A 56880-nucleotide genomic window follows, 5' to 3' on the forward strand; every position below is an offset into this window, starting at 1 on the left:
CGATGGCGGTCGTACCAGCGCAGCAGGGCGGCGGAAGAAGGAGGCACGGGGCGCTTATGGCGAAGGATCGGACCGACGGCAAGCGCGCGGGCATGGCCGCACCCCCGCCCGAACCGCGGCGCGCGCTGACGATGCGCAGCCTGGGGGCGTTGATTCCGGCTGTGGCCCGCCCGGCCTTTCGCCGGCATCCGGCCGCGCTGGCGCAGGTGATGACCGATTGGGCGGAGATTGTCGGCCCGGATCTGGCCCGTTGCACCGTGCCGCGCCGCCTGTCGGCCGGGGTGTTGACGCTGGGCTGCGCCGGACCGGTGGCGATGGAATTGCAGCATCTGGCGCCGGAACTGATCGCCCGCGTCAACCGTTCCTGCGGGCATGGCACCGTGCGGTCGCTGAAGCTGGTGCAGGACCTGGTCGCGGGGGCGGCCCCACCCCCGCGACCCGCGCCGCGCGATCCGCCCCCGCCGGTGCCGATTCCCGACATGGAGGACGGTCCGTTGAAGGATGCGCTGGCCGCCTTGGGCGCGCGTATCCGCGAGCGTGCCGGACGGCGCTGAGGGCTGGCGTGATTGCCACAAAAAGGCCGGGATCGGGGCGCCGGATGGCCCGTGTACCGACAGGAAGGCGGACCGCGATCCCGTGATCGTGCATGCCGGACGGGTTTACCATGCCGCCTGTCCTGCCGACATGATGACGTGACCTACTTTCCTGCTGGAAGGGAGAATTTCGATGCGCAAGATGGCTTTCCTGCTGGCGGCGGCATTAGCCGTGGCGGGACCATTATCTTCGACCTCGGCCATGGCGTGGGGGCATGGCGGCTGGGGCTGGCACGGTGGCGGAGGCTGGGGACGCGGGCCGGGCTGGGGTGGCGGCCGGGGCTGGCGTGGGGGCGGCTGGGGGCCGCGCTGGGGCTGGGGACTCGGCGGGTTCGGGGTCGGGGTGCTGGCCGGTTCGGCGCTTGCTTCGCCCTATTATGGTTACGGGTACCGGTACCGCTATTATCCGCCGGCATACGCCTATCCCGCCTACCCGGCTTATCCGGTCTACCCCGCCTACCCCGCCTATCCGTACCCCGCGTACGGCTATCCGTACGGTTACGGACGCTGGTGAGCGCCCTGCCGGGCCGCCTGGATGAAGCGCGCGATCAGACGCGCGTCCTTGCGGCCCGGCGCGCTTTCCACGCCGGATGAGACATCGACCGCCGATGCGCCGCTCAGGGCGATCGCCCGGGCGACGGTTTCGGGCGTAAGCCCGCCTGCCAGCATCCAGGGAACGGGGGCTTGCCAGTTTTTCGTGATGGTCCAGTCGATCGGCTGCGCATTGCCGCCGGGCCGGTCCGCCCCGGCCGGAGGGCGTGATTCGATCACCAGCCCGTCCAGAGGCGTCGTGGCCGGCAGGTCCTCCGCTGTCGTGACGCCATTTGCGTGCCAGACGGGCAGGCGGAATTTTTCGTGGATTTCCAGCGCGCGCGCTATCGGGGCGTAGATCTGCAACCCCTCCAGCGCGACCGCATCCAGCGTTGCCGCGATCGCATCGTCATCCGGTGCCACGAACAGGCCGATGCGGCGCGGGCCGCCGGATGGCACGCGGGCTGCCAAAGCTGCTGCCTGCGCCGGCGTGACGGCGCGGGGCGACCGCGCGAAGAAGACGAACCCCACCCAGTCGGCACCATGGGCGATCGCGGCCTCCAGCCCCTCGGGCTCGGTCAGGCCGCAGATCTTGATGCCGATGGGATGGGCCATCGGGTCAGCCGGCCAGCTCCGCTGCCACGGCGGCGGCGGCGGCGGCGGGGTCGGCGGCGGTGGTGATCGGGCGGCCGACCACGATCCAGTCGGCGCCGGCATGGCGGGCCTGGGCCGGGGTCATGACCCGTTTCTGGTCGCCGGTTGCGGACCCGGCGGGGCGGATGCCGGGCACCACCAGCACCGGCGCGTCGCCCAGCCGGTCACGCAGGGGGGCGATCTCGTGCGGCGAGCAGATCAGCCCGTCGGCGCCGGCCGCAATCGCCAGCGCGCCCAGGCGCAGCACCTGCTGGCACGGGTCGTCATGGACGCCGATTTCGCGCAGTGCGTCGGCATCCATGCTGGTCAGTACCGTCACCGCCAGCAGCAGTGGGCGGGAATCGGCCGGGAAGGCGCGGTCCACGGCGGCGCGGGCCGCCGTGATCATGGCGCTGCCGCCCTGGGCGTGGATCGTCAGCATTGCCGGGCGGGTCTCGGCCAGGCTGCCGATGGCCGAACCGACCGTGTTGGGGATGTCGTGCAGCTTCAGGTCCAGGAACAGGCTGTGCCCGTCCGCAACCCGGCGTACCGCGTCCAGCCCCTGCGCATAGGTGAATTCCAGCCCCAGCTTGATGGCGTCGGCACTTGCGGCGGTCTGGTCGCGCCAGCGCGCGGCCTGGGCCTCGTCCTTGGTGTCCAGCGCCACGATCAGGCGCGTGCGGCGGGTGGTCATGGCAGGGGGGCCTCGTGCGATGCCGGCAGGATGGTGGTGGCCACTGGCGTGGGGGGCGGGTTATAGGTTTCGGCCTGCTGGCGGCGTAGTTCGGCCACCTGTTCCTCCAGCGTGCGGACCTGCTGTTCCGCCCGGCGGGCGCGTCCGCGCTGGCGCAGCTCGGCGAACCACACCGCGATCGCGCCCAGGATGAAGAATGCGGCGGCGACGATCAGCGTCAGCACGCCAACCGAGGATTTCCACCCCCAATCCAGGAACCACATCTGGATCGGGTCCTGGTTGCAGGCGCTGAAGACGATCAGCCCCAGCAGGAAAGGCACGGTGACAAGTAAACGCAGCATGGGCAGCCTCCTACCGTTTCGCGCGATGTCCGGCAAGGAAATCGGGACATTGCCGTGCGGCGAGCTGACGCCCGCAGATCGGCCTTGATTCCCACCGCGCCGGCATGGTGTCGTTTGCCGGATCGGGGCGGAGCAGGCTCTTGAGTGAAATCATCGCGTTTCAGCGCACCGGGCGCAAGGACGACGTGGTCTGGGCCGTTGTCGCGACCGTCGGCCGGGCCCTGCGTATTGCGGAGATCTATCCCGCCCGCCCGGCCGCGATGGCCGACCGCGACTGGCGGGAACAGCAGGTCCGGGCCTATGCGTCCTTCCTGCGCCAGACCCGCCAGCCGGTGCCCCGATACAGCGTGGCGCCCATCCGCCGCGCCGATCTGCCGCGTGCGTGGCGCCCCCTGCCCGCGCTGGGCTTCCTGCGCGGACAATTCATCTGAGACATCCGAGAAAAACAGCGCCGGATAAACGCCTCGTTCATCTTGCCTGCAGCACAGTCGCGGCTTCACGATCCGGAGTACGTGACCAAGATGCAGGATGGAGACGCCACCGCCACGATTGCCGGGGCGGCGGGTGGAACGGCCGCGCCGCGCGCGGAAATCGTCAGCCAGTATGTCAAATCGGTGCGTCTGGCGGTGCCCGGCGCGCCGGCGGTCCATGCCGCGCCGAAGGAACTGCCGAGGCTGCATCTGGACCTGGATGTCGATGCGCGGCAGGTCGCCGACGGCTCGCCGCTGTTCGAGGTCGCGCTGGTGTTGCGCTGCCAGGGGCGGACGCCGGGCGAGCAGGTGCTGTACGAGGCCGACCTGGCCTATGCCGGGCTGGTCAGCCTGCGCATGGCCGGGGGGATCGCCGCGCCGGAGGTGCTGGAGCCGCTGCTGCTGATCGATATCCCGGCCCTGCTGTTTCCGGCCGCGCGCAATCTGCTGGCGGACCTGACGCGGGATGCCGGATTTCCGCCGGTGCTGATGCAGGCGGTGGATTTTGCCGCGTTGCAGCGTGCGCGGCGGGCGGCTGCCTGACGCGCCCTTCCACCCGGCGCGCATTGCATTTCCCGCGTCCTGTTCGCACATTCCCGACTGAGTCGCGGCGCGTGCCGCATTCCGGATCGAGGATGGATGACGATGACGAACGGACGTGACCTGGCACCGGTGCTGGACAGGGTGGACCGCACGCTGGAGGCCAGTCTGGAGCGGCTGTTCGATTTTCTGCGCATTCCCAGCATTTCCGCCCAGCCCGCCCATTCCGGCGACTGCCGCCGGGCGGCGGAATGGCTGCGCGACGAGCTGACTTCGATCGGGCTGGAGGCCTCGGTGCGCGAGACGCCGGGCCACCCGATGGTGGTGGCGCATGACCGGTCGGCGGATGAATCCTCCGGGCGGCTGCCGCATGTGCTGTTCTATGGCCATTACGACGTGCAGCCGGTCGATCCGCTGGAATTGTGGGAGACGTCGCCGTTCGATCCGCGCGTGGTCCGCGACGAAGCCGGGGGGCGGATCGTCGCGCGCGGTGCGTCCGACGACAAGGGTCAGGTCATGACCTTTGTCGAGGCGCTGCGTGCGCTGAAGGCCGAGCGCGGCACGCTGCCGCTGCGCGTGTCGCTGGTGATCGAGGGCGAGGAGGAAAGCGGCGGTGCCAACCTGCTGCCGTTCCTGCAGGCCAATCGTGAGGAACTGCGCGCCGATGTCGCGCTGATCTGCGACACCGGTATGCTGGATGGCGGTGTGCCGGCCATCACCACCGCGCTGCGCGGCATGGTTGGCGAGGAAATCACGATCCATTGCGCCAATCGCGACCTGCATTCCGGCATTTACGGCAACGCGGCGCGCAACCCGCTGGAATTGCTGAGCTGGATTCTGGCCTCGGTGCGCGATCATGACAGCGGGCGGGTGGTGCTGCCCGGTTTCTATGACGGGGTGCAGGACCCGCCGGCCGAGGTGCGAGACCAGTGGCGTGCCATCGCGCCTTCCGACGCCGAATTCCTGGGGCCGGTCGGCCTGTCGGTGCCGGCGGGCGAGCGCGGCTATACCGCCGTCGAGCAGACCTGGTGCCGCCCCACTTTCGAGATCAACGGCATCAGCGGCGGTTATGCCGGCGACGGGTTCAAAACCGTGCTGCCGGCCCAGGCCTCGGCCAAGGTGTCGTTCCGGCTGGTGTCGGGCCAGGACCCGGTCCGCATTCGCGAGGCGTTCCGTGCCCATGTGCAGGCCATGCTGCCGGCCGACTGCACCGTTGCCTTCGCCGCCCATGGCGGGTCTTCGGCCAGCGTCGTGCCGGCGGACGGGCCGGGGCTGGGCGCCGCGCTGGCGGCGCTGGGCGAGGAATGGGGCCGTCCGGCGGTGACGATCGGCAGCGGCGGCTCGATCCCGGTCGTGTCGGAAGTCCGGCAGGCGCTGGACATGGATTCGCTGCTGGTCGGTTTTGCGCGGGATGATGACCGTATCCACTCGCCCAACGAGAAATACGACCTGGTCTCGTTCCACAAGGGTATCCGCTCCTGGGTGCGGGTGCTGGAGGCGCTGGCGCGCGACCGCCGGTTCGCCGCCTGAGATGGAGGGCGGCGTGCCGCAGGTGCTGGCCCTGACAATGGGCGATCCGGCCGGGATCGGGCCGGAACTGACGGCGGCCGCCTGGCAGGCCCTGCGCGCGGGCGGGCCGGCCTTTATGGTGCTGGGCGACCCGGCATTGTATCCGGGCGTGCCGGTGCGTGTGGTGGCGGATGCGGCGCAGGCGGCCGCGGTATTTGCCGAGGCGCTGCCTGTGCTGCCGGTCGGGCTGGCCGGCGCCGCGCGGCCGGGTGCGCCGGATGTGGCCAATGCGCCGGCGGTGATCGGCAGCATTGCCCGTGCGGTGGAACTGGCACTGGGCGGGCAGGTCGGGGCGGTGGTGACCAACCCGATCAGCAAGCTGGTGCTGAAGCAGGCCGGATTCGCCCATCCGGGCCATACCGAATATCTGGCCGAACTCTGCGGCGTGCCGGGGCGGGAAGTGATGATGCTGGCCTGCCCCGAATTGCGGGTCGTGCCGGTGACGATTCATGTGTCGCTGCGTCGGGCGCTGGATGGTTTGACCACGGACGAGATCGTGCGGTGCGGGCGCACGACCGCCGAGGCGTTGCGGCGCGATTTTGGCATTTTCGCCCCCCGTCTGGCCGTGGCCGGGCTGAACCCGCATGCGGGCGAGGGGGGCGTGATGGGCAATGAAGAAGGTACGATTATCGTCCCTGCCATCGCGACGCTGCGGGGTGAGGGGATCGACGTGACGGGGCCGTGGCCGCCGGATACGATGTTCACGCCTACCGCCCGTGCCCGGTATGACGCGGCGCTGTGCATGTATCATGACCAGGCGCTGATTCCGCTGAAGACGATCGACATGGCGGGCGGGGTCAATGTGACGCTGGGCCTGCCGATCGTGCGGACCTCGCCGGACCATGGCACCGCCTTCGATATCGCTGGACAGGGCGTGGCCGACCCGTCCAGCCTGATCGCCGCCCTGAAGCTGGCCCGCGACATGACCCGGAACCGGAGCGCCGCATGACCCTTTCCTCCGCCTCTCCCGCGCGGGCCCTGCGCCTGGGGGTGAATATCGACCATGTCGCCACCGTGCGGAACGCGCGTGGCGGCACCCATCCGGACCCGGTGGCCGCCGCCATCGCCGCCGTGGCGGCCGGGGCGGACGGGATTACCGCCCATCTGCGCGAAGACCGGCGCCATATCCGCGATGCCGATCTGGCGCGGCTGCGGGCCGAGATCGCGGCGCCGCTGAACATGGAAATGGCCGCGACGGACGAAATGGTGGCCATTGCGCTGGATCTGCGCCCGCATGCGTGCTGCATCGTGCCCGAGCGCCGGGCCGAGATCACGACCGAAGGCGGGCTGGATGTAGCGGGCCAGACGGCGGCGCTGGCCCCGCAGGTGCGGGCGCTGCGCGAGGCCGGTATCCGGGTTTCGCTGTTCGTCGATCCGGACCCGGCCCAGATCGCGGCCTCGGCCGCTATCGGCGCGGCGGTGGTGGAGCTGCATACCGGCGCCTATGCCGAGGGCCGTGCCGGCGAGTATGAGCGCCTGCGCCGGGCCGCCGCCCAGGCCGATGAGGCCGGGCTGGAAGTGCATGCCGGCCACGGCCTGACCTATGGCAATGTGGGACCGATTGCCGCCCTGCCGCAGGTGGTGGAGCTGAATATCGGACATTTCCTGATCGGGCAGGCAATTTTCGACGGGCTGGCCGCGACCGTCGCGCGGATGCGGCAGTGCATGGACGCGGCCAGGAACATTCCGGAACTTTGAAGGAAGAACCAGGGCTCTGCCCTGGACCCCGATCCCTAGCCAGGGGGCGGCGCGGTTATTCCATGGCCGACAGTGCCGCGCCTTCATCGGGCCGGATGCGGCTCTTCTTGCGTGGCAGGAAGAGTGCGGGGCCGACGGCCAGGAGGATGATCCCGAACGACCACAGGAAGGTGTGGCCGAATGCCACATTGAGCGAGGCGGCCAGGCTGGCCTGCGTGGCCGGGCTCAGGGTGCTCACCGCCGCCAGGCCGCCCTGGGCCACCGGGGAGATGCTGGAGATCTGATGGCTCAGCACCACCGCGAGCAGCGCGGTGCCGATCGAGCCGCCGACACGCTGCACCACATTCAGCCCGCTGGTCGTCCGGGCGATCTGGTGCCGTTGCACCGTGCTCATCGCCGCACTCATCGACGGCATCATGGTCGACCCCAGCCCGAGGCCGATCGTGAACAGGATCGGTTCGATGACCCAGAATGGCGTGGTGCTTTCGATGCGGCTCAGGGCCAGCATGCCGGCCGCCACGCATACCAGGCCCGTCAGGACGACTTTTCCGGGTCCGAGCCGGTCGGTCATGCGGGCGGCGAGGGGCATGGAGATCATCGCGCCGATGCCCTGCGCGGCCAGGAGAAGGCCGGTATCGAAGGCCGGCTCTTGCCTGACGATCTGGAAATAGAGCGGCAGGACAAGGGACATGCCGAAAAAAGCGGTTCCGAACAGGAAGGTCGTCAAGGCGGAGGCGCCGACGGTCCGCTGGCCGAACATCCGGACGTCGATCAGCGGGTCGCGATGGCGCATGGCGTGGAGGACGAAGGCGGTCACGAGCGCCAGGCCCGTCGCGGCGGCGATATCGCCGGTGAGCGCGCTGAAATTGCCGGCCGCCGCGATCCTGGCGAGGCCGAAGACGAAGATCGCCAGCCCAGGGGACAGCAGCAGCAGGCCCTGCCAGTCCAGGGCGTGATGCGGCTTGGCTTCGTCCGGTTCCAGGACCCGTAAGGCGGCGTAGAGCGCGATGGCGCCCACCGGCAGGTTCACGAAGAAGATCCAGCGCCACGACACGTCATCGACCAGCCAGCCGCCCAGGATCGGGCCGCAGATCGGCCCCAGCAGCATCGGCACGCCGATGATGCCCATCAGCCGGCCGATGCGCCGGGGGCCGGCGGCATGGCTCAGGATCGTCATCCCGGTCGGCATGATCATGCCGCCGCCCAGCCCCTGCAGCACGCGGAACAGGATCAGCGTGGGCATCGACCATGCCGCCCCTGACAGTGCGGAGCCGCCGAGGAACAGGAGGATCGAGGCCATGTACAGCCGCTTGGTGCCGTAGCGGTCGGCCGCCCACCCCGTCAGGGGAATGACGGTCGCCAGTGCCAGCATGTAGCCGGTTGATATCCATTGCGTCGTGGCCAGCGAAGTCCCGAAATCTCGTGACAGGTCCCGGACCGCCACGTTGATGATCGTCGTATCGAGGATCGACATGAAGGTGCCGAGGACGACCACCGCCGCGATCCGCAGCAGCTGTGGGTCCAGCCTGTCGTCATCCGGTCGTGATGCGCTGGTGGCATTCATGAGGCAGCCTTCCGTGAAAGGGCGGGTTTCCGCCGCGCGCGGACGGGAGCGTGCATGGGCGGGGATGAAAGCGGGGTACCGATGTCTTTTTGCGTCTTTTTCCTCGGAAAAAGAAGCGGTTCGACCTCGGATGAGCGAATCTTTAAAGAGATTGTTCCGTGCTGCTCGGATCGTCCTTTTCGTACCAGGCCAGTTTCGCGAAGATGTCCTCGCAGGCCAGCAATCTGGCGCGCTCTTCCTGTGTCAGGGCGTGGGTCATGGCGTCGGCCAGCCATTCGCGTCGTTTTTCCATGTCGGCCGACAGGGCGCGCAAGCCGTGTGGGGTCAGCGACAGGATGATTTCCCGCCGGTCCGCCGGGTTGGGCTGGCGTGCGATGTAGCGGCGCTGTTCCAGCGCGGCGATGGTCCGGGTGAGGGACTGGGGCTGCAGCAATTCATGTGCCGCGAGCCGGGCGGCCGGCATGGGGCCGAGCCGGTAGAGCGTGCCCATGATGCCGATCATGGTGAGCGGCACGGACTCCTCCGGCCTCTCGCGGCGGAGGCGGCGCCCCAGCCAGAGAATGCCGCTCATCAAGCGGGCGATGTCGCGTGTGTGTATGTCTGTCATTTAGTAAGTACTGCGTATCTTCTGGATGGTCATATGCTACGCATAGCGTATGGGTTCGCGTATGCCCATGACAGGAGGCAGGCCCCGTGGGTTTCAAGAGCCATATGGCTGACATGCTGCGCCTGGATCGGCAGGCGGAACTGCGATGGCTGGAGGTCGTGGTTTCCAGTGCGCTGATCGTGCTGCCGATCGTGCTCGGCCTTCTGGCGGGGCAGGAGCGGGCGGGGCTCGCGGTTGCCATGGGGGCGATGCTCGGCAGCAATGTGACGCGCCATGGGTCCGCGCGGGCACAGGGAGAAGAGATCGTCCTGATTGCGCTTGCGCTTTTTCTGGCCTGCCTGGTCGGCGTCGGTATCGCCGGCTGGGGCGGTTGGGCTGATCTGGCGTTGTGGGGTGTCATGACGCTTGCCGCATTGTGCGGCAATTTCGACCGGATTGCCGCGCTCGTCTGTGGCCGGTTCATCGTCTTTGTCGTGATCCTGACCGAGATGGCCCGGCAGGCGCGTCATCCGCATGCCATGGTCGTGCTGGTGATGGCGGGAGGTGTTGCGGCGGCGTGCCTGGTCTCCGTTCTGGGGAGAGGGTCGCCTCCTTCCATATTGCCGCCCCGCGATATCGGGCTGGGGGCGAAGGCCGGACGATGGGTCTGGTCGTTTCGCAGCCTGTCATCCTGCCAGTTTCCGCTCCGGCTCTCCGTCCTGATGGCGCTGACGCTGTCGATGGATGCGCTCTGGCCGGAGCGGCATCTCCTATGGGCGGCCTTGACCGTGGCGCTGCTGTGCAGGCGACCGTTGGACCCGGTTCCGGCCCGGGCCTCGCAGCGTGCGCTTGGCGCATCGCTGGGCGTGCTGCTGTCGTGCGTCTTCCTGTTTCATGATCCCTCGCGGGAGGAATTCATGCTGTTCCTGACCGGACTTGGCGTTGCGGGCATGGTGGCCAGGAAACAGAACTACATGCTCTACAGCATGGTTACGACGCCGCTGATCATGATTCTGGTCGGGGGGAAGAGCATCGGCGAATCGATCCTGGTCGACCGCCTGATCGCCACGATCGTTGGTGCGGGGTTGGTTGTCGTGGTGAATATCGTCGTTGCAAGAATGATAAGATCTTGTGAAAACAGGATATCCGGCCCTCGGGGCCTTGACGGCCGGGTTCCGGCCATAAAGCGGCCCCACGCTGTAGAGTAGAGAGACGTGGAAGCGGGAGAGTGTCATGCAGCTTTCCGGTGTCATCAACCGGTTCGGCTGGGGCGAGCGCGGCTTGGATCTGCCGCAGGAGGCCTCGCGCGACTGGCTGGCCGCCCAGCTCCAGGGGCCGGATGAGGCCCGTTTCACGGGGGTTGGCGATACCGCCGACGGCCTGATTGCCCTGCGTACGCAGCGGCAGGAGAAGCTTCAGGGCGATCCGCTGCTCAAGCCGATTCTTCGGGCCGAGATTGCGACCCAGCTGGACGGCCTGCTGATGACCGGGCAGCCGTTTCGCGAGCGGCTGGCGTGGTTCTGGTTCAACCATTTCACCGTCAGCCTGCGCCAGGGCAGCACGCGCGGCGTGGTGGGCGCCTATATGCGCGAGGCGATCCGCCCGCATGTGACCGGGCGTTTCGAGGACATGCTGCTGGCCGTCATGCGGCATCCGGCCATGCTGATGTATCTGGACAATGCGTCTTCCATCGGGCCGGACAGTCCGGCCGGGCGGAAGAGCCACAAGGGCCTGAACGAGAACCTGGCCCGTGAATGCCTGGAGTTGCATACGGTCTCGCCCGCCGCCGGTTATACCCAGGCCGATGTGACGGCGTTCGCCGCCATCCTGACCGGCTGGGGCATCGACATGCATGCCGACAGGCCGGGCTTCGTCTTTCGCGGCAAGGCGCATGAACCCGGTGCGAAAACCCTGATGGGGCAGGTGTTTCCCGAAGGCGAGGAAGGCGGCGTGCAGGCGCTGCATGTCCTGGGCACGCATCCGGCGACCTATCGCCACATCGCGACCCAACTGGTCGGCCATTTCATCTCCGACACGCCGGCACCGCGCGATGTCGCCCGCATCGTGTCGGTCCTGCGGGCCAGCGGGGGCGATCTGGGCGCGGCATCGCTGGCGCTGGCCGACCTGCCCGATGCCGGCCGGCCCGGCGGCAAGTTCCGCGCGCCGATGGATTATGCCACCGCGGTCATGCGCGCCCTGTCGCTGGGCGGTGCGCCAAGCGGCCCGGACGACCCGCATGCCCCGGCGCATAGTCTGCTCGATGCCTTCGCGAAGCTGGGCCAGCCGCTGTGGACGGCGCCGCTGCCGAACGGATGGAGCGACCGGGCGGCGGACTGGTCCGCCCCGGCCGACATGCTGGCGCGCACCGACTGGGCCTGGCGCATGGCGGCGCATGTCCGTTCGGGCGATCCGCTGGATATCGCCCATGCCGCGCTGGGGCCGGCCCTGCGCCGGCCGACCGTGCTGGCGATGCGTCAGGCGGGATCGCGGCAGGATGCGCTGACCCTGCTGTTCTCCTCCCCCGAATTCCAGAGGCGCTGACCATGATGCTCCGTCGCCGTTCCGCCCTGCTGGGGCTTGCCGCAAGCTGGACCTGCGGGCGGGCCTCCCTGGCCCTCGCCGGTTCGGGCGGCGGCCCGGACGATCCGCGTCTCGTCGTGATCATCCTGCGCGGGGCGCTCGACGGGCTTGCCGCCGTCACGCCCTATGGCGACCCCGATATCGCGACGCATCGGCGGGATCTTCTGCTGCCCCAGCCGGGGCGGGAGGGGGGATTGCTGGACCTGGGCGGCTTCTACGGGCTGCACCCCGCGCTGGCGGGAATGCACGATCTGTATGGCGCGGGGCAGATGCTGCCGATCCACGCGGTGGCCGGGCATTATCGCAGCCGGTCGCATTTCGAGGCCCAGGATTACCTTGAAAGCGGCGCGGACCGGCGGCTGGACAGCGGGTGGCTGAACCGCGCCGTTGCCGCCCTGCCGGGGCGCGGCCGCCGCCCGGACGGCTACGGGCTGGCCATGGGCCTGTCCGTGCCGCTGATGCTGCGCGGGCCCGCGCCTGTCGGCACCTTCGCCCCGGCCGGCAGCCAGCATCCGGACCCGGCACTCTACAGCCAGATCGCGGCGCTCAACGCGGCCGATCCTGTTACGGGGCCGGCCTTTCGTGACGGGCTGAGGGCGCGTGGCTTCTCCGATTCCGTCATGGAAGCGGCCGCGCCGGCTTCGGGCGACGGGCGCAAGCCGGATGCGTTTTCCGTCCTGTCCGCCACGGCGGGCCGCATGTTGACGGCCCCGAACGGCCCCCGTGTCGCGGCGCTGGAGATCGGCGGCTGGGATACCCATGCCGGTCAGGCCGGTCGCCTCAAGGGGCCTCTGAGCCAGCTCGATCGCGGCGTGCAGGCGTTGCGCGGGGCGCTGGGGGCGGACTGGAGCCGGACGGTCGTGCTGGCCATGACCGAATTCGGGCGGACCGTGCGCATGAACGGTACCGGCGGCACGGATCATGGCACGGCAACCGTCGCTCTGCTCATGGGCGGGGCCGTCGCCGGGGGGCGGGTCGGCGGCACGTGGCCCGGCCTGCGGCAGGATCAGCTTTTCGAAAACCGGGACCTGGCGCCCACGACCGACCTGCGTGCCGTCGCGGCCGGGGTGCTGTGCGACCATCTGGGCGTGCCCGGCGGCGCGCTGGCGCGGATCTTTCCGGGGACGAGGGGCGAGAGGATGCATGGGCTGGTGCGGGTCGCCTAGGAATTGTTTTTTCATCGTGACGGAATGATAAGGACGGTATGATCGGTCTCGCCGACATGTATTGCTTCCAACTCTTCCTTCCGATGCACAGGTCTTCCACCCATGTCCCTGATGGTGCCGCCTCCGCCGCCGAGCAAACGCAAGGCGTGGACATACCAGCCGGCTGCGGCGCCGTCGTTGGTCGATCTGCTGGCCGGCGGCGAGGCCCGTCGGCGTTTCCTGCGCTACTGGGTGCGGGATAATCGTGGAAATATCTTTGACCTGACGTTCTTTTTTACATTCAGGCTGGTCCCGGCCACGTTATGTTCGCATTTTGGCGGGTGGCTGGGGCGTGTGCTGGTCCCGCGGGCCTATGCCGTCCCCCTGCAGCGTGCGCGTGCCAATCTTGAAACGCTCTTTCCCGACCATGCGCCGGATGCCATCGCGGACATGGTGGATGCCTATGTGGACTCGCAGGGGCGGCAGATGGTCGAATATTCCGCGGTGCCGCGCCTGGCCCGCAGGTCGGGCGGCGTGCGTCGCGTCGGTGTGGATCATTTAAAAACATGCCTGGATGTGCCGGTCATTTTCATGGGGCTGCATCTCAGCAACTGGGAAGTGCTGATGCAGTGCCTGACCGATCTGGGATTGAAGGTCTCGCTCAATTACGATCCGCCGCGCAGTCGGGCCCGGCACTGGATCGTGCGGCATGTACGCACGCGTGCGGGAATCGCGCTCCTGCCGCCCGGGCGCCAGGCCGTGCGGCCCGCCCTGCGGGTGCTGGAAGAAAGCGGGCAGCTTCTGGTGTTCTGCGACGAAGGGTTCAACGGCCAGATTCGGGCGCCGTTCCTGGGCCGGCCCGCCAATCTGCAAACCAATTATGCCCTGGTGGCGCGCCTGGCCCGCCGCACGGGCGCGCGGATCTGCCCGGTTTATCTGACGCGGGAAGCGGGGGTGCGGTTCACCCTGACGATTCTGGAACCTTTCGCGCTGGATGACGCGGCGTCATCCCTGCTGGACGATGTCGAGCACCTGAACGGGATTGTGGAACCGCTTGTACGCATGCATGCACCGCAATGGTATTTTGTCGATAATCGCCTCGTATCCTGACGATCCGGTTGCCTGCTCCCGCCGCCAGTGCATGTCCGGACAGGTTCTAAAACGATCAAATTCTCATGGATTTGACCGGGTGGAGCCTGTCGTTCCAAAGAATTCGCGTAATACGATCCTTGTATGACTTCCTCAAGGGGAGGACGAGGCGCGGATGGATGTTATGAGGAATTTTGATAAAAATACACTATTACTTTTTCGAAATGTGACGGAAATCGGGAAATTCGCCTCATTTATTGACATCTCTGGCAGGTTGTGAATAAATGCTCGGTCTCCGATAGAGGTGTCAGGGGCTTTTTGATGCGCGCACGGTTCCTGCAGCCGGTCGAGATTGTGGAACATGTTTCCGACAACGTCCTGGAACCGGTACATGCCGCGTATTATGCCGGTCCTCCGGGGAAATATCTGAATCTGCTGCTGCAGGCCCGGCAGGATTTTCTCTCGATATGGCGCGTCGGCGATTATCGGGAAAAGGTGTCGCAGATCCGTATCCTCGGACGACAGATCGTCCTGGTGAATGCGCCCGAGGTGATTCGCGACATCCTGGTGAAACGGCGCGACAATTACGAGCGCAAGAGCCCCCAGATGCGCCGCGCGCTGGAGTATCTGCTGGGCGACGGGTTGTTCATTTCCGACGGCCCGACCTGGCGGCAGCGGCGCGCCCTGGTCTCGGACATCGTGCACAAGGACCGTGTTCCCGCCTTCAGCCCCATCATCGAGCGGACCGCCCTGGAAATGGCGCGGCGCTGGCAGCAGATCCCCGATCGGACCACCATCGACATCCTGCCCGAAATGGCGGCGCTGACGGCGGAGATCATCTCGCGCAGTGTGTTCGGCCAGGAACTGGGTCATGCGGACACGGCCGAAGTGTCTGAAAGCTTCACGCAATATCAGGCGCTGGTGGACTCGACCAATCCCGGATATTTCCTGGGGCTGGACGAGGGGCTGCCGATGATGCGCACGCCGGCCCTGCGGCGCGCGGTGCGGCGCCTGCATCATGTGATCGACCGGATCGTCGAGGATCATCTGGCCGGCCGGGGCAGCCATAATTCGATGATGGAACTGCTGATCCGGCGCCAGAAGCGCAACCCCGAGCTGGGGCTGAACGCGGTGGCCCTGCGGAACGAGGCCGCCACCATCTTCATGGCCGGGCACGAGACCACGGCGGCGACGCTGACCTGGGTATGGTATCTGCTGGCGCGCGCGCCGTGGGTGGAACGGGCGGTGCATGAGGAAATCGCCGCCGTGTGCGGCGACCGTGCCCCGACGGTGGAAGACCTGCCGCGCCTGCGCTGGTGCCAGGCGGTGATTGAGGAAACGCTGCGGCTTTATCCCCCGGTGCCGATCCTGGCCCGCCAGAATCGCGATGCGGACCAGATCGGCGATATCGCCGTCCGCCCCAGTTCGCTGATCCTGATCGTGCCATGGCTGCTGCATCGGACCGAAAGCCTGTTCGAGGCCCCGCACGAATTCCGGCCGGAACGCTTCATGGACGGGGGCCGGCCCGAACCCTACAGCTACATCCCCTTCGCCAGCGGCCCGCGCGTCTGCCCGGGCCAGCATTTCGGCATGACCGAGGCCATTCTCTGCCTGGCCATCCTGGCGCAGCGGTTCCGCATCGTCCTGCCGCCGGACCAGAAGATCGTGCCGCAATGCCGGCTGACGCTGCGGCCGCGCGATGGCCTGCCCGGGATGCTGGTCCACCGGCAGCGCGGTCCCGCAAGCGACACCGTGACTTCCCCGCCCGCGCGGGAAAGAGAGATGGCGGCTGTCGGCTGTCCTTACTCCGCCTGACCGGCGGCCGGACGGCGTTATCGGTTCCATGGGAGCCGTATTCATTGATGTTCTGACCTGGGACAGGTCAGCGACGCCGCGCCTGCCGCCATCCGTGCAATCATCATCGACGGCGCATGTCCCTGCCGCGCGCGGTGGGGGGCTTTCAAGGTAGCCTCTTAACCTCAGGTTATGAGAGATGGTTGTTTTTGATTGTTGACGGTCAATATTATTGAATCGTAACATTGCAGTAATCTAACAAAGTCTATTCAGACAAATAGTTGACGCGGCATGGCTCATCCGGCGCCGGGCGGTCGGATCGGGCCGGAGGAGTGCCGTGTCGGCATGTTGCGCATCTGGCAGGAGAAGACGAAATGACTGTTCGGCGGTGGTCGACGCAGGGCCCGCGTATCAGGGCCGGGTTGCTTCGCACAACGGCGATCGCGGGCCTTGCGGTGGTTTCGGTCGTTTCCTCGGCGGGCGCCGAGGTCGTGAGGCCTGCGCATAAGCTGCATGCGAAGAAGGCGCATCCCGGCACGGCGGCACAGCCTGCCACGTCCATTGCCATGCGGCCTGCTGCCGTGCAGCATCCCCGCCGTGCCGCGCCGGTTCATGACGACCCGGAAGCGATCCAGGTCGAGGCATCGCGCGTCCGCAGCCACGGCGCCGAGGTTGCCGTCACGCGTGCGGTGATGGATCGCTTCGTTGCCGGCACGAACCCGATGCAGATTCTCTCCCTGACGACACCGGGGGCCAATTTCGCTTCGACCGATGCCTTCGGCCTGGATACGTACGGCAATACGTTCTACGTGCGCGGCTTTACCCAGATGCAGATCGGCGCGACGCTGGACGGCATTCCGCTCGGCACCCAGGGCTTCGCCAATAACAACGGCGTGTCGATTACCCAGGCAATGATCCAGGACGATCTGGCGGGCATGACGATGTCGCAGGGGGCCGGCGCGCTGGATTCGTTCTCGGCGCAGAATCTCGGCGGCGCGATGACCTACACGACCTCCGACCCCAAGGACAAGGCCGGCGGCAAGATCAGCCAGACATTCGGCAGCTACAATGCCTATCGCACCTATGGGCGCGTGGACAGCGGCATATTGAACCCGACCGGCACCAAATTCTATGCCTCCTTCGCCCGCACCAATACGAATCTGTGGAAAGGGCAGGGCTATCAAAGCGAATTGCAGGCCGATGCCAAGGTCGTGCAGCCGGTCGGCGACCGGGGCAGGATAACCGCCTTCTTCGGCTACGGTAATTTCACGCAGGGAAATTACCTGACCATGACGAAGAACATGTGGCAGAAGATGGGCCGCTATTCGACCTATCTGAAGCCGGATTACGAAAAGGCCAAGCTCTGGGCCTATTATGCGCAATATACCAGTGATGTCCCGCCGGGCTACGAGGGTATCCTGTCCAATGACGAGATCGGCGATTATGCCTGGGATGCTTCCCAGGTGCAGCGTACCTATCTCTCGGCGGTCACGGGACATTTCGACCTGTTCAAGAATGTCGCCTCCGACACGGTCGCCTATGGCGATATCAGCAGCGCCATCCATGGCGGCACCAATAATTTCGTGACCTCGCCCAGCTACGGGGTGCCCGCCCTGCTGGCCGACGGCACGGTCTCGGGCGTGCCGATGGCCTTGCAGATGGCCCATGCCGCCATGCGCCGCCTGGGCTTCACGCAGAAATTCTCGATCGAGGCGCCGCACAACAACCATATCGATACCGGCCTGTGGTACGAGAACAACCAGTGGATCTATAACCAGCGCCTGTATGAGGATTATCTGCACGACGCGCATAACTGGAACTCGGACTTCAAGCCCAGCCAGGCCCATACGTGGTATGACGATACGTACAACACCAATACGTTCCAGTTCTTCCTGCAGGATCGCTGGACGATCATCCCCGGCATGACCCTGCTGGCCGGGTTCAAATCCCTGACCCAGACGACCCATGGCGGCACGAAGAAGGATTTCACCAGCCAGCTCGATGCCGAAGGCTGGAACACCTATTATCGTCATGCCGCAACCGGAACGCTGACCGCGTCGTCGGCCTTCCTGCCCCATTTCAACTTCGATTACCATTTTCTCGATCATCACGAATTCTACTGGGATATCGCCGAGAATATGCGCGCCTACGATTATTACTCGCAGTCGGGGAGCGGAACGGCGTGGGGCGGCCTGGGAAATGCCAGGCTGACCGCCCAGCAGGTCTTCGATGCGAATACGAAGGTGCTGCGGCCGGAACGGACATGGAACTATATCGTCGGATACCGGTATGATTCGCGCATCTTCTCGGGAACGGTCGATTTCTATCATACCGATTACTACAACCGCCTGGCCTCCATCACCGAAGGCAGTTCCGCGACGGCGCACAGCGCGTATCTGAATGTCGGGCGGGAGACCATGAACGGGGCGGATGTCATGGCGACGGTCCGCCCTGTGCGGGGGCTGGAAATCACCAACAGCTTCAGTTGGAACGACGCGCAATATCAAAGCCGTTCCATCAATTATGGCGGCACGACATACAGCCTGAAGGGCAAGCACCAGGTCTATTATCCGAAGTTCATGTACAAGGCGAACCTGAACTATACCTGGCGCCAGGTGATGTTCAATTTCAACGCGAATTATATCAGCTCGCGCCCAATGACCTATCTCAATGACCAGTCCATCCCGGCCTACTGGGTGACGAACCTCAACCTGGCCTATAATTTCGGCCGGATCGGCTTCGCGCAGAATCTCAAGGCCACCCTGGGGGTCACCAACCTGTTCGACAAGAATTACATCGGCGGTGTCTATGGCGCGGCGTCGGTTTCGGGCGATGACAATGCCAATCTGTTCGTCGCGGCGCCGCGCGAATATTATGGCACCATCTCGGCTGAATTCTGATGCCGGTCGCAGGCCGGGCCCGCATGGCCCGGCCTTCTGTCCCAGCCTGCGCCCGAGGATGAGCGTCGCGTGAGAAAGATCCTGCTGCTTTCGGCCTGTCTTGCCATCCTGCCATGGGCGGCCATGGCGGGGGAGCCTTCCGCCCCCGGCGGCGGTATCGCCCCCGACATGCCGGACCATTTCCAGGTGGAGGATGCCAGCTTCGATCATGTCCGTCGGGATGTGATGATTCCCATGCGGGACGGTGCGAAGCTGCATACGGTCATCATCATTCCCAAGGGGGCCCATGGTGCGCCGATCCTGCTGACGCGCACCCCCTATAATGCCGACCACATGGTCGCCTTCGCTTCCAGCGGCAATATGGGGCCGATGCTGGAAGGCTATGACAACATGCCGGATGTGATCGCCGATGGCGGGTATATCCGCGTCATCCAGGATGTGCGGGGCAAATACGGGTCGGAGGGGCGGTATGTGATGAACCGCCCGCTGCGCGGCCCGCTGAACGGTACCTCGGTCGACCATGCCACCGACACCTGGGACACCATCGAATGGCTGGTGCATAACCTGCCTGAAAGCAACGGCAAGGTCGGCATCATCGGCGTATCCTATGACGGCTATACCGCCATCACGGCGCTGTTCCATCCGCATCCGGCGCTGAAGGTCTCGGTGCCGATGAATCCGATGGTCGATGGCTGGATGGGCGACGACTGGTTCCATAACGGCGCGTTCCGCGAGGAAATGCTGCCCTATATCTACGAACAGGACGGCACGCCGAAGAATACGGCCCCATGGTGGGCGAGCCAGTACGATTCCTATGACGTCTTCCTGCGGGCGGGGTCGGCCGGGGCGGCGGGCCGCGTGCGCGGCATGGACCAGATCGGCTTCTTCCGCCAGATCCTGGCCCATCCGGCCTATGACGATTGGTGGCAGCAACAGGCGCTGGACCGGCTGCTGCCGCGCGAGGGGCTGACGGTGCCGACGCTGCTGGTCCATAGCCTGTGGGACCAGGAGGATAATTACGGCGCCATTGCCCTCTATTATGCGTTGGAAAAAGATCCGGCGGCGGCGTCGCGCCTCTGGCTGGCCGTCGGCCCGTGGAACCATGGCGGCGAGATCCGCGAGGCCAGCACGCTGGGGCCGGTCAAGCTGCGGTCCGACACCGGCCTGTATTTTCGCAGGAATATTCTGGAACCGTTCCTGGCCCATTACCTCAAGGATGGCAGCGTCCCGCTGCCCGCGCGCGTCACGGCGTTCCGTACCGGTGACAATATATGGGAGAACGCGGACGCGTTGCCGCCACGGGGCTGCGCTTCGGGCTGTACCACGCTGCATCTCGAACCCGGCCAGGGGCTCGGCGCGCAGGCGCCGGGCGTCGATGCGGGGGTTGCGCGCTATGTGTCCGACCCCGATCATCCGGTGCCCTATGTGGCGCGCCCCATCGTCTCGAAGGGGCGTCCGGGCTCGAACTGGCGGGACTGGCTGGCGACCGACCAGCGCAACATGGCCGCGCGCCCCGACGTACTGAGCTTTACCTCGCCGGTGCTGACGGCGCCGTTCGTCGTCCGTGGCCAGCCGCATATGCATCTGACGGCCACCACCACGGGCACCGACGGCGATTTCGTCGTGAAGCTGATCGACGTCTATCCGGATGAAGTGGCCGATCAGCCCGAAATGGGCGGGTATCAGCTCATGATCAGCGCGGACATCCTGCGCGGCCGCTATCGCGAGAGTTTCGCGCAGCCGCATCCCATTCCGGCCAATGTCGCGCAGGCCTATGACATGGTGCTGCCGCTGGCGAACCATACGTTCCTGCCGGGGCATCGGATCATGATCCAGATCCAGTCAAGCTGGTTCCCGCTCTATGACCGCAATCCGCAGACCTATGTGGAGAATATCTTCCTCGCCCCGAAGGAGGCCTATCGTCCGGCCACGGTCAGCGTCGATCTCGCCCGGAGCTGGCTGGAGGTTCACGGGGCCCCGGTGAAGGGGCCCTGATCGTTCGCTGTCTGGGGGGCGCTTTTTCTCTCTTGTGCATCCGGTACCGCTTCGCGCAGATTTCGTGCCTGCGGGTTCGCGGCGAAGGATTATGGCATGAACAGGCGGTTCCTCGCCCCCGGTGATCCGGCTCCGTGGTTCACCCAGCGCTGCACCACGCCGTCGGGCCGGTACAGTTTCGACATGGCGGCCGGTCGTTACAACCTGCTCTATTTCTTTCCATCCGCCGCCGGTGCCGATATCGGCGAACGCCTGGTACATCTGGCCGGCGATCCTGTCTTCGACGGGGTACGCTGCCAGCTCTTCGGCGTCAGCGCCGATTCGGACGACGAGCTGTCGGGGCGGCGGCGCGCGCCGCCGCCGGGGGTACGGCATTTCCTGGATGCGGACCGGCTGGTCGCCGGCTATTATGGCGTGCCGGCCGGGGGCAGGAGTCTGGTGCTGGTGGACCCCATGCTGCGAATCGCCGCGATCGCGGACGATGAACCCTCCTCGATCAGGCAGGTCTTGTCCTTCCTGCGGCACCTCCCGGACGCCCTGGCCGTGCAACGGCAGGTACCGACGCCCGCCCTGATGCTGCCCGACGTGCTGGAGCCCGCGCTCTGCGAGATGCTCATCCGCTATTTCCATGCGCAGGCCAGCGTGCAGTCGGCCATCTTTACCGAGCAGGAACCGGGGCGCTCCCTGCCTGTGACGGATATCGGCTTCAAGAGCCGGCGGGACTGCGTGCTGCGCGATCCGGCGCTGGTCGCCCAGCTTCAGCATCGTGTCATACATCGTATCGTTCCAGAAATATCAAAATATTTCCAGTTCCAGGTCACGCGCATGGAACGCATGATCGTGGCCTGTTATGACGCCGCCGATCATGGGTGCTTCGGCCCGCACCGTGACAATACGGTTACGGCCACGGCCCATCGCCGCTTCGCCGTCTCGATCAATCTCAATGACGATTTCGAGGGGGGCGGGCTGAGCTTTCCGGAAATCGGTCCGGCGCGATATACAGCCCCCCTGGGCGGGGCGATCGTGTTTTCCTGCTCGGTCCTTCATGCGGTCGCCCCTGTGACGCGGGGCCGCCGCTATGCCTGCCTTCCCTTTCTCCACGACGCGCCGGGGGCTGCGAGGGCCTGACGCACCCGGCCTTCACTCACCCATAATGATGCAAATTTGCAACAGGATTCGGTCAAGGCGATCGACCATGAGAATGGCAGTTGCTTGCGAAAGCTGGCTGCTGATACGAGCTTGACGGAGTGGTCAGGTTTTCCGGAATTATTGTGGATTTTCGATGATTTCGGGGATTTTGTTTGCTTCTTCCCTTCATGATAAGAAAAAGGCCGTCCTGTACATGGTCACACGTCTTCGCCTGAGTGTTCTTCTTGCCAGTACTGCCGTCGCCGGTCTGACCGGTGTGGCGGCGCGCGCCCAGACGACCAGCGTTGCCCCCAGCACCACGGCAACGGCGTCGACGCCTGCCGCTTCGGCGGCCACGCCGGTCCAGGGCGAAGCGAAGACGGAGGTCGTCAACGTGACCGGCCGCACCGCGCTGACCCGTTCGCCCGGCGCAGGCCTGATGCGGGTGGAAAAGGACCCCAAGGCGATCCAGACCATCACGCGCGACTTCATCTCGAAACAGTCGCCGACCACGAACATCCAGCAGATCCTGAAGATGCTGCCCAGCGCCAACGTGATGGATCAGGATTCCTTCGGCCTGTATTCCGGATCGACGATGGTGCGCGGCCTCGACCAGACCAATATCGGCTGGACGCTGGACGGCATGCCGCTGAACGATATCGGCGGCGGGCAGTTCTATTCGAACGAGGTGCTGGAGGCCGAGGATCTGGAGACGGTTTCGCTGCTGCCCGGTTCGGTCAATCTCGACAGCCCGATCGTCAGCGGTGCCGGCGGCCTGGTCGAGGCGACGATGAGCAATCCTTCGCACAAGATGGGTGGCCTGCTCGATATCTCGTTCGGTTCGTTCGACATGACGCGCCAGTTCCTGAAGCTGAATTCAGGCGATATCGGCAATAGCGGCGTGCGGTTCATGTTCGCCTTCAGCCATACCAAGGCCAACAATTATCGCGGCCCCGGCCTGTCGGAGAAATTCCATTACGACTTCAAGCTCGTGAAGGATTTCGAGAATGGAAGCCATACCGGGCTGACCGTTTCCTACAACGACCAGGTCAACGATTCGTTCCTGAACCCCAGCCTGTCGCAATATCGCACGACCGGCTACAGCACGAACTACGATGCCAATTACGGCGGCGTGAAGGATGCCAACTATTACAGGCTGCACGTCAATCCGTTCCGCAACGTCGTTGCCATCCTGCCGAGCCATATCGTCGTCAATTCGCGCCTGTCGATCGACGACAGCGCCTATTTCTGGCACGGGATCGGTAACGGCACCGGCGCCTCGACGCTGACCGAGGGCAAGACCTATTATGGCGGCGCCTATGTGCCGATCGACCTGACCGGTGACGGGCGGGTGACGAACGGCGCCACCTATCTGGCGCTGACGCCGTCGAACCAGGAGCAGTTCCGCCCCGGTAATACGATCAAGGTCAATTACCAGCTCGGCAGCCATCATCACCTGACCGCCGGCTGGTGGTATGAATATGCCAACCTGCTGCAATATTCGCCCGTCGGCAGGGTCAATCAGGCAACCGGCGAGCCGTACAATATCTGGGGTACCAATGCCCTGGTCAAAATGCCGAACGGCCAGCCCTACAATTATCGCGACTTCCTGAGCCTGTCGCAGGTCAACATGCTGTTCATCGGCGACAGCATGGATTATTTCGATCGCAAGCTGCATATCGACCTGGGCTTCAAGGAAGCCATGGTGACGCGGCGGGTCTATAACTACGTCACCGGTCCCGGCGGCATCTATAACCGCAACCTGCATGTGGCCGAGCCGCTGCCGCAGATCGGCATTGCGTGGAACTTCAACCGCCACCATCAGATTTTCGTGGATGGCGCGACCAACTTCAAGGTGCCGTCGAACACCTCGCTCGTTGACTATTACTCCAACACGTCGGCGGCGCAGACCCAGCGCGGCGGGGCTTCGGTGCCGCAATATTCGATCTCCGAGGAAATCGGCTATCGCTACAACGGCGATACGGTTATCGGCAGCGTTTCGTTCTTCAACTACAACATGACCAACCGCCTGCTGACCCTGACCCAGTATAATTCAGCGGGTGGGGCCAGCTACAGCCAGACCGTCAATGCCGGTGGCCAGACGTCGCGCGGCGTCGATGTGCAGGTGTCGACGCGTCCGATCCTGTATCATCTGCGTCCCTATGCCTCGTTCGAGTATCTGAGCGCACGGATCGACAACAATATCGGGACGACGGGCGTTCGCAATGGCGTCACGATCGCCGATTACCTGCCTACGAAGGGCAAGAATCAGATCAACAGCCCGAAAGTGATGGCGGCCCTCGGCCTGGATTATGACGACGGGCGCCTGTTCGTGGGGGCACAGATCAAATATGTCGGCAAGCAGTACGCCACGCTGATGAACGACAGTTCGATCCCGAACTACATCACCGATGCCGTCAATATCGGCTATCGTTTCGGCAGCCTCGGGTTCCTGAAGTCGCCGCAGATCCAGCTCAACATGACCAACCTGACCAATGCGAAGTTCCGCAGCGGTGTCTACACGTTCCAGAACACGCTCAATGGGGTGACGGGCGTGAGGGGCAGCACCATTACCGGTGCGCAGCCTGTCTATTACCTCCAGACGCCTTTCACGGCGGTCGTGACGGTCTCGACCGGCTTCTGATCCATGCGGCGCCCTTCGGGGCGCCGTTCAGGGAAACCGGAATTCTGAAAAAGCCTTTCAGCGAACGGGTTCGTTGAAAGGCTTTTTCATGTCCGAGAGGCGTGGAAACGCGTCGTCCGGCCGGTGATCGTGCCAGGACAGGACGATGACTGGCGTCATCAATGCCAGACATTCCGTGAAGAACAGGCCCATCATGATCCGCCGGGCGAGGTCGAGCCCGTCGACAGGGGCGAAGGACGAGGGATAGGGCATCGCGTCATCCTGCTCGTCCTGCGCCATGATGATATCTCCCTTTATTTTCCCGTGCCGCCGACCGTCAGGCCGGTCATCTTCAGGGTCGGCTGGCCGACGCCGACCGGCACGCCCTGTCCGCTTTTACCGCAGGTGCCGATGCCGGGGTCCAGGGCCATGTCGCCGCCGATCATCGATATCTTGGCCATCGCGTCGGCGCCGTTGCCGATGAGGGTGGCGCCGCGCACCGGGGTGGTCACGCGGCCGTCCTCGATCAGATAGGCTTCCGAGGCCGCGAAGACGAACTTGCCGGAGGTAATGTCCACCTGGCCGCCGCCGAAATTGACGGCGTACAATCCGCGTCTGGTGGAGCGGATCATCTCCTCGGTGGTGGCGTTGCCGCCCAGCATGATGGTGTTGGTCATGCGCGGCATCGGCGCATGGGCGTAGGACTGGCGCCGCCCGTTGCCGGTGGGGCGCACGCCCATCAGCCGCGCGTTCATCCGGTCCTGCAGATAGCCGGTCAGGATGCCGTCCTCGATCAGCACCGTGCGGCCGGAGGGCGTGCCCTCGTCATCGACCGTCAGGCTGCCGCGCCGCTCGGGCAGGGTGCCGTCATCGACCACCGTCACGCCGGGGGCGGCCACGCGCTGGCCCATCAGCCCGGCGAAGGCGGAGGTGCCCTTGCGGTTGAAATCGCCTTCCAGCCCATGGCCCACGGCCTCGTGCAGCAGGATGCCCGGCCAGCCGGCGCCCAGCACCACTTCCATCTCGCCGGCCGGGGCGGGCACGGCATCGAGATTGACCAGGGCCATGCGCAGGGCTTCGTCTACCGCGCCCTTCCACACCGCTTCGTCGAGCAGGCGGGTATAGGCATAGCGCCCGCCCATGCCGTGGCCGCCGCTTTCGCGCCGTCCGTCGCGCTCCACCACCACCGACACGTTCAGCCGCACCAGCGGGCGCAGGTCGGCGACGCGGGTGCCGTCGCCCCGGACGATCTGCACCGCCTGCCATTCTGCCGCCAGGGAGGCCGAAACCTGCACCACGCGCGGATCGCGACCGCGGGCGTAGGTGTCCAGCGCCGACAGGAGGGCGGCGCGCGACGCGAAATCGGTGTCGCCCAGAGGGTTGGCGTCGCCATACAGGCGCTGGTTGGTGGCCTGCGGGGCCGCCGCCATGGTGCCGGAGCGGCCGGCGCGCACCTGCGTCACCGTGTCGGCGGCACGTTTCAGGGCGGATTCGCTCAGCTCGTCGGAATGGGCGAAGCCGGTTTCCTCGCCCAGGATCGCGCGCAGGCCGAAGCCCGACGAGGTGTCGAAGGTGGCGGTGCGGATCACCCCGTCATCCAGCGAGATGAATTCGCTCTCGCGATATTCCAGGAACAGTTCGCCGTCATCCATGCCGTCCAGCGTGCGGCGCACCAGCGCCTCGGTCGCCGACCGGTCGAGCGTGGCGCCCGCGCGGTCGAAGAACAGCCGGTCGGTCGCCGTCAGCGGATTCAGGATCTGGTCGGTCAAGGTCATCGGGGGCGGACTCCGGACGGTGCGCGGGAACGGGAGGGCAGGGTGGGTGGTGCCCTGCCGGAATTCATAATCGTATTCCGATGTGGGGCGAAAGCGTGCGCTTGACCAGTGCCGCCATCGTCCGTCCGTGGGATGAACTTCACGCCATCCGGGTCGTTTTTCTTATGCGCCCTCGGCACCGCAGGGCATTCTGTCCTGCCAACATGCTGACCGAACGAGGATTTCCCGACTGGTGACGCTTCATCTTCCGGTGCGACGCGCCGTCCGGCCCGGTCGCGGTTCCGCCATGCCCCGCCGCCGCCGCGCGATGTCGCGCGGGGGGATGCTGCTGGCCGCCTGGCTGGCGCTGCCGGTCATGCAGCCTGCGTCGGCGGAGCCCGTCGCGGAACCCGTCATGGCGCCCGCGCCCGCATCGGCGCCCGCGACGCTGCCTGTTATCGCGCCGGCCGCCGGCCTTCTGCCGCCCTCGATCGCGTTGGACGGGCTGTTCGCCGCTATTTCCGCCGCCCATATCTTCGCCGATGCCAAGACGGCGGCCGATGCCGTGCCCGACCGCGCGCCGGGCGACCTGCTGGCGGCGTATGAGCAGGCGAAGGCGCAATCGGGGTTCGACCTCAACAGTTTCGTGGCTCAGCATTTCTTGGTGCCGCAGCAGCGCCTGGTCTCCTATCGCCGGCATCAGGACGAAAGCGTGCGCGAGTATATCGACGGGATGTGGGATGTGCTGAGCCGGCCGCCGGACCGGCCGCCTGCCTATTCGTCGCTGCTGCCGCTGCCGGAGTCCTATGTCGTGCCCGGCGGGCGGTTCCGCGAGCTTTATTACTGGGATTCCTATTTCACGCTGATCGGGCTGTCGGAAAGTGGGCGGTTCGACCTGCTGCGCGGGACGGTGCGTGACATCGCCTCGCTGATCGACGGCTACGGGCACATGCCCAATGGCAGCCGCACCTATTATCTCAGCCGGTCCGAGCCGCCATTCTTCGCGCTGATGGTCGACCTGCTGGCGCGACATGACGGGCCGGGCGCCTACACGAACTTCCTGCCGCAGCTACAGCGCGAATATGATTATTGGATGGAGGGGGCCGACGGGCTGGCGCCCGGTACCGCCCATCGCCGCGTGGTGCGCCTGGCGGACGGAACGGTGATGAACCGTTACTGGGACGACCGGGATACGCCGCGCGACGAGAGCTATCCGCAGGATATCGCCACGGCCGCGGCGTCCGACCGGCCCGCCGCCGAGATCTATCGCAACCTGCGTGCCGGGGCGGAAAGCGGGTGGGATTATTCCTCGCGCTGGCTGGCCGACGGCCATACGCTGACCACGATCCATACCACCGACCTGCTGCCGGTGGATCTGAACAGCCTGATCGCGCATCTGCAGCAGACGCTGGCCCATGCCTATGGCCTGCGGGGGGACCAGGCGCAGGCGCAGCGCTACGCCCAACTGGCGACCGAGCGGATCGCCGCCATCCGGCGCGTATTGTGGGACCCGGCCCAGGGCGCGTTCTTCGATTACGATTGGAAAAAGCAGGCGCTGTCGCCGGTTCTGTCGGTGGCGACGATGGTGCCGCTGTTCCTGGAGGCCGCGACGCCCGAGCAGGCGCGCATGGTGGCGGCGACGGCGCGGGCCCGGCTGTTGCGCGCGGGCGGGCTGGTGACGACCGAGCAGGCCACCGGCCAGCAATGGGATGCGCCGAACGGCTGGGCGCCGGAGGAATGGATGGCCATCATGGGGCTGGCCCGCTACGGGCAGGACGATCTGGCGCGGGAGATCGCCGCCCGGTGGACGGCGCGGGTGGTCACGACCTACCAGAAATCGGGCGTGCTGCTGGAGAAATACGACGTGGTGGACCCGTCGGTCAGCCCGATGGGTGGTGCGGGAGGCGGCGAATATCCGATGCAGATCGGCTTTGGCTGGACCAACGGCACGCTGCTGGGTCTGATGAACCGCTATCCTGCCATCGTTCCTCCCTCGGTGCCGGTGCCCAATGCGCCGCCGCCCAGCGTTGCGTCATCCAACGCCCCGCCTTCAGCGCATGACTGAAAATGCGGGCTGGAACGTGGGCGGGGCTTGGGGAGCCTGGGCGGAAATGTGGGCTGGCGAGCGAGAGCGGCCCAAAGGGCCGCGCCCGTCGTGTGTTTTTGAGCATCGGAGCGGAGTGGCCTTGATGGCCATGAGCACCGGAGCGCAGGCAACGCGCGTCGGATCGCCGCCAGCGCGCATTTACGCCCAGGCTCTCAGACGCGGCCGACGCCGCGTAGGCGGTGCAGCGCCACGATGGCGACGGTCAGCAGGACGGCGCCCCAGGTCTGGTGCATGGTGCCGGCCCAGGCGGGCACGACCAGCAGCAGGGTGGTGACGCCCAGCGCGTACTGGATCAGCACCGCCCAGCCCAGGAGCATCAGGATATCCTGCGCCTTCTTGCCCAGTTGCGGCGTGCGCAGGCCGCTCAGCACGGTGCCGCCGATGACCAGCGCGGTCACCGTCGCCAGCAGCCGGTGGTCGAACTGGACGGCGGGAATGTTGGCGAACCAGTTCATCCAGAACGGCGACAGCTTGGCATAGCCCTGCGGGATCAGGTGCCCTTCCATCAGCGGGAAGGTGTTGTAGGCGAAGCCCGCATGCGTGCCGGCGGTGAAGCCGCCGGCGATGATGGTGAGGCCGATCAGGAACGTGGCGCACCAGACCAGGCGCTTGGTCCGCACCACCGCGACGGTGGCGGGAATGAAGGGGGCGACCGGCGTGCGGACCGACAGCGCCGTCCACAGGATCGCGATATAGAGGGCGAAGGCGCAGCTCAGATGCAGCACCAGCCGCACCGGCTCCACCGCCGTGCTGTTCTGGTCGAAGCCCGAGGCGACCATGAACCAGCCCACCGCCCCTTGCAGCCCGCCCAGCACGAAGAACAGCAGCAGCCGCGCGATCAGGCCGCGTGTCAGCGCGCCCGTCACCGCGAACCAGATCAGCGGCACCAGCAGCACCAGCCCGATCAGCCGGCCCCAGAACCGGTGGGTCCATTCCGCCCAGAAGATCTGCTGGAACCCGGCCAGCCCGAACCCGTCATGCAGGATCTTGTATTGCGGGATGGTCTGGTACAGCGCGAACTGGCGCTCCCATTCCGCATGGGACAGCGGGGGGATCATGCCCGTCACCGGCCGCCAGTCCATGATCGACAGGCCCGAGCCCGTCAGGCGGGTATAGCCGCCCAGCGCGATCATGCCGATCAGCATGAAGCAGATGACGAACAGCCAGGTGGAGATGCGCTGCCGGTTGCGGGGCGAGAGGGACGAGGCCCTGTCGCGGCGGGCGGCGGATTGCGGGATGGTGTGTGCGGACATGAGGTGGATTTAGACCCGCCTTGCCGCCGGTCGCAAGCCGATGCTAGTGCATGGCCCATGCGTTGCCCGCCTGGGCGCGGCGCCTCCCGTCACGCCATGAATGATTCCAGCATCGGACCTGACGCCGTGGCCTCTTTCCTTCCCTGTCCTGACCGGCGCCCTGCGTGACCGATCGCCTCGTTGCCCCGTCTTCCCGTGCCGACGGGCTGGCCGTGCTGGTGCGGCCGGCGCTGATGGTGGCCGCCTGCGTGGCGGTGGGGCTGGCCCTGCGCTACGCGCCCGGTCTGCGGGGTGTGCTGGGCGATACCGCGCTGCTGCGCGACGGCATGGGCGGGCGGCTGGTCTTTCTGCTGGCGGGTTCGGCGATCTGTGCCGTGGGGCTGCCGCGCCAACTGGTCTGTTTTGCCGCCGGCGTGTCCTATGGCACGGCCGAGGGCATCGTGCTGGCCAGCCTTGCCACGCTGGCGGGGGCGGTCAGCGGGTTCGGCTGGGCGCGCGGGGTGGGGCGGGCCAGCGTGCGGCGGCGACTGGCCGGGCGCCTGGCCCGGCTGGACGGGTTTGTCACGGCGCATCCCTTCACCGCCATCTTGACCATCCGCCTGCTGCCCGTGGGCTCGGCCCTGATGCTCAACCTGCTGGCCGGGGTTTCGGGGGCTGGATTCGTGCCGTTCGTGCTGGCGACGCTGCTGGGCAGCCTGCCGCAGACGGTGGTGTTCGTGCTGCTGGGCGGTGGGGCGCGGATCGGCCATGGCTGGCAGGTGGCGCTGGCGGCGGTGCTCTTCGCCGGGGCCGGCGCGCTGGGCCTGTGGCTGGCGCGGCGCATGGCGTCGCGGGACAATGCCCCGGAGGTGCCGTGAAGGTGCCATTTTGTAGCCCTGTTCCGCCCGTCTGATCCGGGGACACGGGCCGCCTTGCCGGGGGCTGTTGCGCGTATGCACAGCGTCCGGCGAAATGCAGCCTTACAGTATTTATATGATGAAAAACGGTGACACGCTGAGATAGTAGGTCCCGACGATCTCTATATGGAGTGCCGCTGATGGCGCCATCCGCGATAGCCGCGAGATCCGACGATGCCCCTGCCACCGCCTCCGCTTCCCGGCCCATGAACTGGATCGCCATCCTGCTTGGGTTTCTGACGGCTGTGGGGCCGGTATCGACGGATATCTACCTTCCCGCCTTCCCGGCGCTGGAAGCGTCGCTGCACGCCCCGGCGGGCTCGGCGGAAATGACCCTGGCGATCTGGTTCGTCGGCCTGGCGATCGGGCAGATCACGATGGGGCCGCTGTCCGACCGGTTCGGGCGGCGCATGCCCATGCTGCTCGGCACGCTGATCTATACGCTGGCCTCGGTCGGCTGCGCCATGGCGGGCGATATCTGGACCTTTTCCAGCTTTCGCCTGCTGGCGTCGCTGGGGGCGTCGGCCAGCCTGGTGATTCCCAGCGCCTGCGTGCGCGACATCTCCTACGGCAACGAGGCCGCGCGCCTGATGTCGCGGCTGGTGCTGGTCATGGGGGTGGTGCCGGTGCTGGCGCCGACGCTCGGCGGCTTCGTGCTGTCCTTCACCTCCTGGCGGTCGATCTTCTGGGCCTCGGCGGCCTATGGGCTGATCTGTACCGTGCTGGTGGCGCGGGTGCTGCCCGAAACCCTGCCGGAGCGCGAGCGCAGCATCCTCTCCCCGCTTGCGCTGGCCACCCGTTATGTGACGCTGGCGCGCGACCGGGGGTTCATCACCAATGCCATGATTGCCGGATTCGGTGCTTTCATGTCGTTCACCTACCTGTCGGCGGCGCCTTCGGTCTTCATCCATCTTTTCGGCTTCACGCCGGCCGGGTTCGGCATGCTGTTCGGGGTGTTCGCCGCCTGCATGATCGGGGCCTCGCAGCTCAATGGCGTGCTGGTGGGGCGGATCGATGCCGGGCGGATTCTCGGCATGTCGGTGGGTACCGCCGTGCTGGGCACGGTGGGGATGCTGGTGGTGTCGGTCGTCATGGCGTTTGCGATCCGGGGTGGGGCGGTGCCGCACGGGATCGCCCTGGTGCCGCTGATCCTGGCGATGATGGTCGCGCTGGGCACGACCGGCATCATCGGGCCGAATGCGGCCGTGGGGGCGATGGCCGACCATCCGCGCCAGGCGGGCAGCGCCTCGGCCTTCATCGGCACGCTGCAATATGTGCTGGGTGCCCTCGCCGGCGCCTTTGTCGGCATGCTGCCGCGCACCACGCCGGTGCCGATGGCGGGCGTGATGCTGATGGGGGCCGTCATCATGCTGCTGATGGTCCTGCTGCGGCCCGCGCGCCCGGCGGCCGAGACAGCCGAGGCAGTCCATATGGATGGAGAGGCACCGGGCGCCCCGCCCCTGATCCATTGATGCCGGCTGCCGCCGGGCTTGCGGGCGATGGCGGCGGCGGGCTAGCTACAGCATGGCGGTTTTTCCGGCCCGGACGACAGGTCCTGGCCGGCTTTCGCCATGGAATTCGGTTTATTACGGGATGGATTTGGATACGGACATGACGACCGCCACGATGGACCTGAAGCAGCACATTCGCGGCATTCCGGATTTTCCGAAGCCGGGTATCCTGTTTTACGATATCTCCACCCTGATGCGGAACGCGGATGCGTGGCAGGTGGCGATGGGGCGGGTGACGCATGCGGTCGCCCCCTGGGCGCCGGACATGCTGGCCGCCATCGAATCCCGCGGGTTCCTGACCGCCGCCCCGCTGGCCAGCCGGCTGGGCTGCGGCCTGGTGATGCTGCGCAAGCCGGGCAAGCTGCCGGGCGAGACGGTCTCGCATTCCTACGAGCTGGAATATGGCAGCGACACGCTGCACATCCAGGCCGACGCCATCGTGCCCGGCCAGCGGGTGGTGGTGATGGACGACCTGCTGGCGACCGGCGGCACGCTCGCGGCCTCGGTCGCGCTGCTGCGCAAGGTCGGCGCGAATGTCGTGGGGGCCTCGGTGCTGGTGGAACTGACCGCGCTGGGCGGGCGGGCGCGGCTGGATGTGCCGGTCAAGGCCCTGGTCTCGTACGACGAATGACGCTGTCCCCGGCCGCTTCGGCGGCCGGGGGAATGCGGTTTCGTGACCTCTGTTATTCGGTTCCCTGTACTGTCGGCGGATGGCGTGGTGATCTAATGGTGATTTAAGAGAGGACGTGAAACCGTCGTCCGGCGGCGGGCGCAGTGCGGAGCATGGATGCCGGGATGAATAGTCGCGAGCCGTCGCTGACCCCTGATCTGGCCCGGCTGCGCGATCTCTGGTCCCAGCTCTGGTCGGGGGTTCCCCGCCGGCAGGACCGTCTGCGCTGGCTCTTCGCCCCCGACCTGCTGACATTCGGCTATGCGGTGCGGACCACGATCACCTCGCTGATCGCCCTGGGCATCGCGCTGTGGTGGGAACTGGGCAGCCCCCAATGGGCGGCCCTGACGGTGTGGATGGTCGCGCAGGGCACGCGCGGCAAGAGCGTGGCCAAGGCGCGCTGGCATCTGTTCGGCATGGTCGTCGGCACGATCTTCGCCGTGGCGCTGGTGGCGGCCTGCCCGCAGCAGCCGCTGCTGTTCATCCTGCTGCTGGCGGTCGGGATCGGGTTGTTCTGCTTCGTGGGCACGCTGCTGCCGGGGCCGGCGACCATGACCAACTATCGCATCCACGGGATGCGGGCCAGCGGCTTCACCTATGCCATCATCGCCCTGGACGGCATTGCCGACCCGGAACATATCTTCCAGATCGCCATGGCGCGCGCGACCTATATTGTGCTGGGCATCGTGCTGGAAAGCTCGGTCTCCTCGCTGTTCCAGTTCCGGCTGGGCGAGCGGGCGCGCGACCGGCTGTCGCACAATTTCCTGACCGCCATCGACGGCGCCGCCCGCGCGCTGTCGGACCTGCTGGGGGGCGACGGGCAGGCCCTGACACGCGCGCGGGGCGTGTTTTCGACCATCACCACGTTGAGCGACCAGATCGAGTTCGCCGAGGTGGAACTGGGCCGCCATCACGGGCATGAGGGCGACCATGCCCGCGCCGCGCTGGCGCGCGTGGCGGTGCTGCTGTCACGCGGGCTGGACCTGTCGGCGCTGCTGCACATGCCCGGCCATGTGGAGGGCGATGTCTTCGGCACGACGGCCGCATCCGTGCGGACGTTCCTGCTGGCCCTGCCCGCGCGGCTGCAGGCCGGCGATATCCAGCCCAGCCTGCTGCAACTGGCGGGATTGCGCGCCACCTGCCGCCAGGCGATCGCGGATTCGCTGGGTGAGGAGATGGGCAGCGACAGCCGGGCCCCGGCGAGCGAGGACGAGGCGCGCGGCCTGCAATGGCAGCGTATGCTGCATCACGCGCTGGATGCGATGCTGGAGGATCTGGAAGGGGCGATCACCCAGTTCGAGGCCAGCCTGCACCCCCTGCCGCACGATCATTTCCATTATCGCATCAAGACGTTCCGCGACTGGCGGCTGGCGGGCGCCAACAGCCTGCGTGCGTCGATCACGATCTTCGGTGCCGGGGTGATCTGGATTGCCACCGGCTGGTCGGTCGGGCTGCTGTTCCTGATGTTCGTCTCGATCGTGTGCAGCCTGTTCTCGACGCTGGAGAAGCCGGCGCTGGCGACGCAGGCCTTCCTGACCGGGGCGCTGTGGGCGGTGGGGGTATCGGCGGTGCTGGTGCTGTGGACGCTGGCGACGCCGTCGACGTTCGAAGTCCTGGCCCTGTGCCTCAGCCTGCCGATGCTGGCGGGCGGGCTGGCGTTCGCCTATCCGACCATCATCCTGGCCGCCGTGTCCTATAATCTGTTCCTGCCCATTCTCGTCGGCCCGGACAATCAGGGGCGGCTGGACGAAGTCACCTTCTTCAATACCGCCATGCCGCTGGTCCTGGCGCTGTGGTACGCGATGTGGTCGTTCCGGCTGGTGCTGCCCAACGATACCAATGCCATGCGCTGGCAGATGCGCAGCGAGATCCTGAAGGGGCTGCGGCATGTGGCGCGGGCGCCCAGCCTGCCGACCACCATCTTCGTGGTCGAACGGAACGTGGACCGTTTCGTGCGCCTGCTGACCAATGCCGGCGAGACGCCGGAGCCGGTGATCGACGCCTATCTGCAAGGCACGCTCTCGGCGATGACGATCGGTCTGAACATCATCCGCCTGCGCCGCATCCTGGCGCGCAACCTGCTACCGGTCGCTGCTACCCAGGTGATCGAGGCCATGATGGGCCGCATGGAGCAGTTCAGCGGCCGCTATGGCGGCCATTACGGTCGCACCGCGCGCGCGGCCAAGCTGGCCAGCCAGCGGATCGCAGCCCAGGCCGGGCACGAAGACAATCTGGGCGTGCGGATGGAAATGGACCGCGCCCTGGCCAGCCTGAACGTGATTTCCTACGAGCTGGACACCAACCGAATGTTCTTCGACGCGTCGAGTCCGTATCTGGATACCGCTTTCGGCTGATCAGGAGGGCGATTCGTCGAGGGATCGGTGCATGGGATCGCGCTGTCAAGGGCTTTGCCCTTGACCCACCAAAGGGCAGATGCCCTTTGGAAACCCATTCGTTATCAAATGATTGGGGTGCAGGGCCTCAGGCCCTGCCGGGTCCAGGGCAGAGCCCTGGCCTTTAACCCTGCGCGGCGACGAAGCGTTCCAGCCAGTGGATGGTGTAGTCGCCTTTCTGGAATTCGGGGTCGTCGAGGATCTTGCGGTGCAGGGGGATCACCGTCTTGACGCCGTCGATCACGAATTCGTCCAGCGCGCGGCGCATCCGTGCGATCGCCTCGGCCCGGGTGGGGGCGTGGACGATCAGCTTGCCGATCATGCTGTCGTAGTAGGGCGGCACGCGATAGCCGGCATAGAGCGCGCTGTCGATGCGCACGCCCAGGCCGCCGGGCGGATGATAGACCGTCACCGTGCCGGGGGTGGGCATGAAGGTTGCCGGGTCCTCGGCATTGATTCGGCACTCGATGGCGTGGCCGCTGAAGCGGATGTCCGACTGCTCGTAGCCCAGCGGTTCGCCGGCGGCGATGCGGATCTGCTCGCGCACCAGGTCGACGTCGCAGAGCATTTCCGTCACCGGATGTTCCACTTGCAGGCGGGTGTTCATCTCGATGAAGCAGAACTGGCCGTCCTGATACAGGAATTCCAGCGTGCCGGCGTTGCGGTAGCCCAGCTTGCGCAGCGCCGCCGTGGCGGTGGCGCCGATCGCGTCGCGCTGCTCGGCGGTCAGGGCCGGCGAGCCCGCTTCTTCCAGCAGCTTCTGGTGGCGCCGCTGGAGCGAGCAGTCGCGCTCGCCGAAATGCACGACGTCGCCATGGGTATCGGCCAGGATCTGCAGCTCGATATGCCGGGGCCGGTCCATGTATTTTTCGAGATAGACCTCGTCATTGCCGAAGGCGGCACGGGCTTCGGTCCGGGCGACGCTCCAGGCCTCGGCCAGCTCGTCGGCGGTCCGGGCGACCTTCATGCCGCGCCCGCCGCCGCCGGCGGCGGCCTTGATCAGCACCGGATAGCCGACCTGCTCGGCCACCGCGCGGGCCTCGTCCAGGCTGGCCAGCGCGCCGTCCGAGCCGGGCACCAGCGGTACGCCCAGCGCCCGCATGGTCGTCTTGGCGGTGATCTTGTCGCCCATCATCCGGATGTGCTGGCCGGTCGGCCCGATGAAGGCCAGGCCATGGGCCTCGACCGTCTCGGCGAAATCGGCGTTCTCGGACAGGAACCCGTAGCCCGGATGGATCGCGTCGGCCCCGGTGATGGTCGCGGCCGACAGGATGGCGGCGACGTTCAGGTACGAGTCACGCGAGGCCGGCGGCCCGATGCACACGGCTTCGTCCGCCAGGCGCACATGCATGGCGTCGGTATCGGCCGTGGAATGGACCGCGACCGTACGGATCCCCATTTCGCGGCACGCGCGCAGGACCCGCAGGGCGATTTCGCCACGATTGGCGATGAGGATCTTGGAAAACATCTTACTCTATGATGGCCAGGACTTCGCCGAACTCGACCGGATCGCCCGACACGACCAGCAGCTGCTTCAGCGTGCCGGCGCGGGGGGCCTTGATCTGGTTGAAGGTCTTCATCGCCTCGATCAGCATCAGGGTCTGTCCGGCGGTGACGCTCTGTCCTTCGGTGACGAAGGGGGGGGCGCTGGGGTCGGGCGTCAGATAGGCCACGCCGACCATCGGGCTGGTGACTGCGCCCGGATGCTTGGCCGGGTCGGCCGGCGCGGCGGCGGCGGCCGGGGCGGCGAGGGGAGCCGCCGCCGGCACGGCATGGACCACGCCGGGCGCGGCGCGGGCAACGCGGATGCGGTTGTCCTTCTCCGCGATCTCGATCTCGGTCAGGCCGGTTTCGGTCAGAATTTCAGCCAATGCCCGAATGGCATCCGCGTCCACGAGCAGTCGGCTCATCGATCGTTCTCGTCCAGAATCATGTCTGTCATCGCCTGAAGCGCCATTGCATAGCCACGCACGCCCAGACCGCAGATGATTCCTGCGGCGGCCCGGGAGCAATAGGTATGATGGCGGAATTCTTCGCGGCGGTGAATGTTGGAGATATGGACCTCGATCACCGGCAGCTCGACGGCCAGGAGCGCGTCGAGCAGGGCGATTGAAGTGTGGCCGTAGGCGGCCGGATTGATAACGATCCCCTGCGCGCGGTTGCGGCATTCCTGCACCCACGACACCAGCTCGCCCTCGCCGTTGGTCTGGCGGAAGTCGATGGCGACATCCAGGCGCTCGGCGGCCTGGATGCAGATCTGTTCCACGTCGTCCAGGGTCGCGCGACCATAGACTTCGGGCTGGCGCATTCCGAGCATGTTCAGGTTGGGCCCGTTCAGGACCGCGATCAGAGGGCGCTTTATCATCACAGGCGCCGTAGCACGACCTTCGGCCGGTTCCAAGAGAATGATCATGGCCGGCGCGGCCGCCCGGTCGCAGGCCTGTATCGGGGCGGCAGTAATGAAGGCTGAAAATTGCCATAATTGACGGTGCAAATGCCGGCGGCACGGGAAAACCGGGGCGGCGCCGAATCTTCTCGGACTGCTGCGCCGGTATCGTGATGGAAAAAACTGGACTCAACGGTCGCGGGACTGCTTTATTGTGACCCGATACTGGCTGATTGATCCGAAGAGGACTGAAAGCGCATTGGAACTGCACCGGACACGACGAGGAATGCGAATGGGTGGCCAGGCGATGCTGTCGCTGCTCTGCCTCGTTTTCTTCGTGTCGGCCGCCTGTGCCCATGAGGGAGCGGATACGGCGCCGGTGCGCGCATCGTCCGATGCAGAAGTGTCCGATGCCCAGGCCCTGGGGGCCGATGGCCGCCCCGTGACGGCGTGGGCGGCCTCGGTCCACGCGGCGCTGGCGCGGCGGTCGCATGCGTTGGCGGCCGCCAGCCGGTCCGCGCTTGCCTGGTCCGAGCAGGGGGTGGCCAGCTGGTATGGCCATGCGCGCCGTCCCCGGCATGAGGTGGTGCGCCGGACCTCGTCGGGCAGCAATTTCGACCCCAGGGCGCTGACGGCCGCGCATCCGACCCTGCCGATGGGGACGCGGGTGCTGGTGCGCTCGCAGGATACCGGTCGTTCGGTGGTGGTGACGGTGAATGACCGTGGCCCGTTCCTCGGCCGCCGCATCATCGACCTGTCCCCCGCCGCGGCGGCACAGCTGGGGATGCTCAATGCCGGGACCGCTCATGTCGTGATTCAGCCGGCTTCGCCCGTTGAAGTCGCGCAGGCTGAAGCCTCGGACAGCAGCGCGGACGCGATTGCCGCCGCAGGGCCGCATGCGGTGCGCCGCGCGACGGACGCCGCCCACCGCCACTGACCGGTTGGTATTGGTCGCCGGCGGGGGCCAGCCTTGCCGTCGCCAGCGGGGCTTTTGAAACCGCCTGTTACTGGGATTTGTTACTGGAGCTTGGCGGAGCGGGCCTGTTCCATCTCCTCTTCCAGCCCCGCGTTCAGTTCCGCGCCCAGCATGACGACATAGGCGGTCACGAAGAACCACATCATCGTCGCCACCACCGCGCCCAATGGCCCGTACGTGGCGTTGTAGGTGGCAATGGTGCCGATATAGTACGAAACCCCGACCGAGGTGACGATCCAGATCAGGGTTGCCGCACAGGAGCCGGGCAGGATGCGGCGCCACGGGACGGCGGGGCGGCTGGGCCCGAGCCGGTAGAGCAGCGTGCAGGCCACGAGGACGAACAGCAGCAGCAGCAGCGGGCCGCCCATCTGCACCAGCAGTTCGATCGACCAGGGCGGCGGTGCCAGGCCCAGCCGTTCGGGGATGAAATTGATCAGGACCGGCAGTGCCACCATGACCGCCAGCGTCAGCACCGCGCCGCAGATCGCGCACAGTGTCATGCCCAGCGCCACCATCTGGAACCGAATGAAGCCCCGTGTCTCGGTGGTGCCATAGGCGATATTGACGGCAGCGATGATCGAGCGCGTGGCGGCCGAGGCCGACCATAGTGCGATGGTGGTGGAGATGATCAGGTTGAGTGTCAGCGACGAATGGGGCTCGGCCGCCAGCGTGTGGATCCGTTCGCCGATCAGGGTGAAGGCCGAGGGCGGCAGCAGGTGCCGCAGCAGGTCGAGTTGCGGCTCCACCGTGTCCGGGTCCAGCACCAGCCCGTAGATCGAGATCAGGGTGCTGATGGCCGGGAACAGGGACAGCGTCGCATAGAACGCGCATCCCGCCGCGGCCAGGGTGATCTGGTCCGATGTCAGGTTATGGAGCATGCGGCGCAGGACCGGCCGCCAGAGTCGCCTCAGATCAGGGGTCGTATCGGCAAGATGATCGGGTTTGTCTGGCTGCAGGACGATCAAGTTCGCTCCGTCGGTCGGGTGTGGGGCGGCGTGCGCCCCGTGGTGGGCGGCCATTGCCCGGCGGGTTTGCACTACCTAACGAAAAAACATGCGCAGGGGACGATTTTTCTGTTGCGCGCAAGGTGCTTTGCCCCCATATGCGCTCTCCACGCAACAACGCACGTGCCACTGGCCCTCTGAGGTTACGCAACGACGTCAAGCGTTCTGGCAATTGGGGGCCCTTCAGGGCCCGGTTCTGGTCGCTGGTCCGTTAGACCGTTTCGCAACACCTGTCCGGCGCAAGTTCCGGATGGATTTCACAGAAGGGATTTGGGTGCGATGACTCCCAAAATCGCCCATTTTCTGGCGGAGCATGCTCCCGCCACGCCCTGCCTCGTCGTCGATGTCGACCGCGTCGAGGCCCGCTATCGCTCGCTGCACGATGTGCTGCCGCTGGCGCGCATCTATTATGCCGTGAAGGCCAATCCGGCGGAAGCCATTCTGCGCCGGCTGGTGTCGCTGGGCTCGGCCTTCGACGCCGCGTCGTGGGAAGAGATCCGCATGTGCCTCGATGCGGGTGCGCAGGCGCAGGACATTTCGTTCGGCAACACCGTCAAGAAGGTGTCGGCGATTGCCAATGCCCATGCGGCCGGTGTGACGATGTATGCTTTCGACTGCATCGAGGAACTGGAAAAGCTGGCCCGCCATGCGCCGGGATCGCGCGTCTATTGCCGCCTGATCGTCGAGAACGAGGGCGCGGAATGGCCGCTGTCGCGCAAGTTCGGCACGACGCTGGACAGTGCGCGCGACCTGATGCTGCGCGCCCGCGCGCTGGGGCTGGACCCGTATGGCCTGTCGTTCCATGTCGGCAGCCAGCAGACGACGACCGATGCGTACGAAGCCGCGATCGCGCGGGTCGGCATGCTGTTCACCGACCTGGCCGCGGCGGGGCTGAACCTGCGCATGGTCAATCTGGGCGGCGGCTTCCCGATCCGCTATCGCGAGGATGTGCCGGAGATCGACCGGTTCGCGCTGGCGATCAGCCATGCGATGACCGAGCATTTCGGCAACGATCTGCCGGAGATGATCGTCGAACCCGGGCGCTTCATCGTCGGCGATGCCGGCGTGGTGTCGTCCGAGGTCGTGCTGGTGACCAATCGCGGGCTGAAGGACGATACGCGCTGGGTCTATCTCGATATCGGTCGTTTCGGCGGTCTGGCCGAGACCGAGGGCGAGTCGATCCGCTACGGCATCCGCACGCCGCATGATGGTAGCGCCACGGGTAAGGTGGCGATTGCCGGCCCGACCTGCGACGGTGCCGATATCATGTACGAAAAGGCGCCCTACGCCCTGCCGCTGGATCTGGCGTCGGGCGACCGGATCGAACTGCTGTCGACCGGGGCGTATGTCTCGACCTACTGCTCGACCCGGTTCAATGGTTTTGCGCCGCTGACCGAGCATTATATCTGAAGCTGGCGGCTCCCCCTTTCGCGGGTGGCTTCCGGTGGCAGGCATCTTTGTGAAACCCGTCGCCTCTGGCGACGGGTTTTGCGTTCGAGGGGTGTCGGCAGTCATAATAAAACCATCTTCCTGGGGGTTTCTGTGCGGTGGTCGCCGGTTGACCCAAAGCGTTCCGGTATGCAGAAGCAGGACCGGAGAGGTCCTGTTTTGTATGGGCTGTCTCGTGACGCTGGTACGGGAACGATCCATTTCCATGGGTCAGCCGGTTTCTTCCTCATGTGGATCATCATCAACGGTCGAGGCAGCTATGCTGGAAAGATCGCAGGCTCACGCGCGGGAAAAGGTCAGCGTCCGGGCGATGGCGCATTCTCTCATCGTCGTGTGTGGCGATGGTGCGCGTGGCATGACGATGCGTCATATCGCCCGCTGTCTGGATCAGGATCTGCCTGACGATGTTCTGTTCTGGCTGAAGGTCCGTAATCAGATCGACTGGCTTATGCGGACCAGCCGGCGCGAGGGTGACAGCATCCAGTAATTACGCATCGCGATTGGGTTTCCAAAGGGCGATGCCCTTTGGCGGGGTTCGGGGCGGCGCCCCGACCTGAAGCCACCCCCGAAGCAGGCGATTGGCTGGTGTCGAGACCAGCCTGTCGGTCGCCCATCCCAGCAGCCAGGACAGGGCGAAGGCGGGCGGAAACCAGAGCCAGCCGGTGCGCATGTCGCCGCCGCTGAGGTGGAACAGGCCGACGAGCGGGAACACCACGAACATGTGGGTCAGGTAGATTTCGTAGCTCATGAAGCCGTAGGAGCGCAGCCATCGTGTGCCGCGCATCAGGCGGTGTCGCCCCCAGCCCCACTGGAAGGCGACCAGCAGCAGGGCGCAGCCGAGTGTCAGCACCAGCATCGTCATATTGCCCAGCAGGCTCCAGAGCGCATTTTCCTTCAGGAAGACGGCCAGCAGCGCCAGAAGGGCGAAACAGCCCGTTGCGTTGACGATGCCCGGACGCGGAGTGGGGCGGCCGGCGACCGTCACCGCCGCGCAGACACCGGTGGCGATGGCTGCGAGTCCGGGCAGGTAAGCCTTTTCCCGCCAGATCTCCGGAGCGTTGGCCAGGGCGTCGAGGGCGAGCGGCAGCGACAGAGCGAGGAGGGCGAACAGGCTGGTGCGCAGGCGAGGGATGCCTGCCAGGCAGAGGCAGAGGGCTGGAAAGCCCAGATAGAAGAGTTCCTCGATCGACAGGGACCACAACACGTCCCAGCCGCCGGGCAGGTAACCCGTGTGCCCTTCATACCAGTTCAGGTGCATGGTCAGGGCGGAGACGATCGCGCGCGGCAGGGTCTGGTCGGCGCGGGTGATGGTGTAGTTGGGCACGCCGAACAGGTCGAGCACGGAGAGGATGGCGACCAGGGCCAGCAGGCAGGGTGCGATGCGGGCCAGCCGGCGGGCGTAGAAGGCGCGCGGGTCCAGCGTGGACAGGGAGCCCCAGCGCCGGATCGTGTGGCTGGTGACGAGGAAGCCCGACACGACGAAGAACAGGAACACCGCTTCGTAGCCGAACCAGCTGAAGAGGCGCAGGAGCGGCAGGGGGACGATTCCGGCGAGGCCGGTCTTCGCCAGGGGAATCCGCAGCGCCATGTGGTGCGAGACGACGAGAAGGATCGACGCGCCGCGCACGAGGTCGATGCCGGGATTGCGGCCGTCGAGCGTGCCGGTTCCGGAGGCGGCGTTGGTCATCTATTCGACGGCGGCCCGCAGGCCGGCGCCGGCGGCCAGCGGGCAGAGCGGGAGCGCGCCGGCGAGGAAGGCACCCAGAAGTTCCAGGTCGGGCCGCCAGGAGAGGCCGGTCTGTGCGGCGTCGAGCGCGGCCGCGCCGAAGATGAGGGCGGGGGTAGCCAGCGGCAGCACCAGCAGGGGCAGCAGCACGCCGCCCCGGCGCGCGCCCAGCACGATGGACGCCGCCATGCCGCCGATCAGCGACAGGACGGCGGTGCCCAGTGCCAACCCGCCCAGCAGGATCGGCAGGACCGGCAGCGGCAGGCCCAGCATGATGGCCAGCGGGGCGGCTGCCAGCAGCAGCGGCAGGCCGGTGGTGAGCCAGTGCGCGATCATCTTGGCCAGCGCCACGAGGGCGGGCGGCAGCCCGGACAGCATGAGCTGGTCCAGCGAGCCGTCTTCCAGTTCCGATCCGAACAGGCGGTCCAGCGGCAGCAATGCGGCCAGCAGGGCGCAGACCCAGACGATGCCGGGGGCCATGTGGCGCAGCAGGTCCGGCGACGGGCCGAGGGCGAGGGGAAACAGCGCGCCCGCGAGGATGAAGAACAGCACCGCGCCCAGCGTGTCGGCGCCGTGGCGCAGTGCCAGCCGCAGGTCGCGCCCGATGACGGCCGCCAGCAGGGCGGGGAGGGAGGCCTGCATGCCCTCGGCCTTCATGACCACGACTCCATGTCCATCTCTTCCATGGTTTCCAGGCCGCTCACGCCCGGCAGGTCCAGGGTCCGCGCATCGGGCAGGGGCAGGGGAACATGGGTGGTTGCGATTATGATTCCGCCAGTCTCGCGATGGGCGTGAAACAGGGCTTCCAGCAGCCCGATGGAGCTTGTGTCCAGCCCCAGGCTGGGTTCGTCGAGCAGCCAGAGCGGTGCGCGGGCCAGCATCACGCGCGCCAGCGCGGCGCGACGCTTCTGCCCGGCCGAGAGCATGCGGGCCGGCAGGTCGGCCAGTGGCAGAAGATCGAGTGCCTCCATGGCCTGTTTCGGGTCCGACCCCGCCGCGCGGGCGGGCAGGGCGAGGTTTTCGCGCAGGGTCAGGCCGGGCTTCAGCGCGTCCTGATGGCCGAGATAGGCCACCCGCGCGGCATGGGCCGTGCGGTCGGCCAGGGCGTCGATACCCGCCCATAGCACATGGCCGCCTTCCGGTTTGCGCAATCCGGCGAGAACGCGGAGCAGGGTCGACTTTCCTGCGCCGTTGGGCCCGGTCAGCAGCAGGGCCCCGCCGGCGTCCAGCTGCAGCCCGACACCGTCGAGAACCAGTCTTTCCCCTCTGAAAACAGAGATGTTTTCGACATTCAGCAAGGGGCCGGCGGGGGAGCGGGAGGCAGGAATGGCGATCGTCCTCGGATTGGGGTCGGCGGCGGCGGCACGGCGGCGGAGGCGTGTTCCCGCGTTCTTGTTACCGGGGCCAGCTTGTGTCGTCACTGCGTCCGGGTATGTTCTACGACCGTTGGGAGATCAAGCCGGTTGTCCAGAGGGAACACACCGCCTTCATATGCGGAGCACGTGCCCCAATTGGATAATCCGTTGCTGACGCCACGGAGGAAAAACCAATGAAGTCGGTTGGGCACGATTCAATCAAGACAGGCCGTACGCTTAATGTCGACGGCAAGACGTACCATTATTTCTCGATCCCGGAAGCTGAGAAGACCATCGGCGATGTGACGCGCCTGCCGGTGAGCCTGAAGGTGCTGCTGGAGAACATCCTGCGCTTCGAAGACGGCCGGTCGTACAGCGTCGACGATGCCAAGTCGATTGCCGGCTGGCTGCCGGAAGGCAGCAGCGCGAAGGAAGTTCCCTTCAAGCCCTCGCGCATCCTGATGCAGGACTTCACCGGCGTGCCCGCCGTGGTCGATCTGGCCGCGATGCGCGACGGTATCCTGAAGCTGAATGGCGACCCGCAGAAGGTGAACCCGCTGGTGCCCGTCAACCTCGTCATCGACCATTCGGTGATGGTGGACGTGGCCGGCACGCCGGACGCGCTGCAGAAGAACGTCACCATCGAGTTCGAGCGTAATGGCGAGCGTTATGCGTTCCTGCGCTGGGGCCAGGAAGCGTTCGAGAATTTCTCGGTCGTGCCGCCGGGCACGGGCATCTGCCATCAGGTGAACCTGGAGTATATCGCCCAGGTCGCGTGGACGGCCGACGTCGACGGCAAGAGCTACGTCTATCCCGACACGCTGTACGGCACCGACAGCCACACGACGATGGTCAACGGCCTGGGCGTGCTGGGCTGGGGCGTGGGCGGTATCGAGGCCGAGGCCGCGATGCTTGGCCAGCCGATCGCGATGCTCATCCCCGACGTCATCGGCTTCAAGCTGACGGGCAAGCTGCCCGAGGGCGCGACGGCCACCGACCTGGTGCTGACCGTTACCCAGATGCTGCGCAAGAAGGGCGTCGTCGGCAAGTTCGTCGAATTCTTCGGCCCGGCGCTGGACCATCTGCCGGTTGCCGATCGCGCGACGATCGCCAACATGGCGCCGGAATATGGCGCGACCTGCGGCTTCTTCCCGGTCGACCATCTGACGCTGGACTATCTGCGCCAGACCGGCCGTGACGAACACCGCATCAAGCTGACGGAAGAATATCTGAAGGCCCAGGGCATGTTCCGCACCGCGGAATCGCATGAGCCGGTGTTCACCGACACGCTGGAACTGGACCTGGCGACCGTCGTGCCGTCGTTGGCCGGCCCGAAGCGCCCGCAGGACCGCGTGACGCTGAAGGACGCGACCAGCGCGTTCGAAACCGAGCTGACCGGCGGCCTGGGCGTTCCCGCCGCCGATGCGCACAAGAAGGCCAAGGTGGCCGGCACGAACTACGAGATCGGCCACGGCGACGTGGTGATCGCGGCCATTACCTCGTGCACCAACACCTCCAACCCGGCGGTGCTGATCGCGGCGGGCCTGGTGGCGAAGAAGGCGCGCGCGCTCGGCCTGAAGCCGAAGCCGTGGGTGAAGACGTCGCTGGCGCCGGGCTCGCAGGTCGTGACCGACTATCTGGACCGCGCCGGCCTGACGGAAGAGCTCGACGCGATGGGCTTCAACACCGTCGGCTATGGCTGCACGACCTGTATCGGCAATTCCGGCCCGCTCGAGTCCCACATCGTGGATGCGATCGAAGGCAACAAGCTGGTCGCCGTGTCGGTGCTGTCGGGCAACCGTAACTTCGAAGGCCGCATTTCGCCCAACGTGCGCGCCAACTACCTGGCCAGCCCGCCGCTGGTGGTCGCGTACTCGCTGCTCGGCACGATGCGCGAGGACATCACCACCGCGTCGCTCGGCACCTCCAAGGACGGCAAACCGGTCTATCTGAAGGACATCTGGCCGACCAACAAGGAGATCGCGGACCTGATCGGTTCCTCGATCAACCGTGAAGAGTTCATCAAGCGCTACAGCCAGATCAGCAAGGGCACCAAGGAGTGGCAGGCCCTGAAGGTCGCGACCGGTTCCGAGACCTACAAGTGGGATCCGACCTCGACCTACGTGCAGGACCCGCCGTACTTCCAGGACATTACGCCGGAGCCGAAGCCGAAGGGCGACATCGTGGGTGCCCGCGTCCTGGCGCTGCTGGGCGACAACATCACCACCGACCATATCTCCCCGGCCGGCTCGATCAAGGAAAGCTCGCCGGCTGGCGTCTACCTGAAAGAGCATCAGGTCTCGGCGAGGGACTTCAACTCCTACGGTTCGCGTCGCGGCAACGACCGCATCATGGTCCGTGGCACCTTCGCGAACATCCGCATCAAGAACGAGATGCTGCCGGGCACCGAAGGTGGCCTGTCCAAGCATTTCCCCGACGGGAAGGAAGGCTCGATCTACGATGTCGCGATGGAGTACAAGGCCGAGGGCGTGCCCCTGGTCGTGTTCGGCGGCAAGGAATACGGCATGGGTTCGTCGCGCGACTGGGCGGCGAAGGGCACCCTGCTGCTGGGTGTTCGCGCCGTGATCGCCGAGAGCTTCGAGCGCATCCATCGGTCCAACCTGGTCGGCATGGGCGTTCTGCCCCTGCTGTTCAAGGACGGCACGACGCGCAAGTCGCTGAACCTGAAGGGTGATGAAATCATCGACATCAAGGGGCTGGAGACCATCACCCCGCGGATGACGATCGACATGGAAATCACCCGCGCCGACGGCACCAAGGAAACGGTGCCGCTGCTCTGCCGCGTCGATACGCTGGACGAGGTCGAGTATTACCGGCATGGTGGTATCCTCCAGTATGTGCTGCGTGGGATGACCAAAGCTGCCTGAACGGTCTCTTCTTTCGTTTGATGAGTCTGGCGCCGGCCCGGGTTTTCCCGGGCCGGCGTTTTTTGCTGAGTCCGTCGTGCGGGCCGATCAGGTGCGCAAGATTTTCGACGGCCACGCTGTGCTGCGCGGCATCTCGCTGGACGTGGCGCGCGGCGAGCTGATTTCGATCATCGGGCCGTCGGGCTGCGGCAAGTCGACATTCCTGCGCTGCCTCAATTTTCTTGAAATTCCCGATTCCGGGACGGTGGATATCGCCGGCGTGACGATCACGCGTACCGGCGGACGCTGGACTCGTCAGGAGGAGGACGCCGCCCATCGCCTGCGCGCGCATGTCGGCATGGTGTTCCAGTCCTTCAACCTGTTTCCCCATCGCACCGTGCTGGACAATGTGATGCTGGCGCCCGTGCGCGTGAAGCGCATGCCGGCTGACGAAGCGCGGGCCGAGGCGCTGGCCCTGCTGGACAAGGTGGGCCTGTCCGCCATGGCCACGCGCTATCCCGACACGCTGTCGGGCGGTCAGCAGCAGCGCGCGGCCATTGCACGGGCGCTTGCGATGCGCCCCGACGTGATGCTGTATGACGAACCGACCTCCGCGCTCGACCCCGAACTGGCCGAAGAGGTGCTGTCGGTGATGCGCACCCTGGACAATGAGGGGATGACCCAGCTTGTGGTCACGCATGACATGCGCTTCGCCCGTGCGGCGTCTGACCGCGTGGTGTTCATGGATGGCGGCGAGATCGTCGAGGCCGACGACCCCGACCGGTTGTTCGTGGCGCCGGAAGACCCTCGCACAAGGCGGTTTCTGAGGTCCGTGCTGTGAAGCCCGGCCTGATGGCCCTGCTGCTGGCGTTGGTGATGTTTCTGCCCGTGGCCAGCCATGCCGCGCCCCTGCGCTGGGCGTCGGATGCCGAGGCCAATGTGCCGTTCGTGTTCCACGACCCGGCCGATCAGTCCCGCCTGACCGGCTATGAATACGAGATCGCGCAGGCGATCGCCCGCCGCCTCGGCCGGCAGACCCAGTTCGTCCAGAATGACTGGGACGGGCTGATTCCCGGCCTGCAGCGCGGGCTGTACGACATGGTGATCGACGGGATCGAGATCACCCCCGAACATGAACAGGGCGTGCTGTTCAGCCGGCCCTATTACATGACGACCGAGCGCATCACCGTGCGGCGCGACCAGCAGGGGCTGGACACGCTGGAGGCGTTGCACGGGCATGTCGTGGGTACGCTGAAGGACACCACGGCCGAGCGCATGTTGCAGGCCGATCCGTCGATCAGCATCCGCGCGTACGAGGAAGAGACCAACGCCTATACCGATCTGAAGAATGGGCGGCTGGATGCGGTGCTGCTGGATGGTACCATCGCGCTTTATTATGGGTCGCCGGACCCGGACCTGAAGCTGGTGGGCGCGCCGATCGGGCAGGTGGCGTATGGCGTCGCCTTCGCGCAGGGCAATAGCGTGCTGCGCGACCAGGTGAATGCCGCACTGGACGGCATGATGCGGGACGGCGAACTGCACCGCATTCTGGCGCGCTGGAAGTTATGGACGCCGGCGATGGCCGCCCTGACCGGCGATGCCTCGACGCCCGAGATCGCGCCTGATGCCTGGGACCATTACCGTGCCGCCACCGCGCCGACCACGGGCTGGCGGGCGCGGTTCGATCGCTATGTCAGCTTCCTGCCGCTGCTGCTGCATGGTGCGCTTCTGACCTTCGCGGTATCGGCCTGCGCCATGGTGCTGGCGGTAGGGCTGGGGCTGGCCCTGGCGCTGATGCGCCGGTATGGGCCGCGCTGGCTGGGTGCGTTGGCGACGCTCTATGTCGAGATCGTGCGCGGCACGCCGCTGCTGATCCAGATCCTGTTCATCTTCTACGCCCTGCCGGGCATCGGCCTGCGCCTGTCGCCGTTCGTGGCCGGCGTGCTGGCGCTGGGCATGAATTATGCCGCCTATGAGGCCGAGAATTACCGCGCCGGGCTGCAATCGGTGGCGCGTGGCCAGATCGAGGCCGCGATCGCGCTGAACATGACGCATTTCCAGGCGTTGCGCTTCGTCGTGGTGCCGCAGGCGGTGCGGATGGTCATTCCGGTGATGACCAACGATTTCATCTCGCTGCTCAAGGATTCGTCGCTGGTCAGCGTGATCACGCTGACCGAGCTCAGCCAGACCTATGTGCGGCTGTCTTCGACCTATTACGATTATTTCGGCACCGGCCTGCTGATCGGGGTGGCCTATCTGCTGCTGGGCCTGCCCTTCGTGCGGCTGGCCCGTCTGGCCGAGGCGCGGTTTCATACCGGGCGCCAGCGGCAGGGGCATATCTGAGGACCAGGGCTCCGCCCTGGTCCTGGCAGGGCCTGAGGCCCTGCGCCCCAATTATTTGATAATGAATGGGTTTCCAAAGGGCTTTGCCCTTTGGTGGGTCAAGGGTAAAGCCCTTGCCGGGAATATGGTTGATGCGTCTGGCACATGTCGGTGCTGTTTTATGTCACGTTGTGCATAAATGGTGGGAAGCCTAAAGAAAACCAGTCGAAGACAACCCGAACGTCATGTGGTCATGGATCTGCTATCCGCTCTGCACAGCTTTGTTCGCGTCGCTGCCACCGGGTCGTTTTCCGCGGTTTCGCGGGAAACCGGCGCCAGTCAGCCGACAATTTCCCGCCATATCGCGCTGCTGGAGGCGCATTATGGCGCCACCCTGTTCGCCCGGACGACGCGCAGCCTGATGATGACCGAGGATGGGCGCAGCCTGCTGCCCCATGCCTACGAGGTGCTGGAAATCCTGGAAACCGCCGAAACCGCGCTGGGCCGCCGCCGGGCGTCGGTGTCCGGTTTGGTGCGGCTGGGGATCACGACGGCTTTCGGCCTGTACATGACCGGCCGGCTGGGCGAATTGCTGGACAAGCATCCGGACCTGGCGGTGGAACTGATCATGCGCGACGGGTTCGGCGATCTGGTCGAGGAAGGGCTGGATCTGGCGGTGCGCGTGGGTGAGATCGCGGAAGGATCGCTGATTGCCCGCCGCCTGGGCACCGTCAAGCGGATCGCGGTCGCCAGCGGCGACTATCTGGCGCGGCGCGGCGCGCCCGCCCATCCGCGTGACCTGCTGAATCATCCCTGCATCGCCTATACCTATGGCGGCACGCGCCATGACTGGCATTTCGAAGGCAATGGCGAGGAAAGCGTGGTCGCCGCCAGCGGCCCCTTCCGCGCCAACAGCAGCGAGGCGGTGCTTCAGGCTACCCTTGCGGGGCTGGGGATCGGTTTGCTGCCGTCTTTCCAGGTGAGGGAAGATATCGCCGCCGGCCGGCTGATCCGCCTGTTCCCTGAATGGACGGTGCCGGAACTGCCGTTCTACGCCGTGCACACCGGGCCGCGCACGTTGCCGCTGCGGACGCGTACGGTGCTGGATTTCCTGATCGATATTTCGGATGTGCTGCGATAGCGGAAGGATCTTCTTTTTCTGAAGAAAAAGAAGCAAAAAGACTTTTGTTCGTTCAGGAGCCTTGTGCTTGCTCAAGCCAAGGCTCCTGAACAGATTACTCGCCCGGCAGGACCGAAGCCGGATCGCGGCTGGCGCGGACCAGCTCGGGGCTGCCGTTCGTCAGGTCGCCATGGAAGCCGCGCCGCAGCATGGTCGTCCAGCCGTCCATCCAGCCATTGGCGGCGTTGACGAAGCGCTCGGCGCCCGGGTTCTGCGGCAGGGCCTGTTTCAGCCACTGTTCCGGCGGGGCGGGCAGCGTCATGGTGCCCTTGCGGGCCGGGCTGAGCAGGATGGTCACATTCTCGATGTTCGCACCGCGATCGGCGGCAGCTTCGGCGTAGTTCCAGGTCGCGACCAGCATGACGTACGGGATCGGGAAGCCCAGCACGTGCAGGCGGTTGAACGCGGTCTGGATATCCACGCTGTCGCTCAGCGGCTGGCCCTCGATCTGGACATGGCTGGTGAACCAGCATTCCATCACTTTCGACGCGCTGGGGACGATCCTGGACAGGTAGTTCCGGTCGTCGTGGCAGCCATTGTTCATCGAATCGACGGTCGAGAGCGGCAGCGATTGCGTGCTGGCGCGCGCGATGATCACCCCGGTCACGACGCCGCCTTCGGCACGCACCAGCACGTTGCTGAGCAGTTCGCCGTGCGGGCCGCTCTGCGTCGTCAGCACCGGGTGCCAGGTGCCGGCGGGCAGGGGCAGGATGCGTCCGGCGAAGGGGATGGCGCCCGCCAGGTCCGAGGTGATGGGCGGGGCCGCCAGTTGCGGGCCGCCCGCCGTCTGCTGGCCATTGTCCGGCGTGCCGTCCACCGGTGGGGCGGGCGGTGCGGAGTCGGGCGGCGCGTCGGGGGAGGATGACGGTGCCGGCGGCGGCGTGGTGCGGCCCAGGGTGCGGTTGATCCGGTCGAACACCGGCCGCAGGGCCGGGACCGCACGCGTCAGGTACGCCGGCGGGTAGAGCAGCGTCAGCGCCGTGAAGAGGGGGATGCAATAGAGCATCGCGCGCCAGATCGGCGCGCGATGCCAGAGACGGGAAGCTGCGGACATTCAGGTCGCCGTACGGGAAAAGCGGGTCAGCGCAGGACGCGGGCCCGCTGGGCCTCGGTATCGTTGGCGATCTCGGCGCTCACGCCGTTCTCGCCGGAAATGACGCGCACCGTCTTCGCCCCCTGCTGGCGGGCGGAAATCAGCGAGTCGCTCATCATGTCTTCGATCGACCGTACCAGGTCGCGGGCGCTGGCGGCGGCGCCCATCTTGCTCTGGCGGCGCATGACCTCGAACAGCAGCGATGCGTCGATGCCGCCGGTCTCCACCTTCAGGCCGTAGCTTTCGATCATCGCCTCGATCTCCAGCGCCGCGACGCGGGCCACGTCCAGGCCGGTCAGGGCGCGGAAGACGAAGATGCGGTCCAGGCGGTTCAGCACCTCGGGCGCGAAGCCGGCCTGGCGCAGGGCCTCGACCGACTCGGCACGCATGCGGTCGGGGTCGTCGGCCAGGCGGTCGGCGATCTCGGACAGGGCATCGGTCGCGATGTTCGACGTCAGCACGAAGATGGCGCGGACGGTGGAGATCTGCTGGCCGGTGGAGGCCTCGGTGACGTGCCCGTCATTCCACGCGGTGAGGAATTTCTTGAAGACGTCGGGATGCGCCTTCTCGATTTCGTCGAGCAGGACGACGGCGTCGGGCTTTTCCTTCAGGCCGCCGGTCAGCTTGCCGAACGTGTCAGAGCCGACATAGCCCTTGGGCGAGCCGAAAAGCTGCGTCGCGGCATGCGGCGAGCTCATCTGCGTCATGTCGAAATGCAGCAGCGGGCGGTCGAGCTGCCGGGCCATCTGCTTGGCCAGGTAGGTCTTGCCGGTGCCCGGCGGGCCTGCCAGCAGGAAGATGCCGACCGGCTTGCCGCGCACCTGCAGCGCCATGCGGCGGCGGAGCTGGGCGGCGATGTCCTCGCAGACCTGGTCCTGCCCGATTACCCGCGCGCGCAGGCCGGCCGCCAGTTCCTCGGCATCGATCACCGTTTCTTTCTGGTCGCGCGCCAGCATTTCCTCCAGCGCGGTACGATTGGTCAGCCTGGCCAGTACATCCATCATCCACCCCCGTCGGCGCCGTAGCCCCTTGCGCGCCAGCCGTTCGGCGCGGGTTTCGAACATCAGTCCCGCCAGGGCCAGCAGGCTGCTCCCGCCCATCAGCACCGGAAAGGCCGGCGCACACCATTCCATGAAATGCGTCAGGCTGGCGAGTGAAAGATGCAGCGAGGCCGCGGCCTGCAGGCTGGCCAGGACCAGGAAAACGACCATCATGACCGGCATCAGCCGGTTGAGGGCGGGCAGGAGAGCCTTCATTGGACGATCACATCCATAACAAGCATCTGGTCCCGGTGAATGACCGGCAGCGGCGTCGGCCCCAGGACCGTGATGGCCCCCGGCGCCACGCCGGCCGGGCCAGGATCGGAAACCGGCGCGATATCGACCTCGCCGGATATGCGGATGGGCAGCAGCACGGTGCGTGGCTTGGGGGTCAGCGGCACGGTCTGGGTGATGCCGCCCGAACTGACGGTCACGATCCCGCCCGTGCCGGCCTCGTCATAGATCGGCATCTGGACCAGCCGGTATTCCCGCTTGCGGATGCCGGCCAGGATCCGGGCCTGCTGGTCGGGCGTCAGCCCCGATTGCTGCAGGGCGCGCGGCGCGTTATCGGGCGCGATCATGGCGAATTGCTGGGTGCTGGTCAGGGTGCCGGCCCCGGCGGCGGCACCATGGGCGGCATCGCTGACGATCGGGGCGGGCGCCGGGGCCGGGTGCTCGCTCTGGCTGGCCATGCGGGCGCTGAAACCGGCCACGACGATCATGCCCGCCGCCAGGCCGTACCATAGGGGCCGGCCTTTGCCGGGTCCGGCCTCGTCGGGCGCGGCGCGTGCTTCGGGATCGGGCGTCTGCCTCATGTCCGTATCATGCGTGCGCCCCATGCGGTTGGGCAAGCATGCAAACGAGGACGTGATTGTAATGTAATGTAGCCCCTGTGGTTCGCCCGGGTGCTGCCGGCGCATGCACCTTGCGGCGGCATGCGTTATCGCCTATATCAGCTGCATTCCTTCATCTTCCGCTTTTCTTGGGGGGTGGCCTTGCCGGCCGCCTTTTTTGTTTTGGACGCAGACTTACCCTACCTCACCGGCCTGGACGCCAAGGTGGCCGCCCTCGTGGCGCCCGTCCTGGCCGATATGGGATTCGAACTGGTCCGTGTGGCGATCCTGGGCCGGGAGAGCCCGACGGTGCAGATCATGGCCGACCGTGCCGATGGCAGCCTGATCGCGATCGAGGATTGCGAGCAGATCAGCCACGCGGTGGGCGCGGTGCTGGATATCGAGGACCCGCTGCCCGGTGCCTGGACGCTGGAAGTCTCGTCGGCCGGCATCGACCGTCCGCTGACGCGGGCGAAGGACTGGAACCGGTTCGCCGGGCATCTGGCGAAGGCCGAGGTGAATATCCCGATCGACGGCCGCAAGCGCTTTTCGGGCATCCTGCTGGGTGCCGCGGACGGGGTTGGGCGGCTGCGGCTGGAAGATGGAACCGAAGTGGCGCTGCCGCTGTCGGATATGCGTCGCGCGCGACTGGTTCTGACCGATGAGCTGATCGCGGCCAGCGCCCATATGATGGGGGTCTCCGACGGCGGAGACCCGGAAACCCCTGTCCCGCCCGGCGAGAAGCCGGCGCGGAAGACTCACTAAGACGTCCTGGAGGTTCTGATGGATACGTCCGTTTCCCGTCCCGAGCTGCTGCTGGTGGCGGATGCCGTCGCGCGCGAGAAGGCGATCGACCGGGAGGAAGTCCTGGAAGCGATGGAGCAGGCCATCCAGAAGGCCGGGCGTGCCAAATATGGGCATGAGAAGGATATTCGCGCGACCATCGACCGCAAGACCGGCGATGTCCGCCTGTCCCGCTGGACCGAGGCCGTCGAGGTCGTGGAGAATGAGGAAACGCAGATCCCGCTCCACATCGCCCGCAAGTTCAAGCCCGAGATCCATCTGGGCGAGCATCTGGTCGACCCGCTGCCGCCGATCGATTTCGGCCGTATCGCGGCGCAGACGGCCAAGCAGGTGATCGTGCAGCGCGTGCGCGAATATGAGCGCAAGCGCCAGTTCGAGGAATTCAAGGACCGCGTGGGCGAGATCGTGAACGGCACGGTCAAGCGCACGGAATACGGCAACCTGATGGTCGAGATCGGCAGTTCGGAGGCGCTGCTGCGCCGTGACGAGCTGATCCCGCGCGAGAGCTTCCGCAATTCCGACCGCGTGCGCGCCTATATCTATGACGTGCGCGACGAGCCGCGCGGGCCGCAGATCTTCCTGTCGCGCACCCATCCGGCCTTCCTGGCCAAGCTGTTCGCCCAGGAAGTGCCCGAGATCTATGATGGCATCATCGAGATCAAGGCCGTGGCCCGCGATCCGGGGTCGCGCGCCAAGATGGCGGTGATTTCGCGCGATGCCTCGATCGATCCGGTCGGCGCCTGCGTGGGTATGCGCGGATCGCGCGTCCAGGCCGTGGTGCAGGAACTGCAGGGCGAGAAGATCGATATCATTCCCTGGAGCCCCCAGGCGGCGACCTTCGTGGTCAACGCCCTGGCGCCGGCGGAAGTCACCAAGGTGGTGATGGACGAGGAAGCCGGGCGCGTCGAAGTCGTGGTGCCGGACGAACAGCTCAGCCTGGCGATCGGCCGGCGCGGACAGAATGTCCGCCTGGCCAGCCAGCTGACGCGCTGGGATATCGACATCCTGACCGAGGCCGAGGAATCGGAGCGTCGTCAGGAGGAATTCCGCCGTCGCAGCAGCCTGTTCGTCGAGGCGCTGGACGTGGACGACGTCATCGCCGGCCTTCTGGTGACGGAAGGCTTCCATTCGATCGAGGAACTGGCCTATGCCGATCCCGACGAACTGGCCGGGATCGAGGGTTTCGACGAGGATGTGGCCAGCGAGCTGGTCCGCCGCGCCGAAGGCTTCCTGGCCCGCCGCGAGGACGAGCTGGACGAGAAGCGCCGTGGGCTTGGCGTGTCGGACGAGATCGCGGTCCTGGGCGTGTTTTCCAACCAGATGCTGGTGACGCTGGGTGAAAAGGGTGTGAAGACCCTGGACGACCTGGCCGACCTGGCCGGCGACGAACTGGTCGAGTTTCTGGGTGGCGACGTCATCGACGAGGAAGCGGCGAACGAGATCATCATGGCGGCGCGCGCCCACTGGTTCGAGGGCGAGCAGCCGGCCGACGCGCCGGAGGCACCGGAGGCCTGAGCCACGGCGTGTCGGAGCAGGCGGGGCAGGATATGATGGCGGACGCCGAACACGAGCCGGACGACGACGAGCGGGGGCCACTCCGCCGCTGCATCGTCACGCGGGAGCGTGCGGCGCCCGAGACGATGCTGCGTTTCGTGGTCTCGCCCGACCGGATTGTGACACCCGATCTTTCCGCGCGTCTGCCCGGACGGGGAATCTGGTTGAGCGCACGGCGGGATGTGCTAGAAACGGCCCGGACACGGGGGGCGTTCTCACGCGCCGCCCGCGGTCAGGTCGTTGTTCCGCCCGACCTCGATGCAATCCTGGAAGCTGGCCTTGTGCGCCGGATCCTGGAGACGGTGGGACTCGCACGACGGGCCGGTCAGGTGACATACGGTTTCGTCAAGGTGCGGGAATGGATTGAGGGCGGTCGCGCCGGTCTGGTGATACAGGCCGAGGATGGCAGCCCTGACGAGAGGACGAGGTTATTGTCCGGCGCACGGGATCTGCCGATAGCGGTTGTTCCTACGGCGGCGGGTCTGGGGGCGGCATTCGGCCGTGACCATGTCGTGCATGCGGCGATGTCGCATGGCGAACTGGCGCGGCGCGTCCGCATTGATAGTGAACGTTTTGCGGGGCTGTCCGGCAGGGCGGTTCCGGGTTCGTCGGACCAATCCGGCGAACTTGGGTGAACAGGCGGGTACATGAGCGAAGGCAACGATCAGGATCAGGGTAAGGGACGCTTGTCCTTGCGGCCGGCGGGCCGGAAGGAGGTCGGACGGACGGTTGACGCCGGTTCCGTGCGACAGAGTTTCAGCCATGGTCGTTCGAAGGTGGTGCAGGTCGAGGTGCGCAAGAAGCGCGGCCCCGGTCCCGCCCCCGCAGGCAGCGGCTCCGGTTCGCCCGGTGGTAGCCGGGCAGGCGGTGGGCGCGGTGGGAGCGGCGGTCGCGCGCTGACCGCCGCCGAACTGGCCACCCGCCAGCGCGTACTCGAGGAGCAGCGGGCCGAGGGTGTCCGCCGCGAACAGGAGCGGCGCGAGCAGGAAAAGATCATGATCCTGTCCGCTGCCGAGGAAGCGCGGCGGCGTGAGGAAGATGCCCGGCGCGCAGCCGAGGAAGAAGCCCGCGAACAGGAAGAAGCGTCCCGTGCCCGCGCCGAACAGGCCGAGCAGCCGGTTCAGGACCAGTCCGACGCTTCGGCGCCAGGGCCCGTGGTCTCGGCGGTGCCGATCCCCGGTGCGGTCACGCTGGCCCCGCCGATGGAGCGCCTGCGCCCGCTGGCCGAGCGCGC

The 56880-nt window shown here is 66.4% G+C and carries 51 protein-coding genes (2 of these 51 only partly in view); 32 read left to right on the plus strand and 19 right to left on the minus strand.

What is annotated here, in order from left to right; all coding sequences use genetic code 11:
- Positions 1 to 47 carry the 5' end (the start) of an A/G-specific adenine glycosylase gene (gene mutY / locus HLH29_RS04065; RefSeq protein WP_338030170.1) on the minus strand. It extends 1018 nt beyond the left edge of the window, so only the first 47 of its 1065 coding nucleotides appear in the window; its start codon is at positions 45 to 47; its stop codon lies off the left edge, out of view.
- 9 nt (positions 48 to 56) lie between these two features.
- Between mutY and HLH29_RS04070 the strand changes: the two genes are divergently transcribed.
- Together HLH29_RS04070 and HLH29_RS04075 are read left to right on the plus strand one after the other, a co-directional pair.
- Entirely contained in the window at positions 57 to 554 is a 498-nt protein-coding gene (locus tag HLH29_RS04070; protein WP_408870086.1) for a DciA family protein, read from the plus strand.
- A gap of 172 nt (positions 555 to 726) precedes the next feature.
- Positions 727 to 1107 (plus strand): hypothetical protein, encoded by a 381-nt coding sequence (locus HLH29_RS04075; RefSeq protein WP_182964743.1) that lies wholly within the window; start codon positions 727 to 729, stop codon positions 1105 to 1107.
- On the opposite strand, the gene HLH29_RS04080 is transcribed toward HLH29_RS04075, so the two are convergent.
- Genes HLH29_RS04080 through HLH29_RS04090 form a run of 3 tightly spaced genes read right to left on the minus strand, consistent with a single transcriptional unit; the run spans position 1092 to position 2792 of the window.
- Entirely contained in the window at positions 1092 to 1739 is a 648-nt protein-coding gene (locus tag HLH29_RS04080; RefSeq protein ID WP_182964744.1) for a phosphoribosylanthranilate isomerase, read from the minus strand. The two genes, HLH29_RS04075 and HLH29_RS04080, sit on opposite strands and share 16 nt — an antisense overlap.
- 4 nt (positions 1740 to 1743) lie before the next feature.
- Entirely contained in the window at positions 1744 to 2451 is a 708-nt protein-coding gene (gene pyrF, locus HLH29_RS04085; RefSeq protein ID WP_182964745.1) for an orotidine-5'-phosphate decarboxylase, read from the minus strand.
- Positions 2448 to 2792: a LapA family protein gene (locus HLH29_RS04090; protein ID WP_182964746.1), complete on the minus strand. Its 345-nt coding sequence runs from the start codon at positions 2790 to 2792 to the stop codon at positions 2448 to 2450. Before HLH29_RS04090 ends, pyrF begins: the two co-directional genes overlap by 4 nt.
- Positions 2793 to 2932: 140 nt before the next feature.
- Between HLH29_RS04090 and HLH29_RS04095 the strand changes: the two genes are divergently transcribed.
- The 5 genes from HLH29_RS04095 to HLH29_RS04115 all read left to right on the plus strand — a co-directional run bounded on the left by HLH29_RS04095 (position 2933) and on the right by HLH29_RS04115 (position 7069).
- Positions 2933 to 3223 carry a hypothetical protein gene (locus tag HLH29_RS04095; RefSeq protein WP_182964747.1) on the plus strand — a complete coding sequence of 97 codons (291 nt, stop codon included), beginning with the start codon at positions 2933 to 2935 and terminating at the stop codon, positions 3221 to 3223.
- A 90-nt stretch (positions 3224 to 3313) separates the two neighbouring features.
- Positions 3314 to 3805 (plus strand): protein-export chaperone SecB, encoded by a 492-nt coding sequence (locus tag HLH29_RS04100; RefSeq protein WP_182964869.1) that lies wholly within the window; start codon positions 3314 to 3316, stop codon positions 3803 to 3805.
- 96 nt (positions 3806 to 3901) lie between these two features.
- Positions 3902 to 5332, plus strand: a complete 1431-nt coding sequence (locus tag HLH29_RS04105; protein ID WP_182964748.1) for a dipeptidase — start codon at positions 3902 to 3904, stop codon at positions 5330 to 5332.
- 1 nt (position 5333) lies between these two features.
- A complete protein-coding gene (gene pdxA, locus HLH29_RS04110) occupies positions 5334 to 6320 on the plus strand; it encodes a 4-hydroxythreonine-4-phosphate dehydrogenase PdxA (RefSeq protein ID WP_182964749.1) in 987 nt (328 codons plus the stop codon).
- Positions 6317 to 7069 carry a pyridoxine 5'-phosphate synthase gene (locus HLH29_RS04115; RefSeq protein WP_182964750.1) on the plus strand — a complete coding sequence of 251 codons (753 nt, stop codon included), beginning with the start codon at positions 6317 to 6319 and terminating at the stop codon, positions 7067 to 7069. Before pdxA ends, HLH29_RS04115 begins: the two co-directional genes overlap by 4 nt.
- A gap of 55 nt (positions 7070 to 7124) precedes the next feature.
- Here HLH29_RS04115 and HLH29_RS04120 read toward each other — a convergent pair whose 3' ends face one another.
- Together HLH29_RS04120 and HLH29_RS04125 are read right to left on the minus strand one after the other, a co-directional pair.
- Entirely contained in the window at positions 7125 to 8633 is a 1509-nt protein-coding gene (locus HLH29_RS04120) for a DHA2 family efflux MFS transporter permease subunit (protein WP_182964751.1), read from the minus strand.
- Positions 8634 to 8775: 142 nt separating this feature from the next.
- Entirely contained in the window at positions 8776 to 9240 is a 465-nt protein-coding gene (locus HLH29_RS04125; RefSeq protein WP_182964752.1) for a MarR family winged helix-turn-helix transcriptional regulator, read from the minus strand.
- Positions 9241 to 9344: 104 nt separating this feature from the next.
- Here HLH29_RS04125 and HLH29_RS04130 point away from each other — a divergent pair, with 104 nt between their 5' ends.
- The 9 genes from HLH29_RS04130 (at position 9345) to HLH29_RS04170 (ending at position 24494) form a co-directional block, all read left to right on the plus strand.
- Positions 9345 to 10427, plus strand: coding sequence for an FUSC family protein (locus tag HLH29_RS04130; protein WP_182964753.1), 1083 nt, complete (start codon positions 9345 to 9347; stop codon positions 10425 to 10427).
- A 25-nt stretch (positions 10428 to 10452) separates the two neighbouring features.
- A complete protein-coding gene (locus tag HLH29_RS04135; RefSeq protein WP_182964754.1) occupies positions 10453 to 11760 on the plus strand; it encodes a DUF1800 domain-containing protein in 1308 nt (435 codons plus the stop codon).
- Positions 11761 to 11762: 2 nt separating this feature from the next.
- Positions 11763 to 12965, plus strand: coding sequence for a DUF1501 domain-containing protein (locus tag HLH29_RS04140; RefSeq protein ID WP_182964755.1), 1203 nt, complete (start codon positions 11763 to 11765; stop codon positions 12963 to 12965).
- A 102-nt stretch (positions 12966 to 13067) separates the two neighbouring features.
- Positions 13068 to 14054, plus strand: coding sequence for a lysophospholipid acyltransferase family protein (locus HLH29_RS04145; RefSeq protein ID WP_220791362.1), 987 nt, complete (start codon positions 13068 to 13070; stop codon positions 14052 to 14054).
- 300 nt (positions 14055 to 14354) lie between these two features.
- Positions 14355 to 15848 (plus strand): cytochrome P450, encoded by a 1494-nt coding sequence (locus HLH29_RS04150; protein WP_182964756.1) that lies wholly within the window; start codon positions 14355 to 14357, stop codon positions 15846 to 15848.
- A gap of 353 nt (positions 15849 to 16201) precedes the next feature.
- The gene (locus HLH29_RS04155; RefSeq protein WP_182964757.1) at positions 16202 to 18727 is read left to right on the plus strand and encodes a TonB-dependent receptor domain-containing protein; all 2526 of its coding nucleotides are present in this window, start codon (positions 16202 to 16204) and stop codon (positions 18725 to 18727) included.
- Between the two features lie 123 nt (positions 18728 to 18850).
- Positions 18851 to 20722 carry a CocE/NonD family hydrolase gene (locus tag HLH29_RS04160; RefSeq protein ID WP_182964871.1) on the plus strand — a complete coding sequence of 624 codons (1872 nt, stop codon included), beginning with the start codon at positions 18851 to 18853 and terminating at the stop codon, positions 20720 to 20722.
- A gap of 96 nt (positions 20723 to 20818) precedes the next feature.
- Positions 20819 to 21850, plus strand: coding sequence for a 2OG-Fe(II) oxygenase (locus HLH29_RS04165; protein ID WP_182964758.1), 1032 nt, complete (start codon positions 20819 to 20821; stop codon positions 21848 to 21850).
- Positions 21851 to 22064: 214 nt separating this feature from the next.
- The gene (locus HLH29_RS04170; protein WP_182964759.1) at positions 22065 to 24494 is read left to right on the plus strand and encodes a TonB-dependent receptor; all 2430 of its coding nucleotides are present in this window, start codon (positions 22065 to 22067) and stop codon (positions 24492 to 24494) included.
- A gap of 57 nt (positions 24495 to 24551) precedes the next feature.
- On the opposite strand, the gene HLH29_RS04175 is transcribed toward HLH29_RS04170, so the two are convergent.
- Both HLH29_RS04175 and tldD read right to left on the minus strand, forming a co-directional pair.
- Entirely contained in the window at positions 24552 to 24773 is a 222-nt protein-coding gene (locus tag HLH29_RS04175) for a hypothetical protein (protein WP_182964760.1), read from the minus strand.
- Between the two features lie 14 nt (positions 24774 to 24787).
- A complete protein-coding gene (tldD, locus tag HLH29_RS04180) occupies positions 24788 to 26248 on the minus strand; it encodes a metalloprotease TldD (protein ID WP_182964761.1) in 1461 nt (486 codons plus the stop codon).
- A 232-nt stretch (positions 26249 to 26480) separates the two neighbouring features.
- Here tldD and treA point away from each other — a divergent pair, with 232 nt between their 5' ends.
- Complete coding sequence (gene treA, locus HLH29_RS04185) at positions 26481 to 28292, plus strand: alpha,alpha-trehalase TreA (protein WP_408871941.1); 1812 nt, start codon at positions 26481 to 26483, stop codon at positions 28290 to 28292.
- A gap of 194 nt (positions 28293 to 28486) precedes the next feature.
- On the opposite strand, the gene HLH29_RS04190 is transcribed toward treA, so the two are convergent.
- Positions 28487 to 29587, minus strand: coding sequence for a COX15/CtaA family protein (locus HLH29_RS04190; protein WP_182964762.1), 1101 nt, complete (start codon positions 29585 to 29587; stop codon positions 28487 to 28489).
- Positions 29588 to 29751: 164 nt separating this feature from the next.
- Here HLH29_RS04190 and HLH29_RS04195 point away from each other — a divergent pair, with 164 nt between their 5' ends.
- The 4 genes from HLH29_RS04195 (at position 29752) to HLH29_RS04210 (ending at position 35018) form a co-directional block, all read left to right on the plus strand.
- Positions 29752 to 30444 (plus strand): TVP38/TMEM64 family protein, encoded by a 693-nt coding sequence (locus HLH29_RS04195; RefSeq protein WP_338030172.1) that lies wholly within the window; start codon positions 29752 to 29754, stop codon positions 30442 to 30444.
- Positions 30445 to 30623: 179 nt separating this feature from the next.
- Positions 30624 to 31955, plus strand: coding sequence for a multidrug effflux MFS transporter (locus tag HLH29_RS04200; protein WP_182964763.1), 1332 nt, complete (start codon positions 30624 to 30626; stop codon positions 31953 to 31955).
- A 139-nt stretch (positions 31956 to 32094) separates the two neighbouring features.
- Positions 32095 to 32625, plus strand: coding sequence for an adenine phosphoribosyltransferase (locus tag HLH29_RS04205; RefSeq protein WP_182964764.1), 531 nt, complete (start codon positions 32095 to 32097; stop codon positions 32623 to 32625).
- 164 nt (positions 32626 to 32789) lie between these two features.
- Positions 32790 to 35018, plus strand: a complete 2229-nt coding sequence (locus HLH29_RS04210) for an FUSC family protein (RefSeq protein ID WP_182964765.1) — start codon at positions 32790 to 32792, stop codon at positions 35016 to 35018.
- Positions 35019 to 35181: 163 nt separating this feature from the next.
- Here the strand turns inward: HLH29_RS04210 and accC are convergent, their stop codons facing one another.
- From accC to aroQ, 3 genes are read right to left on the minus strand one after another with little or no spacing between them, the layout of a single operon-like run.
- The gene (gene accC, locus HLH29_RS04215) at positions 35182 to 36525 is read right to left on the minus strand and encodes an acetyl-CoA carboxylase biotin carboxylase subunit (RefSeq protein ID WP_182964766.1); all 1344 of its coding nucleotides are present in this window, start codon (positions 36523 to 36525) and stop codon (positions 35182 to 35184) included.
- Position 36526: 1 nt separating this feature from the next.
- Entirely contained in the window at positions 36527 to 36967 is a 441-nt protein-coding gene (locus HLH29_RS04220; protein WP_182964767.1) for an acetyl-CoA carboxylase biotin carboxyl carrier protein, read from the minus strand.
- Complete coding sequence (aroQ, locus tag HLH29_RS04225; RefSeq protein ID WP_182947759.1) at positions 36964 to 37422, minus strand: type II 3-dehydroquinate dehydratase; 459 nt, start codon at positions 37420 to 37422, stop codon at positions 36964 to 36966. The genes HLH29_RS04220 and aroQ overlap by 4 nt, the downstream gene beginning before the upstream one ends.
- A gap of 313 nt (positions 37423 to 37735) precedes the next feature.
- On the opposite strand from aroQ, the gene HLH29_RS04230 reads away from it, so the two are divergent.
- On the plus strand, positions 37736 to 38380 hold the full coding sequence (locus HLH29_RS04230) for a septal ring lytic transglycosylase RlpA family protein (protein WP_246373775.1): 645 nt from the start codon (positions 37736 to 37738) through the stop codon (positions 38378 to 38380).
- Positions 38381 to 38460: 80 nt separating this feature from the next.
- On the opposite strand, the gene HLH29_RS04235 is transcribed toward HLH29_RS04230, so the two are convergent.
- The gene (locus HLH29_RS04235) at positions 38461 to 39384 is read right to left on the minus strand and encodes a YihY/virulence factor BrkB family protein (RefSeq protein WP_408871942.1); all 924 of its coding nucleotides are present in this window, start codon (positions 39382 to 39384) and stop codon (positions 38461 to 38463) included.
- Positions 39385 to 39702: 318 nt separating this feature from the next.
- On the opposite strand from HLH29_RS04235, the gene HLH29_RS04240 reads away from it, so the two are divergent.
- The gene (locus HLH29_RS04240) at positions 39703 to 40833 is read left to right on the plus strand and encodes a type III PLP-dependent enzyme (RefSeq protein WP_182964769.1); all 1131 of its coding nucleotides are present in this window, start codon (positions 39703 to 39705) and stop codon (positions 40831 to 40833) included.
- Positions 40834 to 41182: 349 nt separating this feature from the next.
- Positions 41183 to 41359, plus strand: a complete 177-nt coding sequence (locus HLH29_RS04245; protein ID WP_170222018.1) for a hypothetical protein — start codon at positions 41183 to 41185, stop codon at positions 41357 to 41359.
- Here the strand turns inward: HLH29_RS04245 and HLH29_RS04250 are convergent, their stop codons facing one another.
- From HLH29_RS04250 to ccmA, 3 genes are read right to left on the minus strand one after another with little or no spacing between them, the layout of a single operon-like run.
- Complete coding sequence (locus HLH29_RS04250; RefSeq protein WP_182964770.1) at positions 41360 to 42559, minus strand: acyltransferase family protein; 1200 nt, start codon at positions 42557 to 42559, stop codon at positions 41360 to 41362. It abuts the gene before it with no gap.
- A complete protein-coding gene (gene ccmB, locus HLH29_RS04255; RefSeq protein ID WP_182964875.1) occupies positions 42560 to 43240 on the minus strand; it encodes a heme exporter protein CcmB in 681 nt (226 codons plus the stop codon).
- Positions 43241 to 43251: 11 nt separating this feature from the next.
- Complete coding sequence (gene ccmA, locus HLH29_RS04260) at positions 43252 to 43896, minus strand: heme ABC exporter ATP-binding protein CcmA (protein WP_182964876.1); 645 nt, start codon at positions 43894 to 43896, stop codon at positions 43252 to 43254.
- 251 nt (positions 43897 to 44147) lie between these two features.
- Here ccmA and acnA point away from each other — a divergent pair, with 251 nt between their 5' ends.
- The 4 genes from acnA to HLH29_RS04280 all read left to right on the plus strand — a co-directional run bounded on the left by acnA (position 44148) and on the right by HLH29_RS04280 (position 50283).
- Positions 44148 to 46841 (plus strand): aconitate hydratase AcnA, encoded by a 2694-nt coding sequence (acnA, locus tag HLH29_RS04265; protein WP_182964771.1) that lies wholly within the window; start codon positions 44148 to 44150, stop codon positions 46839 to 46841.
- Positions 46842 to 46917: 76 nt separating this feature from the next.
- A complete protein-coding gene (locus HLH29_RS04270) occupies positions 46918 to 47661 on the plus strand; it encodes an ATP-binding cassette domain-containing protein (RefSeq protein ID WP_182964772.1) in 744 nt (247 codons plus the stop codon).
- Between the two features lie 11 nt (positions 47662 to 47672).
- A complete protein-coding gene (locus tag HLH29_RS04275) occupies positions 47673 to 49163 on the plus strand; it encodes an ABC transporter substrate-binding protein/permease (protein ID WP_182964877.1) in 1491 nt (496 codons plus the stop codon).
- Positions 49164 to 49395: 232 nt separating this feature from the next.
- Positions 49396 to 50283, plus strand: coding sequence for a LysR family transcriptional regulator (locus HLH29_RS04280; RefSeq protein WP_182964773.1), 888 nt, complete (start codon positions 49396 to 49398; stop codon positions 50281 to 50283).
- A 94-nt stretch (positions 50284 to 50377) separates the two neighbouring features.
- Here the strand turns inward: HLH29_RS04280 and HLH29_RS04285 are convergent, their stop codons facing one another.
- From HLH29_RS04285 to HLH29_RS04295, 3 genes are read right to left on the minus strand one after another with little or no spacing between them, the layout of a single operon-like run.
- Complete coding sequence (locus HLH29_RS04285) at positions 50378 to 51376, minus strand: hypothetical protein (protein ID WP_182964774.1); 999 nt, start codon at positions 51374 to 51376, stop codon at positions 50378 to 50380.
- Between the two features lie 26 nt (positions 51377 to 51402).
- Entirely contained in the window at positions 51403 to 52671 is a 1269-nt protein-coding gene (locus HLH29_RS04290) for an AAA family ATPase (protein ID WP_182964775.1), read from the minus strand.
- Positions 52668 to 53270, minus strand: coding sequence for a hypothetical protein (locus tag HLH29_RS04295; protein WP_182964776.1), 603 nt, complete (start codon positions 53268 to 53270; stop codon positions 52668 to 52670). Before HLH29_RS04295 ends, HLH29_RS04290 begins: the two co-directional genes overlap by 4 nt.
- A 174-nt stretch (positions 53271 to 53444) precedes the next feature.
- Between HLH29_RS04295 and rimP the strand changes: the two genes are divergently transcribed.
- The 4 genes in view from rimP to infB are tightly spaced (at most 32 nt apart) and all read left to right on the plus strand, a layout consistent with a single transcriptional unit that may run on beyond the window.
- Positions 53445 to 54053 carry a ribosome maturation factor RimP gene (rimP, locus tag HLH29_RS04300; RefSeq protein WP_182964878.1) on the plus strand — a complete coding sequence of 203 codons (609 nt, stop codon included), beginning with the start codon at positions 53445 to 53447 and terminating at the stop codon, positions 54051 to 54053.
- An 18-nt stretch (positions 54054 to 54071) separates the two neighbouring features.
- Positions 54072 to 55607: a transcription termination factor NusA gene (gene nusA, locus HLH29_RS04305; RefSeq protein ID WP_182964777.1), complete on the plus strand. Its 1536-nt coding sequence runs from the start codon at positions 54072 to 54074 to the stop codon at positions 55605 to 55607.
- A gap of 32 nt (positions 55608 to 55639) precedes the next feature.
- Positions 55640 to 56281: an RNA-binding protein gene (locus HLH29_RS04310; protein ID WP_408871943.1), complete on the plus strand. Its 642-nt coding sequence runs from the start codon at positions 55640 to 55642 to the stop codon at positions 56279 to 56281.
- A 12-nt stretch (positions 56282 to 56293) separates the two neighbouring features.
- Positions 56294 to 56880 carry the beginning of a translation initiation factor IF-2 gene (infB, locus tag HLH29_RS04315; protein ID WP_182964778.1) on the plus strand. Its footprint extends 2098 nt past the window's final position, so 587 of the gene's 2685 nt are visible here — the first part of the coding sequence; its start codon is at positions 56294 to 56296; its stop codon lies off the right edge, out of view.

Origin of the sequence: Gluconacetobacter tumulicola (genome assembly GCF_014174215.1) — a bacterium.
Classification (GTDB): domain Bacteria; phylum Pseudomonadota; class Alphaproteobacteria; order Acetobacterales; family Acetobacteraceae; genus Gluconacetobacter; species Gluconacetobacter tumulicola.

Excerpts from the sequence above, each read along its gene's own strand:
- HLH29_RS04070 (WP_408870086.1), top strand. The coding sequence starts at position 57 with ATGGCGAAGGATCGGACCGACGGCAAGCGCGCGGGCATGGCCGCACCC.
- HLH29_RS04075 (WP_182964743.1), top strand. The coding sequence starts at position 727 with ATGCGCAAGATGGCTTTCCTGCTGGCGGCGGCATTAGCCGTGGCGGGA.
- HLH29_RS04080 (WP_182964744.1), bottom strand. The coding sequence starts at position 1,739 with ATGGCCCATCCCATCGGCATCAAGATCTGCGGCCTGACCGAGCCCGAG.
- pyrF (WP_182964745.1), bottom strand. The coding sequence starts at position 2,451 with ATGACCACCCGCCGCACGCGCCTGATCGTGGCGCTGGACACCAAGGAC.
- HLH29_RS04090 (WP_182964746.1), bottom strand. The coding sequence starts at position 2,792 with ATGCTGCGTTTACTTGTCACCGTGCCTTTCCTGCTGGGGCTGATCGTC.
- HLH29_RS04100 (WP_182964869.1), top strand. The coding sequence starts at position 3,314 with ATGCAGGATGGAGACGCCACCGCCACGATTGCCGGGGCGGCGGGTGGA.
- HLH29_RS04105 (WP_182964748.1), top strand. The coding sequence starts at position 3,902 with ATGACGATGACGAACGGACGTGACCTGGCACCGGTGCTGGACAGGGTG.
- pdxA (WP_182964749.1), top strand. The coding sequence starts at position 5,334 with ATGGAGGGCGGCGTGCCGCAGGTGCTGGCCCTGACAATGGGCGATCCG.
- HLH29_RS04115 (WP_182964750.1), top strand. The coding sequence starts at position 6,317 with ATGACCCTTTCCTCCGCCTCTCCCGCGCGGGCCCTGCGCCTGGGGGTG.
- HLH29_RS04120 (WP_182964751.1), bottom strand. The coding sequence starts at position 8,633 with ATGAATGCCACCAGCGCATCACGACCGGATGACGACAGGCTGGACCCA.
- HLH29_RS04125 (WP_182964752.1), bottom strand. The coding sequence starts at position 9,240 with ATGACAGACATACACACACGCGACATCGCCCGCTTGATGAGCGGCATT.
- HLH29_RS04130 (WP_182964753.1), top strand. The coding sequence starts at position 9,345 with ATGGCTGACATGCTGCGCCTGGATCGGCAGGCGGAACTGCGATGGCTG.
- HLH29_RS04135 (WP_182964754.1), top strand. The coding sequence starts at position 10,453 with ATGCAGCTTTCCGGTGTCATCAACCGGTTCGGCTGGGGCGAGCGCGGC.
- HLH29_RS04140 (WP_182964755.1), top strand. The coding sequence starts at position 11,763 with ATGATGCTCCGTCGCCGTTCCGCCCTGCTGGGGCTTGCCGCAAGCTGG.
- HLH29_RS04145 (WP_220791362.1), top strand. The coding sequence starts at position 13,068 with ATGTCCCTGATGGTGCCGCCTCCGCCGCCGAGCAAACGCAAGGCGTGG.
- HLH29_RS04150 (WP_182964756.1), top strand. The coding sequence starts at position 14,355 with ATGCGCGCACGGTTCCTGCAGCCGGTCGAGATTGTGGAACATGTTTCC.
- HLH29_RS04155 (WP_182964757.1), top strand. The coding sequence starts at position 16,202 with ATGACTGTTCGGCGGTGGTCGACGCAGGGCCCGCGTATCAGGGCCGGG.
- HLH29_RS04160 (WP_182964871.1), top strand. The coding sequence starts at position 18,851 with ATGGCGGGGGAGCCTTCCGCCCCCGGCGGCGGTATCGCCCCCGACATG.
- HLH29_RS04165 (WP_182964758.1), top strand. The coding sequence starts at position 20,819 with ATGAACAGGCGGTTCCTCGCCCCCGGTGATCCGGCTCCGTGGTTCACC.
- HLH29_RS04170 (WP_182964759.1), top strand. The coding sequence starts at position 22,065 with ATGGTCACACGTCTTCGCCTGAGTGTTCTTCTTGCCAGTACTGCCGTC.
- HLH29_RS04175 (WP_182964760.1), bottom strand. The coding sequence starts at position 24,773 with ATGGCGCAGGACGAGCAGGATGACGCGATGCCCTATCCCTCGTCCTTC.
- tldD (WP_182964761.1), bottom strand. The coding sequence starts at position 26,248 with ATGACCTTGACCGACCAGATCCTGAATCCGCTGACGGCGACCGACCGG.
- HLH29_RS04190 (WP_182964762.1), bottom strand. The coding sequence starts at position 29,587 with ATGTCCGCACACACCATCCCGCAATCCGCCGCCCGCCGCGACAGGGCC.
- HLH29_RS04200 (WP_182964763.1), top strand. The coding sequence starts at position 30,624 with ATGGCGCCATCCGCGATAGCCGCGAGATCCGACGATGCCCCTGCCACC.
- HLH29_RS04205 (WP_182964764.1), top strand. The coding sequence starts at position 32,095 with ATGACGACCGCCACGATGGACCTGAAGCAGCACATTCGCGGCATTCCG.
- HLH29_RS04210 (WP_182964765.1), top strand. The coding sequence starts at position 32,790 with ATGAATAGTCGCGAGCCGTCGCTGACCCCTGATCTGGCCCGGCTGCGC.
- accC (WP_182964766.1), bottom strand. The coding sequence starts at position 36,525 with ATGTTTTCCAAGATCCTCATCGCCAATCGTGGCGAAATCGCCCTGCGG.
- HLH29_RS04220 (WP_182964767.1), bottom strand. The coding sequence starts at position 36,967 with ATGAGCCGACTGCTCGTGGACGCGGATGCCATTCGGGCATTGGCTGAA.
- aroQ (WP_182947759.1), bottom strand. The coding sequence starts at position 37,422 with ATGATAAAGCGCCCTCTGATCGCGGTCCTGAACGGGCCCAACCTGAAC.
- HLH29_RS04230 (WP_246373775.1), top strand. The coding sequence starts at position 37,736 with ATGGGTGGCCAGGCGATGCTGTCGCTGCTCTGCCTCGTTTTCTTCGTG.
- HLH29_RS04240 (WP_182964769.1), top strand. The coding sequence starts at position 39,703 with ATGACTCCCAAAATCGCCCATTTTCTGGCGGAGCATGCTCCCGCCACG.
- HLH29_RS04245 (WP_170222018.1), top strand. The coding sequence starts at position 41,183 with ATGGCGCATTCTCTCATCGTCGTGTGTGGCGATGGTGCGCGTGGCATG.
- HLH29_RS04250 (WP_182964770.1), bottom strand. The coding sequence starts at position 42,559 with ATGACCAACGCCGCCTCCGGAACCGGCACGCTCGACGGCCGCAATCCC.
- ccmB (WP_182964875.1), bottom strand. The coding sequence starts at position 43,240 with ATGCAGGCCTCCCTCCCCGCCCTGCTGGCGGCCGTCATCGGGCGCGAC.
- acnA (WP_182964771.1), top strand. The coding sequence starts at position 44,148 with ATGAAGTCGGTTGGGCACGATTCAATCAAGACAGGCCGTACGCTTAAT.
- HLH29_RS04275 (WP_182964877.1), top strand. The coding sequence starts at position 47,673 with ATGGCCCTGCTGCTGGCGTTGGTGATGTTTCTGCCCGTGGCCAGCCAT.
- HLH29_RS04280 (WP_182964773.1), top strand. The coding sequence starts at position 49,396 with ATGGATCTGCTATCCGCTCTGCACAGCTTTGTTCGCGTCGCTGCCACC.
- HLH29_RS04285 (WP_182964774.1), bottom strand. The coding sequence starts at position 51,376 with ATGTCCGCAGCTTCCCGTCTCTGGCATCGCGCGCCGATCTGGCGCGCG.
- HLH29_RS04290 (WP_182964775.1), bottom strand. The coding sequence starts at position 52,671 with ATGAAGGCTCTCCTGCCCGCCCTCAACCGGCTGATGCCGGTCATGATG.
- HLH29_RS04295 (WP_182964776.1), bottom strand. The coding sequence starts at position 53,270 with ATGAGGCAGACGCCCGATCCCGAAGCACGCGCCGCGCCCGACGAGGCC.
- nusA (WP_182964777.1), top strand. The coding sequence starts at position 54,072 with ATGGATACGTCCGTTTCCCGTCCCGAGCTGCTGCTGGTGGCGGATGCC.
- HLH29_RS04310 (WP_408871943.1), top strand. The coding sequence starts at position 55,640 with ATGATGGCGGACGCCGAACACGAGCCGGACGACGACGAGCGGGGGCCA.